The following is a 57355-nucleotide window of genomic DNA, read 5'->3' as shown; positions in this document are numbered from 1 at the left end:
GCGATCCAGCGGCGCGAGATCCGCCGGGTCCGCTCGGGCGGCCCGCCGCGCCAGTTGACGATGAGGACGAGACAGCACGCGCTGAACCCGCTGAGCAGCGCGTACACCAAAGGAGCCGAGAAGTTGGTGATGCCGGTCAGCCGGTTGACCTCGGCGATGGTGGGCGGCGCCGCGAAGAAGAAGACCAGGCCGGCCATGGCGAGCAGCGCGCACACCGCGCGCAGCAGCGGATCGCGCCAGGCCCGCACCAGGGAGGGGACCTTGAAGGCGAGCGCGGCGGCCATCGCGGCTGCCGGGATGTAGTACGAGGGGCCCTGCACGCCTCAGCCCTGCGGCCCGCGGTATCCCAGCGAGGCCTCGATGCGGCCGGCGAGCTTGTCGCGGCGCACCGGGCCGCGCATGCCCGAACCCGTCAGCCAGGGGCGGCACTTGCTGCCGAGCAGCACGCCGAAGCTTTCGGCGTCCGTCTCCTCCGCGAGATGGGAACGGGTGCGGGCGGCCACCTTGCGTACGGTGTCGCTGACGTCGGCGTCGGGGGCGAGGAGACGGGCCGCGACCGCCGCGCCGTCCACATGGTGGCTGCCGTGCCCGGCGTTCATGTGCCACAACTCGTGTCCCAGGATGACCAGTTGATGGTCGGGCGCGGTGCGTTCCTCCACGACCACCAGGTCACGGTCGGCCATGTCGAGCCACAGACCGCTGGCGGTGCCGGGCGGGAAGGCCGCCATGCGGAACTCGACGGGCCGGCCCCGGCGCCTGCTCATTCCCTCACACAGCGCGGCGTACAGAGCGGCCGGTTCCGCGGGGGCGGGGAGGGTGATCCCCGCCACCAGCTCGCCGCACAGCCGGCGCATCTCCTTCGCTATGCCCACCGTTCTCCCCGCCAGCCGTTCATGGAGCAGCACTTCGTCGAGCGGCCCGTCACTGTGCAGCCTGCCGAGCCGTAGGTCTTTGAGCCAGTCACCATTGAGCCGGAGTTCGTTGAACTTGGCATCATGCCGAGGCCGGAAATGAATGGAGGGCGACGCCCGGGCAGGCGGACGGAGGCGGCACGGTGCCGCCGAAGGGTGCCGCTCATCTCAGGACTCCGACCGCTTCACGCTCTCCAGGAGCATGTCCAGCCACTCGGTGACCTTGTCGCGGTGCTTGTCGGTGGGCAGTTGGGCGGCGCGCCAGGCGATGCCGCGCACCCCGTGGTCCTGGAGCAGCCGCTCCAGCGCGTCGCCCCCCGGCGCCCCGGCGAGCGCCACCTCCCGCTCGCGGCCCGCGAGTTGCTGGAGGAGCTCCTGCTCGGTGCGGAGCAGGGCGCCACCGAGCGCGTCGGTGTCGTCAGCGGTCAAGAACCCCGCGTGGACACCGAAGAAGCGCTGGATCGCGTCACAGTGCTCCATCGTCGGGCGGCGGTCGCCGTTGATCAGGGCGCCCGCCTGCTGGCGCGACATGCCCGCGCCGTCGGCGATCTCCTGCTGGGTGTACGGGCGCCCGTTGGGCTTGAGCCGGGTGCCGCGCAGCAGGCTGAACCGTTGGAGGAAACGGGCCTGCAAGTCGGGTTCGCCGGCCGGCCGCCCCTCGAGCAGCGCAGCCACCACGTCGCCGGGAACCCCCGATGCCTCGGAGAGCCGGTGGACGTCGAACACGTCCGCCTGGCTCATGCCGAGTTTGTCGGCGAGCTCGGCCACACGGGCGACGACGGCCGCGAGGGGGCCCGTGGCCGCCGGTCCCGGAACCAAGAAGCCGTCCGTCACCAGTAGTTCTCCTAGATCATGCGAGGTCTGTGGGCGCAACAGTGGATGCTCCGGAGATTAGCGGGTCCCGGCAACAACAACCAGAACTTGCCACAGTTGTGGCGCAATCATCGCTTCGGGGGGCCGGAATGCCACGATGCTTGACATCATTGTGGTGGCGGTATCAGGATCGCCACGCGGTGTGAAGATCGCCCTCCGAGCCCCGGGCGGGCCCGAAGGCCGGCCGCCGCACTCGCGGGCCAGCAAGAGGAGTCGCGTACTCGATGGCGGAAGAATCGGTGGCGAAGGATTCGGTGACCAAGGTTTTGGCAGTACGGGCCCTGGCGGCGGGGCGGCCCTTCGCCCTGGTCGAGGAGCGGCCCGGACAGCAGACGGCCGCGGGGGAGCGCGTCGCCGACGACACGACAACCGTCACGACACAGCCCCCCGGGCTCCCGGACGACCCCGAACTGCGGGCCTACGTCGAGGACTACTTCGCGATGACGGACGCCCTGCCCTTCCCGTCCGTGGTCCTCGATCCGGGCTGGGGCGTGGCCCACACCAACCCGGCCTACGACGCGCTCTTCGGCGGCATCGGCCCCCACCCCACGGCCATGCCCGACCACAACTTCCTGCGCTTCGTCCTGTTCCACCCGGACGCGGCCGCGGTGCTCGCCGAACACGAAACGGCCTGGTGCCTTCCCCTCCTCGCCCAGTTCGCCGCGGCCTTCGCCGACGATGAGAGCGCTCCCGGCCTGCGAGACATCCGCCGCGACATCGCGGACGACCCCATCATGGACGCCGCCTTCCGCCTCGGGCTTCCCCACTGGGTCGAGGCCGTCGGAGACGCGGCCGTCCACCACGACGGAGCCCTGCGCCACCTGCGCCACCCCGACCCCAAGCGCGGCCGCACCAGCTGCCGCCTGGTCAACGAATCCCCACGCACCCTCCGAAAGTTCGGGCTGCGCCGCCTGACCATGGTGCTCCGCGAGACCGAGCCGCCACCCGCCGCCCGAAGGGCCCGCGCCCACCTCAGCGTGGTACCGGCCCCCTAACCCCCACCCCGGCACCACACGATTTCAGCCAACCCCTGCCGAACTCGGCTTGCCGCAAAGGATGTTGCTAGCGTGGCCGCGGCAGGCGGGCGGCAGGACATCGGGGGCGGACATGCTGGATCCCACATCGACGGCAGCCGTCGGCGCCGTACTCGGCGCGATCGGTGCGGGCCTCGCCAACGAAGCGGGCAAAGCGGCCTGGGAGAGCGCCGGAGGACTGGTGCGTCGCATCGTCGGCCACGAGGTCCGCGCCCCCCGAGGCCGCGACGAACTGAACGGCATCGCCCAACAAGTCCACGACGCGGTACGCCACGACCCCGCACTCGCCCGGGCCTGGACGGCGTTCGCCCGCAGCGCCCCGCGCCCAGGCCACCCCACCCGGGTGCCCGCACTGCACGCCTCCACCCGCTTCTTCACCGACCGAGACGCCGAACGCAAGGCCCTCGGCAAAGAAGCCTTCCGCACCGCGGACGGCCGGCCCCGCATCGCCGTACTGCACGGCCCGCACGGCATCGGCACCAGCGCCCTCGCCCTCCACTGGGGCTGCACCCAAGCACGCCGCTTCCCCGACGGACAGCTCTACGCCGACCTGCGCGGCACCGGCACCGGCGCCACCCCCGGAGCCGACCCGGCGACCGTACTGCGCCTGCTACTACGGGAGTTGGGGATCGCGGCCGCCGACATCCCACCCGCCACCGAGGACCGGCAGGCACTGCTGCGCGACTGCACGGCCGACCGCAAAATGCTCATCGTCCTCGACCACGCCAGGTCCGCCGCGCAAATCCAACCCGTCCTCACCTCCGCGCCCGACGTGTTCGTCATCGTGGCCGCCCGCCACCCGCTGCCCGGCCTCGACGCGGTCGGCATCCCCGTCGGCCCCCTCGCCGACAAGGACGCGCGACGACTGCTCGCCCAAGTCGCCAAAGCCGGAAACGTGACCCTGGACCGGGCGGCCCTGCCCGCCGTGGTGGCCCGCTGCGCCGGCTCCCCCTTCGCGCTCCGCGCCACCGCGGCCCGCCTCACCGAGCAGCACTGGCGACAGGAACGACAGCCCGCCGACGACGCCGCCCGCACCGCGGTCGCCGACGGCATCCGCGCCCTGACACCCGACACCGCCCGAGCGCTGCGCCTGCTCGCCCAGCGCGACTGGCCCGCGATCCAGGCACCGCTGGCCGCCGCCATCCTCGACCTCGACGAGACCACGGCCGAACGCCTCCTGACCGAACTGGCCGCCGTCCAGCTGCTGGAGAGCGCTCCCAGCCGCGGCACGGACGGCAACGGCGGCCCCCGCACAGCAGGCGGCGCCTACCGGATCAGACCGCTGATCCGCGAGTACGCCGCCACGGAAGCACTGCGCGAAGACGGCATCGCGGCCACCCAGGACGCCGTACGACGCGCCGTGCGCTGGTGCGTCACCTTCGCGGAACCCGCGAGCCGGGCGGCCCTCAGCCACGGCTGGCGCCTGGGCGACACACAGCCGCCGGCACCCGGCGGCGTACCGTACACGAACGCCGGCGAGGCACTCGGCGCGCTGCGCGCCGAACTCGGCAACCTGCTCCAAGCCGTCGGCGCCGCCGAGGAGTTGAGCGATCCCGACGCGGTCTTCCGACTGAACCAGGCCCTGTGGCCGGTCCAACTCAAGATGGGCTGCCACGACGAACTGCTCCCCGCCCTGCGCGCGGGCGTCCGCGCCACCGAGGCCTGCGACCCCGCCTCCCGCGAGGCCGCCCGTATGCACACCCTGCTCGGCCTGAACCTCATGGAACTCGGACGGTGGCCCGAAGCCGAGAGCGCTTTCACCGCGGCCGCCCACGCCGAACGGGCCGCCGGCCACACCCGGGGCCACGCCACCGCCGTCGAGTCCCTCGGACTGCTGCGGCTGCGCGAATGGCGCTTCCAGGAGGCGTACGACTGCTTCGAGGCGGCCGACCGCATCCTGGACGACGTCACCGCCGACGGCGAGGGAAGCCGCGACCTGCCCAGGGCCCGCGCCCTGCTGCAACGCCACCGCGGCCGGGCGCTGCGCGGCCTCGGCCGGTGGGCGCAGGCCGAGACCCGGCTCGAGAGCGCTCTCGCCTTCTTCCGGGACACCCACGAGGCCTACAACACGGCCCGCACCCTCACCGACCTCGCCGAGACCTACGAGGCGAGCGGCCGGGCAACGGCCGCGCTGCCGCTGATCGACGAGGCGATCGCGTCCCTGACGAACGAACAGGCCCACCACCACCTGATCCACCTGAGAGCGCTCCGCGAGCGGTGCGCCGCGGGGGAGCGGCCCCAGAGCTGAGCCGGGCCCCTTACGAGGACGCCGGCTGCCGCAGTCCGCGCAGCAGCAGCTCGACCAGCCGGCGGGGATCGTAGCGAGGGCCGCTGTCCCGCCCGATGCACAGGTTGCCGATACCGCGCATCAACTCGTAGGCCTGCGTGCCCGGTTCGATCTCACCGGCCTCGACGGCCGCGTCCAGCAACCGGGCGCACACGGGCACCAGGCGGTCCTGGAAGTGGGCGAGCAGCGCGTCGAACCCGCTCGCGTCGGACTGCATCGCCTTGGCGAGCCCGTGCTTGGTGACGAGGAAGTCGACGAAGAGGTCGACCCACTGGCGCAGGGCGGCGAAGGGGGAGTCACCCTCGGCCAGCAGGGTCGGGCCCGCCTCGGCGCACGCCTCGACCTGATGGCGGTAGACGGCCACGACGAGATCGGCCCGGGTCGGGAAATGGCGATAGATCGTCCCCATCCCGACGCCCGCCCTGGCCGCGATCTCCCGAATCGGCGCGTCGACGCCCGAAGTGACGAACACCGCCGCCGCGGCGTCGAGCAACGTCTGCTGATTGCGCAGCGCATCGGCCCGCTTGCCTCGGGCCGCCCCGTCCCCCGTCGCACTGGTCCTGGGCACCGCGGTCTCCTTCCGATCACCGTTGACTAAACGGAACAGCGCTCCGTATATTAAACGGAACGGCGTTCCGCTTACAGCCTAGCGGAAGCGCGCCGCCCCCGGCTGCCCACCCCCATGCCCCTGCCCTACGAGGCCCACGCGAAGCCCTCGACAGGGGCAAAGGGGGCAGAAGCTAGCGAACCGACCCGAAATCCCCCCGACACACCCACTGAACACACCCGCCGAAAGGACCTCCACCCCATGTCTGCACCGACCTCGACCCACCCGGCCGACACCTTCATCTCGCCGCCCACCCCCGCACTGTCGGTCGGCCCGATCGTGCTCGCCACCCCCGACCGGGCCGTGGACCTGCATCTACGGGTCACCGCACCCCAGAGCGGCACCGACCTCCCGGTCATCCTCCTCTCCCACGGCCAGGGCCACTCGAACCACCTCTCCTCACTGAACGGCTACGCCCCCCTCGTCCACCACTGGGCGGCCCACGGATTCGTCGTGATCCAACCCACCCACCTCAGCTCACGCACCCTGACCCTCGACCCCGAAACACCCGGCGCACCCCTCTACTGGCGATCACGGGTCGAGGACATGACCCGCATCCTCGACCGACTCGACGAAATCGAAACCGCCGTCCCCCAACTCGCGGGACGACTGAACCACGACAAGATCGCCGTGGCCGGACACTCCATGGGCGGCCACACCGCGAGCCTGCTCCTCGGAGCCCGGCTCACCGACGACGGACAAGAAGTGCGACTGGCCGAACCCCGGATCAAGGCAGGCGTACTGCTCGCCTCGCCCGGCCGAGGCGGCGACGCTCTCACCGAGGAAATAGCCGCGAACTACCCCTTCTTCCTCACCACCGACTTCTCGTCCATGACCACCCCCACCCTCGTGGTCGCCGGCGACCAGGACACCTCCGCCCACATGACGGTCAACGGCCCGTCCTGGCACGCCGACCCGTACCACCTCGCACCCGGCCCCAAGAGCCTGCTCACCCTGTTCGGCGGGGAACACGGCCTGGGCGGCATCAGCGGATACGACGTCGCCGAAACCACCGACGAGAACCCCGAGCGGGTGTCCGCCGTCCAGCGCCTGACCTGGGCCTACCTCCGCTCCGAGCTCCATCCCGGGGATGCGGCCTGGCAGTTGGCGTGCGAGGAACTCGCGGCGGGGAACCCCCCTATCGGGCAGGTCGAATCCAAGCCGGCCCCGTGATCACCCTCGTCCTGCCGTGACGGACACGTGGTGCACGACGGGCCCCGCGCGAACGGTCAGCCCCTTGTCGATCGCCTGCTCCACGGTTCGGCCCGACGTCAGCCACGCGTGCAGGGCGGAGGCCGAAGCCGCCGGGTCGAGCCCCTCGAGGCCGTCCGCCTCGCTCGTCAGGCGCAGGAGTGGGCCGCCGCGCGTCCGCACCGTGCATGCGTCCGGGCCCGTGACGAAGGCGGCGAGCGAACTGTGCGGGTGGCGCGCGAGCACCTCCGACGCCCACCGGCCGGGCGAACCGAACCGGACGTCACCCGGCGCGCCCTCCCTCAACACAACGTCCGCCAGGGCGAGTTGGCCGGGATCACGGGTGTCCTCGGACACCGCCAGATGGACGTACCCCTCACCCTCGGGCTCGTAAAACGGATCCGCGTACCGCGCTATCTGGATCTCGTACGGGTCCGAGGTCACCCGGGTAAGGACACTCAACGGGGCAGTCACACAAGGGCGTTGGCGGGGAGGGAGGCGCAGGGGTTCCAGGAGCGCGGGCCACCGGGGCTCGGGAACGCCGATGAGACGGTAGAAGAGCCCTCGCAGCAAGGCCGCCGACGCGCCGGGCGCGGAGGTGGTGAGGCGGGCCGGACCCGGAAGGGGGCGATGCCGCGCCAGCAGGACGTCGAGTTGGGCGGCCAGCGGCGTGTGCGAATCCAACTGCGGCGCCCCGTCCACGAATTCGGCCACCGGCGACTGCGGGTCGAGGCCGCCGACGGGGGCCCGGCCGAGCAGGACGGGGGTGCCCAGGGCCGCCGCGTAATAGCTCACCGAACCGTGGTCGCCGATGACCGCGTCCGCCGCGAGCAACGCCTGACGCCAGTCGTGCAAGGGGTCCACGAGCGTGAGGCCGGCCCGCAGGGCCCGGTCGAGCCAGGCCCGGATCTGGCCGGGGCCGTGTCCGTGCCAGATGTTGGGGTGCAGCACGGCCGCGACCCGGTACTCATCGGCGGGCAACTCGGCGGTGAGCCGCGGAAGCAGCGAGGGGAGCACGTCGTCCCCGCCGCCGTCGCCGAACAACGACTCGGGGTTCCAGGTCGAGTTCAGCAGAACCAGACGCTGACCCCGACGCACCCCGAGCGCCTTGCGGAAGCGCTCTCGGTACGGGCGGGCCGCCAGCATGCGGTCGAAGCAGGGATCGCCCGCGAGGACGGCCGTGGGAACCGCTTCCGGGCACGCCGCACGCAGCCGGTCCAGTTGCTCGGGGTGCGAGAGCACCATGGCGTCCGCGATCGGCTCGCCCTGGTGCAGCAGCCACTCGGGGAGAGGCCGAAGACGGGGGAGGCGGTGAGAGCGCTCTCAGGCGGGGCGGAAGGGTTGCCCGAGGCCTCGGGCGAGAGGTGTCCGGTGTCCGGTGTCCGGTGTCCGGTGTCCGGTGTCCGGTGTCCGGTGTCCGGTGTGGCAAGCGTTTTATTGTAGCCGACACCGTGGGAGAGCAGGGTCAAAGGCCCACAAATACGGTGGAGTTGACCTCCCAGGCTGGCCGTGATCGCCAGGTCCACCGGCGTGGTGAGCGCCTGCTCCCAGGGGAGCACCGGCACTCCTGTCTCGGCGAGCAGGGCCTCGACGCCGCCGTCGAACGCGGACGATCCCGTATGGGTGGCCAGCAGTTGCACGCCGAGGTCGTCGTCGAACAGGGGAAGCACATCGAGCAGCCGGGTCGCCGAGGTCACGTTGTGCACCACGAACAGCACGCGCCGGCAGTTGCCACGGGTCGCCCAGCGGTGGGCGTCGAGGCCGACCGGCACCCGGATGTGCCGGCCGTCCGCCTCGGCCACCGAGTCGCTCCCCGCCCCCCGCTTCACTTCCGTGCCATCCCCTCGTTGTGGTGCGGCCACGATAACCAGCGCGGGCCCACCGCTCTCGGGCCCGCTCAAGATCCGTGCGGCCGCGCGGCCGGCCTCCGCCGCGCTGCCCGATCGCTACTGCTCCATATGGCTGCTCCTGTTTCTCCCCGGGCGCGCGCCACGCCCTGGGGCCGCAGCCCCTTCCTCGGACGCCTTCGGGGGCCCTGGCCCCCGGTGCGGGACGCCCTACGACAGTCGACGAGTGGGGCGCGAGGGGCGCGCGTGAAGCTCGGCTGTTGGCCTGCTTAAGAAATCCTCGATGGACTCCGCGGCCAGGTCTCGGCAGATTGGTGATCAGCAAGATCGGCCGGCCCTACCGGACCGGCCAGACGTTCGCAGCCGTCAGTCGCTGTCTGCCGTCTGCCGTCTGCCGTCTGATATCTGACATCTGTCAGCCGTCGACCGTCAGCTGTCAGCCGTCGACTGCCAGCTGTCACCCCGCCCCGCCCCACCGCACGCCCGGCCTCGATCCCGTCGCCGGTCCCGCCCCTCACCGTACGCCGGGAGCCCCGCCCATGAAGGCACTTGTCAAGCAGCACGCCGAACCCGGACTGTGGCTCATGGACGTACCCGAGCCGGAGACCGGGCCGGGCGATGTGCTGATCAAGGTGCTTCGTACCGGCATCTGCGGCACCGATCTGCACATCCGTTCCTGGGACGGCTGGGCGCAGGGCGCGGTCAGGACGCCGTTGATCCTGGGGCACGAGTTCGTCGGCGAGGTCGCCGCGATCGGCGCGGACGTCCAGGACATCGCGGTGGGCGACCTGGTCAGCGGTGAGGGCCACCTGGTCTGTGGAAAGTGTCGCAACTGTCTGGCCGGCCGGCGTCATCTGTGCCGGTCCACGATCGGGCTCGGGGTCGGTCGTGACGGCGCGTTCGCCGAGTACGTGGCGCTGCCCGCCTCCAATGTGTGGGTGCACCGCACCAAGGTGGACCTGGACATCGCCGCGATCTTCGACCCGTTCGGCAACGCCGTGCACACCGCGCTGTCGTTCCCGCTGGTCGGCGAGGACGTGCTGATCACCGGCGCGGGGCCGATCGGCATCATGGCCGCGGCGGTCGCCAAGCACGCCGGTGCGCGCAGCGTCGTGATCACCGATGTCAGCGAGTCCCGACTGGAGATCGCGCGCAAGGCCGGGGCGACCCTCGCGCTCAACGTCGCCGAGCACGACATCGCCCACGCCCAGCGTCAGCTCGGGCTCAAGGAGGGCTTCGACATCGGCCTGGAGATGTCGGGCCGCCCGGAAGCCATGCGCGACATGGTCGCGAACATGACGCACGGCGGCCGCATCGCGATGCTGGGCCTGCCGGCGCAGGAGTTCGCGGTGGACTGGGCGAAGATCGTCACCTCGATGATCACCATCAAGGGCATCTACGGGCGCGAGATGTTCGAGACCTGGTACGCCATGACGGTGCTGCTCGAAGGCGGTCTCGACCTCAGCCCGGTGATCACCGGCAAGTACGGCTACCAGGACTTCGACGCGGCGTTCAACGAGGCCGCCACCGCCCGCAGCGGCAAGATCATCCTCGACTGGACCGTCTGAGCACCCCCGCGGCGAGTTCCCTTCGCGGGAGCTCGCCCCGGCAGCCCCACGCCCGCTGCCCCGCCCGCAGGCCCCCAGTGGGCCCCCCGCAGGCCTTCCCCGCCGGCCGGTCCGGCCTCCCGCCCGCTTTAGGAGCACCCCGTATGTACGCGAACGTCCGCGACGAACTCCGCAAGACCCTCGACGAGATCCAGGAAGCCGGGCTCTTCAAGCCCGAGCGCGTGATCTCCACCCCGCAGAGCGCCTCCGTCACCGTGCCCTCCGGTGACGTGCTCAACTTCTGCGCCAACAACTACCTCGGCCTCGCCGACCACCCCGAGGTCGTCGCCGCCGCCAAGGACGCCCTGGACCGGTGGGGCTACGGCATGGCGTCGGTCCGCTTCATCTGCGGCACCCAGGACGTGCACAAGGAGCTGGAGGGGCGCCTGTCGGCGTTCCTCGGCCAGGAGGACACGATCCTGTACTCCTCCTGCTTCGACGCCAACGGCGGTGTCTTCGAGACGCTGCTCGACGCCGAGGACGCGGTCATCTCCGACGCCCTCAACCACGCCTCGATCATCGACGGCATCCGGCTGTCCAAGGCGGCCCGCTTCCGGTACGCCAACCGCGACATGGCCGACCTCGAGGCCAAGCTCAAGGAGGCGTCGGGCGCGCGGCGCCGGCTGATCGTCACCGACGGCGTGTTCTCCATGGACGGCTACATCGCCCCGCTGAAGGAGATCTGCGACCTCGCGGACCGTTACGACGCGATGGTGATGGTCGACGACTCGCATGCCGTCGGCTTCACCGGCCCCGGCGGCGCGGGCACCCCGGCCCTGCACGGGGTGAGCGACCGGGTCGACATCATCACCGGCACCCTGGGCAAGGCGCTCGGCGGGGCCTCGGGCGGCTATGTCGCGGCCCGCGCCGAGATCGTCGCCCTGCTGCGCCAGCGCTCCCGCCCGTACCTGTTCTCGAACTCGCTGGCCCCGGTCATCGCGGCGGCCTCGCTCAAGGTCCTCGACCTGTTGGAGTCGGCCGGTGACCTGCGCGAGAAGCTCGCCGCCAACACCAGGCTCTTCCGGACCCGGATGACCGAGGAGGGTTTCGAGATCCTGCCCGGCGAGCACCCGATCGCGCCCGTCATGATCGGTGACGCCGCAGAGGCGGCCCGGCTGGCCGAGCTGCTCCTGGAGCGCGGCGTGTATGTGATCGGCTTCTCCTACCCGGTGGTGCCGATGGGCGCGGCCCGTATCCGCGTGCAGCTGTCGGCCGCGCACTCGACCGAGGACATCGAGAAGACCGTGGCGGCGTTCGTGGATGCCCGGGCGTCGATGAAGGGCTGACACGCGCGCGACAATGGCTGAGTGATCGACCCCCGACGGCTGCGCATCCTGCGTGCCGCGGCGGACCACCGCACGGTGACCGCTGCGGCGGCAGCGCTGTATCTGACCCCGTCCGCCGTCTCCCAGCAGCTGGCCGCCTTGGAGCAGGAGACCGGGCACACCCTGCTCACCCGCAGCGGCAAGGGCGTCCGCCTCACGGCGGCGGGGGAGATCCTCCTGGAGCACGCCCACGCGGTCCTGGCCCAGCTGGAGCGGGCCGAGGCGGAGCTCGCCGCCTATGCGGGCGGCGCGGCCGGAGAGGTCACCGTGGCGGCCTTCGCGACCGGTATCGCCGAGGTGCTGGCACCCGCGATCACCCGGCTGCGCCAGACGCGCCCCGCGATCCGGGTGCGGGTGCGCGACGCGGAGGGCGACGAGGCGCTGCGGCTGGTCCTGGACGGCGAGGCCGACCTCGCGCTCGCCGTCGAGTACCGGGGCGCGCCCCGCGAGGACGACAGCAGGCTCTGGCGGGTTCCGCTGTACGCCGAGCCGTTCGACGCCGTGCTGCCCGCCTCGCATCCCCTCGCCCGGGAGCCGCAGGTGCCGCTGTCGGCGCTCGCCGACGACGACTGGATCGGGCCCTATCCGGGCAATCCCTGCCACGACGTGATGCTGCTCGCCTGTGAACTGGCGGGATTCCAGCCGGAGTTGGTGCACTCCTCGGACGACTTCCGGGCGGTGGTGGCGCTGGCGGGCGCGGGGGCGGGGGTGGCGCTCGTGCCGCGTTCGGCGCTGCGCGGGATGGAGCGTGAGGACACCGTGGTACGTCCCGTGGCGGGCCCGGCCGCTACCCGGCGGGTGTTCGCCGCGGTCCGCAGGGGCGCCGAGGGGCATCCGCTGTTCCGGCCGGTCCTGGAGGCGCTGGCGGAGGCGGCCCGGGGTCTGCCCACCGATTGACGGGGTGGTTCAGACCCAGGCCGGGGCGGTGCCGGTCAGCTGGCAGACGACCAGGTAGAGCGGGATCGGCGGGGTGTAGGGCGTCGCGCCGTCGGGGAAGTTGATCAGGCGCGGCCGGTCGGCGTCCGGGACGACCGCCCCGGGGGCGTAGCGGACCGGGCGGGGCCAGGGCAGCTCATGGTCGGAGCCGGCCGGCACGATCCACCACCACCAGTCGGTGGAGGCGAACACACAGCCGGAGCGGGGCAGCCGGGACAGCAGGCGAAAGCCGTGCGCGGCGGGCACCCCCACCGCGTCCCGGCCCAGAGCGGCGGGCCGGACCGACGGCAGCAGCAGGCCGTCGTCGGGTGGAGCGGCGGAGCCGCCGGGCCCGGGCACACCGTGCGCACCCCCACTGCGCACGGGGCCACGGGGCCCGGCGGTTCCGGACCCATCCGGTCGCGGGCCCTGTCGCCCGGACCGGGGTCCCCAAGGAAGCTTTTCCCTCAGCACGGTCGGCCCGCTTGGCCGGGCCCGCCGTGCGCGAGCTCGGCCCAGACGATCCGGCCGGGCCCGTACGGGGCGTCGTGAGAGCCCCAGGCACTGCTCACCGCGTCCACGAGCAGCAGGCCGCGCCCGCGCTCCTCCTCGTCGTCCGAGTAGCAGAGCCGGGGTCCCGCCGAGCCGCAGCCCAGGTCCCTGACCGCTATCCGCAACGCCCGGTGCAGATCGGTGAGTTCGCACAGTATGTGGTCGCCGGCGGTGTGGACGACGGCGTTGGTGACGAGCTCCGAGATCACCAGGGAGGCGGTCTCGTGCAGTTCCTCGTGGTGCCCCCAGCCCTTCAGCATGTCCCTGCTGCGTCGGCGTGCGAGGGAGACCGATTCGGTGCGGGCGGGCACGTCGAAGGCGTACCGCCGCACAGTGGTCCCCGAGCAGGCGCCTGTGAGCTGCGGGACGAGCGCGTTACCAGGAGCCACGACCGGAATCCTCACAGTGGGGAAGCGGCACCGGACACCGCCTTTTTCAAGGGCTGTGTGCCACCACCGCGTGTGAACTGGTTCACCGACCTACCTTGTACCCGCGACGGACACTTGGCAAGGGGCACTGTGAAAAATGCAGAGTGCCGTTCTCCTATCTGCACCGACATGGCACACTGCTCGCAACAGCACGTGGGGAGGTCTGTCGTGAGTGAACCCCGGTCCGCCCCGACCGTGGGCCAGGTCGTGCTGGGCAGACGACTCCAGGACCTGCGCGAGCGGGCCGGTCTCCGTCGCGAGGAGGCGGCCAAGGTGCTGCGGGTGGCCCCGGCCACCATCCGGCGCATGGAGATGGCCGAGGTCTCCCTCAAGATCCCCTATGTGGTCCTGCTGCTGCGGGCGTACGGGATCGCCGACACGGAGGCGGAAGGTTTCGTCGCCCTGGCCGAGGAGGCCAACAAGCCCGGCTGGTGGCAGCGCTTCCACGACATCCTGCCCGACTGGTTCAGCATGTACGTCAGCCTGGAGGGCGCGGCCTCGCTGATCAGGTCGTACGAGCCGCACTTCGTGCCCGGGCTGCTCCAGACCGAGGAGTATGCCCGCCAGGTGATGCGCAGCGGCGCGCTCGGCGCGACCAGCCACGCCGACATAGACCGGCACGTGGCGCTGCGCATGGAGCGCCAGTCGCTGCTGACCCGCGAGGACGCCCCGCGTCTGTGGGTCGTCATGGACGAGACGGTGCTGCGCCGCCCCGTCGGCTCGGCGCAGGTGATGCGCGACCAGATCGACCGGCTGCTGGAAGTGTCCACGCTCCCGAACGTCACCGTGCAGCTCGCCGAGTTCGCCACCGGGCACCACCCGGGGACGTACGGGCCGTTCGTCCTCTTCCGTTTCGCCGTGCCCGAACTGCCGGACATGGTCTACAGCGAGTACCTGACCGGCGCCGTCTATCTCGACGCGCGCCCCGAGGTGGCCACCCACCTGGAGGTCATGGACCGCATGGCGGCTCAGGCCGCGACTGCACAACGCACGAAGGAGATCCTCAAGGATCTCCGCAAGGAGCTGTGAATGGATCACATATACGACGGCGGGCCGGTCGGCGGGCACATCTACAACGGCATGCCCGCGGCCCTGCTCGGCGCCGAGGGTTGGCACAAGCCGTGGAGCGGCGGCAACGGGGGCAACTGCTTCGAGGCGATGAAGCTGGCCGACGGCCGGGTCGCGGTGCGCCAGTCGGCCGATCCCGAGGGTCCCGCGCTGATCTACACCCCCGGCGAGATCGCCGCCTTCATCCAGGGTGCGAAGTCCGGACAGGCCGACTTCCTGCTGATGTGACCCCCGCCGGTCCCCAGGCCGGCCGCCGCCGGCCCAGGTGCCGGCCTCTCCTCGTCGGTCCTCCCGCCGGTCTCCTCCGCCCCTCCTCGGGCCGGTCCACCCGGTGATCCGCGCCGCTGTTCCTCCACGCTGTTCCCCCTCGCCGTTCCTCAACCGCCGTGACTTCCCCACCTGTTCACTGATCTTCATCCCCCATGGAGCGCACATGACCGGGCACGACCACACCGCCGTGACGATCGACACGAGCAAGCCCCATCCGGCCCGGGTGTACGACTGGTTCCTGGGCGGCAAGGACAACTACCCGGTCGACGAGGCGCTCGCCGAGCAGTTGCTCGCGCTCGACTCGCGCGGCCGGGACATCGCACGCGTCAACCGGGCCTTCATGCACCGGGCCACGCGCTGGCTCGCCGAGCAGGGCGTACGCCAGTTCCTCGACATCGGCACCGGCATCCCCACCGAGCCCAACCTCCACCAGGTCGCCCAGCGCACCGCCCCCGACGCCCGCATCGTGTACGCGGACAACGACCCGATCGTGCTGCGGCACGCGGAGGCCCTGCTGCGCTCCACCCCCGAGGGCGTCACCGAGTACATCCAGGCCGATGTCCGCGAACCCGAGCGCATCCTCGAACTCGCCCACACCACCCTCGACTTCACGCGTCCGGTCGCGCTCTCGCTCATAGCGCTGACCCATTTCATCGGTGACGACGACGATGCCTACGGGATCGTCGACCGCCTCCTCGACGTCCTCGCCCCGGGCAGCTATCTGGTCCTTTCGCAGATCACCGGCGACTTCGACCCGGAGAGCGCCGCCCGTGCGGTGGAGCTCTACAAGAGCGGCGGCGTCACCCTGCGTCCGCGCAGCAAGGCCGAGGTCACCCGGTTCTTCCACCGCCGGGAACTCGTCGAGCCGGGTGTCGGCCCGGCCGCCGCCTGGCACCCCGAGCTCGACGAGAGCGCGGTCGAGGGCGACGCCACCCTTCCCGTGTACGCGGGCGTGGCCCGCAAGGTGTGAGCCGACGACCGGCTGCCCTCAGCCCACGTCGAAGGCGTTCGGCAGGCCGAGCCGGAGCCGCAGCCGGTCGGTGTTCTTGAGGAAGTCGAGCTCGGGGGCGCTGTAGAGCGGGGTGACCGTACAGCGGGGCGCGCTCGAACCCACCCGGTCCAGCAGGGCGTTGGCGGCGAGCCGTCCCGAGGTGTTGGCGCCCTCCATGGTGGCCAGGTCGATGGGGACGGCCACGTAGTCACCGGCGAGATAGAAGTTGGGGATCTTCGTGGCGGCCGAGGGGCGGTTGTGGAAGGTGCCCGTGGGGTGGATCAACAGCTCGTCCTCGTTGCGGGGGTCGGGTGTTCCGGTGCCGGAGACGCCCGGGTCCAGGAACCACGAGTGCAGCTTGGAGTCGCTCAGGGCCGTCTTCCCGGTGTCGTTGAGCGCGGCCTTCAGCTGCGCCCACACCTCGCGCGCGATCTCCTCGCGGGTGCACTGCTTGGCCGTCTTCCCGTACAGGATGCCGGGTTTGTCCCATTCGGAGATGTCGACCGAGAGGCAGTCCACCGCCGAACCGTCGCCGTAGTCGGTCGCGAAGGGGTGCAGCGGCCAGTGTTCGGCCTGGGCGATGGCGGTGAGCGACCACGGCGAGTCGATGCAGTCGAGGTGGCCGTGGACGAGGCCGGGCCGTTCGGTCAGATAGAACTGAATGCCCGTCATCCAGTCGGTGCGCAGCTGGTCACAGCGCGCCAACTGCGGGTCGGCGGCGCGCATCGCCGCACTCCAGGTGGCCCGCGCGTGTTCCACCGGCAGGGCCGACACATAGTGATCGGCGGTGATCGTGCGGGTGGCGCCGGTGTCGTCCTCGGCCTGAACGCCCGTCACCCGGCCGCCCGCGTACGTCACTTCGCGTACGTTCCAGCCCACCTTGAACTCGACGCCCAGGGAGCGGAGTTGAGTGACCCAGGGGTCGATCCACGCCTCGTTGGTCGGCGCGTTGAGGATCCGGTCGAGGGGGCCGTCCGCTCCTCGGCCCAGCGCGTTGAACACGAAGGCTTCGAGCAGGGTGCCGACCGTGCGGGTGCTGGCCTCCTCCGCCTTGGTCGCCACGATGTTGCGGGTCACGCCCACGGCGAGGATGCGCTGATAGTCGTAACTCATCTGCGCGGCCCGGGTGAACGTCCACCACGGGACGGACTCCCACTGGCGGTCGCGGCGCTCCTGGCAGCTGGTGAGGAACACCGCGAGGCGGTCCACGAAGTAGGCGATCTCGCGGGCGGGCAGCCGCTGGAAGGTGCCGAGCACCCCGGACAGGGCCCGGCGGATGTCGTCGAGGGTGAGCGGCTGGGGTGTGCCCGCGCCCGGCATCGGGAGCCGCAGGTCCTCCTGGCCGGTCCGCGCGAACATCATCTCCTTGGGCGCCACCAGGTTGTCCCAGACGCCGTGCGCGTTGCCGGGGAACGGGATGCGCCGCATCGTGTCCGGCAGGTTGTGGTAAATGCCGGGGATGAAGCGGAAGCCGTGCTCGGCGGGCAGTGGCTTGCGGCCGCCCTTCGCGCTGTCGGGTACGTCCATGGAGCGGGCCTTGCCGCCGAGTGCCCGGCGTTCGAAGAGCGTGACCGCGAACCCCCGCTCGGCCAGCTCGTGTGCCGCGGTGAGGCCGGCGACGCCGCCACCGAGCACGGCCACGCTCTGGCCGGCCGCCCCGGCGCGGGCCGCGGTGCCAGCCGGGGTGGGGGAGGCCGCCGCGGCGGCGGGCGCCTCCCATCCCAGGGCGGCCGCCGCGCCCGCCGCCGCCGTACTCGCGACAAAAGTCCGTCTCGTGCTGTCCGTGCGCGCCACAGTGCTCCCTATTACCGGTGGTAACGGTCACGTCCGGCGCAGGAGCATACGGTCGACCCGTCCATCCCGGAAGACGGATCCGACCTTTGACCGACGGCGATTACGAGACGAATTCCTCATCGCCGTAACGGACTTCGGCCCTGTTCCAGTCGACGCCCAGTGACTGCGTGAACTTCCGCGCCAGGGGCAGGTCCGCGAGCGGGGCGACGAGGATGAGCCGTCCATCGAGGGTGACCGAGCCGCCACCCAGCTCCTCCCGGGCCTCGGGGTCCGCGGCCAGGGCGCCTTGGAGCTTCGTCGCGGAGACTCCGGAGGCCCGGATCTCCACCGCGTCCGCCTCGTGCGAGGCGCGCGGCAGACAGCGGAAGGTCAGGACCGACTCCTGGTGGTACTGCTTGGCGACGACCGCGGCGATGTGGTGCAGCCCGTCGCGGTTGGCGTGGGAGACGTCGAACACGCGCGAGCGCTCGTACGTCGTCCGCTTCAACTCGCCCGACCAGAACACCCCGTTGAGCAATGTCGAGGCGCCGGGGCGCGCGCCGTTGGCGTGGATGATCCCGCGTACCTGGTGGTCGAAGCGCTGGAGGCGATCGTTGAGCCGCGGGTCGGTGGGCTCGGTGATGATCGCGGTGTTGTTCGTGGCGAAGAGCTCCGCGGCCGGGCAGAGGGGCGCCACGACGGCGGCCCGCGCGGTGCCCGCGCCCCCTGCGCCCAGCGTCAGAACCCCGACCGCGACCAGTACCCGCACCCTGTGCCCCATGCCTCAACTCCCTTGTCGGTGGCCCACTTGGCCGCTTCCGCGACGCCATCTCGATCACCGTAGGGGGCGTGACGCGGGGTTAACGGAGGTAACTCCACGTATGGCCGATAGTGGAGGGTGGGGTCACTGCCCGCGCCAGATGTTGTCGAAGGCCGCCTTCTCGATGGTGCGCCGCTGCCGTACGGCCACGAGTTCCGTCACCGCGTCGTCGACGGCCGTCACCACGGTCACGACGGTGTCGCCGGTGCGGCCCGCGAGGTCCTCCACCGGCTCGTCGCGCAGCCGGGCGGCGAGCGCGAGAGCGGCGAGGACGGGTTCGCCGGACGTCCAGCGTTCCACCGCCGCACGCCGGTCCGGCGAGTCGGCGACCGCGTCGCGTTCGGCACGCAGGGGGAGCCAGTGCCGGTGCTTGCGGGTCACCCCGCCGTCCGCCTCCAGGGCGGCGAGATGGGCCGCGTACAGGCCGCGGCCCCGGCGCCACAGCCAGTCCTCCACGGACTCGTACGGTTCCTGTAGTGACAGGGCCGCCGCGGCCTCGGTCAACTGCCGGTCGGCCAGGTCGAACGGGGCCGGGCCGGGGACGATGCGGTCGCCGTCCAGGGTGAGGGCGGCGGCCTCGGCGAGGTCGAGGAGCTCGGCCCCGGCCAGCGCCAGCGAGAGCTCACCCTGCCCTACGGACTGGTCTGCGGTGGTGACGTCCATGCTGACGATCAGCAGGTCTCGTGCTGTGGTCATGACGGGTTCCCTGTCGAAGGCGACGATGGGCTGGGCGGGTGGGGGGTGCGGTGCCCGGTGCGGGGCGCGCGTTGGTGGCCCGGCGCTGGGCCAGGGCGAGGGGATAGGCGCGGGGCGCACGGTGCTGCGGGCATCCTGGGGCGCACGGCATGCGGGCATCTTAGGGAGATCGCGGGGCGGGCGGCAGGGGGCGCTCCGAGCCGGGCCGGGTTCGCCCCAACCCGCTTCCGGCTGCGGACCGTGCTCGCGTCTCGCGCAGTTCCCCGCGCCCCCAAGGGGTCGGTGCTGGCCCGCACGAGCGCCCCTCAGCCCGTCCGGCGTTTGAGGACGAGCGCCGTTCAGGCGCGATACGGGGTTTGGGGCGGGGCCCCAGAGACCCCGCTTTCGGCTGCGGACCGTGGTTGCGTCTCGCGCAGTTCCCCGCGCCCCTAGCGGGTTGGTGCTGGCCCGTATGAGCGCCGTTCAGCCCGTCCGGCGTTTGAGGACGAGCGCCGTTCAGGCGCGATACGGGGTTTGGGGCGGAGCCCCAGAGACCCCGCTTTCGGCTGCGGACCGTGGTTGCGTCTCGCGCAGTTCCCCGCGCCCCTAGCGGGTTGGTGCTGGCCCGTATGAGCGCCGTTCAGCCCGTCCGGCGTTTGAGGACGAGCGCCGTTCAGGCGCGACATGGGGGTGGGGCAGAGCCCCAGGTGGCGGGGGCGTTCGGGGTGCCGCCTGTGATCAGATGGCGGCATGTCGTCCCGTCGTACCAAGCGCCCCGCACGCCCCGCAATGCCAAAGACCTGTCCCTGTGGACTGCCCGCGCCCTATGCCGAATGCTGCGGCCGCTACCACTCCGGTGCGGCCGCCGCCCCGACCGCCGAGGCGCTGATGCGTTCGCGGTTCAGTGCCTTCGCGGTGCAGGACGGGGCGTATCTGCTGCGCACCTGGCACCCGGACACCCGGCCCGCCGAGCTCGACCTCGACCCCAAGACGCGCTGGACCCGTCTGGAGATCCTGGCCACGGCCGACGGCAGCGCCTTCCACACCACCGGCACGGTCACCTTCCGCGCGCACTACACCCACGCGGGCGAGGCCGGCTCCCTGCACGAGCAGAGCCGCTTCTCTCGGGTCGAGGGTGCCTGGGTCTACCTCGACGCGGTGTTCACCGACTGACCAACCGCCGGGCCCCGGAGGGCAATCACGCGCCGGCCGCCGCCCCCACCTTCACGCGGGTCGACGGCAGCCCGTTCGCCAGGTCCTCGGCCATCAGGCGCTTGGCGATGGTGTCGGCGGCGGCGCGCAGTTCCGCGCTGCGGGGCCGGCCGCGGTCCTTCTCCAACTGCTCGTTCAGCCAGGTCGACCACGAGTGGGTGATGGCCTCGACTTCGCGCTCCCCGGCCGGAGTGTGCGAGAAGTAGCTGCCCTCGCGGCTGAGGAAGCCCTCGTCGACCATCCGCTGGAACACCGGCACCAGCACCTCCGGCGGCACCTGGCGGCGGGCTGCGATCAGGCCGAGGCTCGCGTGGCCGACCATCCGCGTGTACTGCTCGACCTGCATGACCGCCCAGGCGCCGGCCACGTCGAGCCGGCTGTCGGACGCCGCCACGATGCGCCGGGCGGTGTTCATGTCGGCGCCGCGGACGATCTTGCCGACGGCGAGTTCGAGCACCTTGGCCGAGTCGCCCGTCGTCGGCTGGGCGAAGCCCTCGCCCATGTCGGTGGAGGAGGACCGCGCCGTGTCCCGCAGCTCGACCTGTTTGAGGAAGAGCGCGACGACGAAGCCCACGGCGGCGACCGGCACCGTCCACAGGAAGACGGTGTGAAGGCTGTCGGAGTACGCCTGCACGATCGGCGCGGCCGTGGCGGGCGGCAGTTGGTGCAGCCCCGCCGGGGACTGGGCGGCCGCCGCGAGCCGCGCCGGGTCCCCGCCGCTGAGCCGCGCTGCCGCCGCCACCCCGTCCTGGAGGTTGGTCTTGAGGGTGTTGGCGTAGATGGTGCCGAAGACGGCCGTGCCGAACGAGCTGCCGAGCGTACGGAAGAAGGTGACGCCCGAGGTCGCCGTGCCCAGGTCCGCGTAGTCGACGGTGTTCTGCACGGCGATGGTGAGCACCTGCATGCACAGTCCGATGCCGAGTCCGAGCACGAACATGTAGAGCGATTCCAGCCAGGCGCCGACGTTCGGGCCCATCAGCGACAGCAGGAAGAGGCCCACCCCCATGACGAGGGCGCCGACGATGGGGAAGATCCGGTACTGGCCGGTCCTGCTCACCACGTTGCCGCTGAAGATCGACGCGATGAGCAGGCCGATCACCATCGGCAGGGTGCGCACGCCGGAGATGGTCGCCGAGTCGCCGTCGACGTACTGGAGATAGGTCGGCAGGAACGTCATCGCGCCGAGCATCGCGAAGCCCACGATGAAGCTGAGGACCGAGCACACCGTGAAGACGGGGTTGCGGAACAGCCGCATCGGCAGCATCGGTTGGACGGCTCGCGTCTCCACCCAGCAGAACAGGGCGAGCGCGATCAGTCCGCCCGCGAACAGCGCGATGATCGTCGCCGAACCCCAGGCGTATTGGTTGCCGCCCCAACTCGTGCCCAGGATCAGTGCGCTGGCCCCGACCGCGACCAGACCGATGCCGAGGTAGTCGATGACGGGTTTGGCCGTCGAGCGGACCGAGGGGATGTTCCGGGCCGCCGCGATCACCACGAGGATGGCGATGGGCACGTTCACATAGAACGCCCAGCGCCAGCTCAGATGGTCCGTGAACAGCCCGCCGAGCAGGGGCCCGATGACGGTCGAGACGCCGAACACGGCGCCGATCGCCCCTTGGTACTTGCCGCGGTCGCGCAGCGGGATCACATCGGCGATCAACGCCATGGCCGTCACCATCAGGCCGCCCGCGCCGATGCCCTGGAGGGCCCGCCAGGCGATGAGGAGCGTCATGTTCGTCGCGAGCCCGCACAGGAACGAGCCGGTGATGAACGTGACCGCGGAGACCTGGAAGACGACCTTGCGGCCGAACAGGTCGCCGAACTTGCCGACCAGCGCGGTCGCGACGGTCTCCGCGAGGAGGTAGGAGGTGACCACCCAGGACATGTGGGCGGCGCCACCGAGGTCCGCGACGATCGTGGGCAGGGCCGTGCCCACGATCGTCTGGTCGAGCGCCGCCAGCAGCATGCCGAGCATGATCGTGCCGAACACGATGTTGCGCTGCCGGACGTCGAGCACGGGCGGCGCGGACACGGGTGCTGTCTCGCTGGCGGTGGTCACACTGGCACCCTCACACCGCCCCAAGGGGCGCGCATGCCGTGTCGGCCGGGTGAGTGAGGTGTTCCGCGTCCTCAGGCGCCCAGCACCACGCCGGAGCCCACCGGCTCGGTCAGGGGCAGCACGGTCGGCGCTGCCGTGCGGTGCAGGCGCGGGAGCGCGGGCACGGACGCCACGAACACCAGGGTGGTGAGAACGAACGGCCAGGTGAAGGAGTGCCCGCCGGCCGGTGCGAACAGTGCGTCGAGCGCGGGTCCGAGCACCGTGGCCGCCGCCGCCCCGACCACCGCGAAGCCGAGGCTCCACCGGTCGGCGGCGAGCAGCACCCCGCACAGCGCCATCGCGACGAGCACGGCGTTGTAGCCCATGGTGCCGTCCACGATCCTGGCCGTCGGGGCGCCGAGCGCCCAGGCGGTGACCAGTGCGACGGCGCTGCCGACGCACGCCATCGCGCCCGCCGTGCGGCTGGCCGCGAAGATGCCGACGAGGAAGATGACGCCGACGTACCACTGGGGCATGAGGAAGATCTGCGCGATGTTGGCGAAGAACGCGCGCCCGACGTCGTCGAGCGCGAGCGCGACGGCGCCCTCGGCGGCCCGGATGGGCGCGGCCGTCGCGGGGCCGCCGTGCCACACCCGCTCGAAGCGCGGCGCGGCGATCGTCATCGCGCTCGCCGTCAGACAGAACGGCAGCGTCAGGGTGGGCAGTCCCCAGGCGTGCAGCAGCGTGGTGGCGGCGGCCGTGACGACGGTGACGACGGCGCAGCCGCCCGCCGCGAGGACCATCGTGGAGGGATGCGCGGGGCCGAGGAGGACGGCGAAGCCGACCGCGACGAGGCAGGCGTTGAACCCTTCGAGCCCGGCCGCCACCCGGCTCCGGTCCACGCCCAGCAGCTGCGCGGTACCGGTGCCGATGGCGGTGCCGACCAGCCCGTAGAGGCCGTACCGCCAGTCCGCCGTGAACAGGGCCACCGTGAAGATCAGGCCGGTCGGCGCGCTCGGCAGGAAGTGCACCTGAGCCTGGCCGCGCAGCACATGCACCGCGAACCGCCCCCCTCGTCCAGCGCGCGGTATCCGCACGTGACCCTCCCCCCAACTCCTGTGAAATCGACCGGTAACAGCCAAGCGCACAGTAAGGGGTGGCCTGGGGGACCCGGCAAGGCCCCCTCATCGGAGAAATAGGGACATAGAGGCGCATCGGGGTCCTGTGGCCGGAAAGGTTTGTATACGACGACAGGGTGCCCAGAGCGCTCCCGGACGATGGCACGAGCCCAGCCCGGAGAGCGCTCTCAGTCGGCGATGCGCGTCGGTAAGTCGGGCAGCTTCTTGTCGTAGAGCCAGGCATGGAGCAGCGGCCGCAGGCTCTCCTGCGACGTGGTCTCGGCGTGGGCGATGAAGGCGGTGGTGTCGCCGATCCGGCCGCGCCGCGCCGCGTGCCAGCCGCGCAGCACCGCGAAGAACCGCTCGTCGCCCAGGGTCAGACGCAGCGCGTGCAGGGTGCAGGCGCCCCGGGTGTAGAGCCGGTCGTCGAAGATGCGGCGCGGGCCCGGCTCGGCGAGCCGCAGGTTCTGGCCGCGCCGGGCGAGGCTCTGCCACTCACGGCGGGCGATCTCGTCGGCGCCGTCCTCGCCGATGTGTTCCGACCACAGCCACTCGGCGTATGTCGCGAAGCCCTCGTTGAGCCAGATGTGCCGCCACTCGCGGATGCCCACGCTGTTGCCGAACCACTGGTGCGCCAACTCGTGGGCCACCAGCGTCTCCCAGCCGCGCCGCCCGTCGATGTGGTTGCGGCCGAACACCGAACGCGTCTGGTTCTCGACGGGCGCCGAGAGGTCGGCGTCCACGACCACCGCTCCGTACGCCTCGAACGGGTAGGGCCCGAACAGTTCCGAGAAGTGCCGCAGCATGTCGGGCTGGCGGCCCAGGTCGTAGCGGGCCGCCTCGGCGATGCGGGAGGGGTAGGCGTTGTGCACCGGGATCGCCGCGGCACCCGGCGGTCCGGGTGCGAGCGCGCTGTCGTGCTGGAAGCGGCCGGTGTAGAGCGCGGCGAGATAGGTGGCCATGGGGCCGGGGTGGTGGTACGTCCACACATCGGTGGCGCCCTCGCTGCGGCACTCGGTGAGCGTCCCGTTCGCCAGCGCCTGCCGGTCGCGCGGCACCGTGACCCGGAAGGTGTACGCGGCCTTGTCGTCGGGCCGGTCGTTGCACGGGAACCAGGACGGCGCTCCCAGCGGCTGGGAGGCGACCAGGGTGCCGTCGTGGCTGTCGCCGGTGTGGTCCCAGCCGATGCTCCCGAACGGAGAACGGATCGGGCCGGGCCGCCCCGCGTACCGCACCTTCGCCGTGAACACCGCGCCGGGAGGCAGCACTTGACTGGGCGTCACATACAACTTGCCCTGGCGTTGGCGGATGCGGGCGGCCCTGCCGTCGACGTGCGCCGACTGGACGCTGAGCTTGGACAGGTCCAACTCGATCCGCTCCAGGGGCCGCAGGGCGACGGCCTGGATCAGCGCCGTGCCATCGAGGCGGCCACTGGCCGAGTCGTAGCTGATCCGCAGGTCGTAGGCGAGGGTGTCGTGCCCGTACGAGCCGTGCTGCGGGAAGTATCGGTCCCGGCGGGCGGCCGTCTCGTCCTGCGTCACGGAGATCGTGCCGAGCGCGGACAGGGCGGCCACCCGCACCAGCGAGCGCCGACTGCACCGGATCACGCCGCGCTCCCTTCCCGCGCCGCATCCTGATGTGCCGTCAACGTGGGTTGCTGGACCGGCTGTTGGGCGCTCGCGGGTGTGGTCTGCTCACCCGCGATGGGGTTGCCCGCCCAGCGGGTGTCCGGGGGCACGCTCTCCCCGCGCATCACGAGGGACGCGGCCCCCACCGAGGCGCGGGCGCCGACATCGGTGCCGGGCAGCGCGATGCTGTGCGGGCCCAGCGACGCGCCCTCGGCGAGCCGTACGGTGTCCAGGCGCATGATGCGGTCGTGGAAGAGATGGGTCTGCAACACACACCCGCGATTGACGCTCGCCCCGTCCCCGACGGTGACCAGATCGGTCTCGGGCAGCCAGTACGTCTCCAGCCACACCCCGCGCCCGATGCGCGCGCCCAGGCTGCGCAACCACCAGTTGAGGACCGGCGTGCCGGTGAACGAACCCGCCATCCACGGCACGGCCAGCGACTCGACGAAGGTGTCGTACAGCTCGTTGCGCCACACGAAGGACGACCACAACGGATGCTCGCCCGGCACGAAACGGCCGACCAGCACCCACTTCGCCGCGGTCGCGACCAGGCCCGCCACCGCGGCGGCCACGACGAGCAGCCCGGTGCCGGCCAGCGCCGCGAACGCGAGCCCACCCCGGTTGAGAGCGCTCTGCTCGCCGATCAGAAGGGCCTGCGCCAGCACCACCGAGCACATCAACGGCACCACCCGGCACAGCTCGACCGCGGCCCGGGCCAGCACGAGTCGGCGCGGAGGGTCGAAGGTGCGGCCGGGGTCGACGGTGGCCGCGACCCGGGGCAGCGGAAGCGCGGGGCGCCCGAGCCAGGAGCTGCCCGGCTCGCTGTGCGCGGGAGCGTCACAGAGCACGCCGATCAGGGCGCCGTCGGGCACCCGGCGGTCCGGGCCGACGATGCCGGAGTTGCCGACGAAGGCCTTGCGGCCCACGGACGCCGTCCCCAACCGCAGCCAGCCGCCCCGCACTTCGAAGGGCGCCACCAGCGTGTCGTCGGCGAGGAACGCGCCGTCCTCCACGGTCAGGAGCGAGGGCAGCGGCAGCACCGTGGAGATCTCGGCGCGCCGGCCCACCGAGGCGCCCAGCATCCGCAGCCACACCGGGGTCGCCAGGCTCGCGTACAGCGGGAAGAAGCTGCCGCGGGCGCCGCTGAGCAGCCGGGTCACCAGCCAGGCGCGCCAGGCGACGCCGCCGCACACCGGATGGAACCCGGGCACAAGGCCCCGGCCGAGGACGCGGACCAGGGCGGCGAGCGTCAGCATCGAGGTGAGCGTGGTGACCACGGTGATGGGGGGCGCCGCCAGGAACAGCCTGAGGGCGACCGCGGAGAGCGTGTCGCAGGACCGCACCAGGTAGTAGACCCCGATGAGCGCGGGCGCCGCGGCGACTAGGCTCAGCAGCGGCAGCACGGTGAGGGAGAGCGCGTACGCCGCCGCCCAGCGCTGAGAGCGCTCCCGGCGGGGTTCGGGCCAGCCCGTCCCGGCGACGCGCTCGTACGCCTCGGCCGGGCGGGCCGGTGAGCCGACCCAGCGCCGGCCCGGCGGGACCTGCCCGTCCAGGCAGGCGCCGGGCTCAAGTTCGGCGTGGGCGCCGAGGACCGCGCCGGGCATCAGGGTGCTGCGGTGGCCTACGCGGGCGCCGTCCCCGATGTGCACGGCGCCGATGTGCAGCGTCGCGCCGTCCAGCCACCACCCGCTGATGTCGGCCTCCGGTTCCACGCTCGCGCCCGGGCCGATGGTGGCGAGCCCGGTGACCGGCGGCATGGCGTGCAGGGTCACGTTCCGTGCGACCCGGCAGCCCAGGGAGAGCGCGTACAGACGAGCCCAGGGCGTGCCGAGCAGGGAGGGCACGCCGAACGCGGCGACGACGCGTTCGGCCGTCCACAGCCGCAGATGGACACGGCCGCCACGCGGGTACGCGCCCGGCGCCATACCCCACGTCAGCAGGCGGGCCGCCGCGCCGCCGATGACGAAGCGGGCCGGGGCGCTCATCAGGACGACCGTGCCGATCAGCACGAACCACCAGGACACGTGCGGCGCCCAGGCCTGCGGCGCGAGCCATCCCAGGATGTTGTCGAGCGTCGCGAGCCCGAGCAGCCCGCGCAGCCCCGAAATCCCGAACAGCACGGTGGTGACGAGGAGTTGGACCACACCCGCGGCGCGCGGCACGGGCCGCACGGTCCGCGCCTCGGTGGCGGGACCGTCGAGGGATTCGAGGTGCTGGGCCATGTCGCGCAGGACGGGTCGGCGGTAGAGGTCGGCGACGGACACCCCGGGGTAGTGCTCGCGCAGCTCCGAGGCGAGCTTGGCCGCGCTCAGGCTGGAGCCGCCGAGCGCGAAGAAGTCGCTGTCCGCTTCGGGGCGCACCCCCAGCATCCGCTCCCACGTCCCGGCCAGCCGGGCCACGGTGGAGCCGGGCCGGAGCCCGTCGCCGGCGGGGCCGCGCTGGGACGGCAGCGGCCACGGCAGGGCGTCCCGGTCGACCTTGCCCGAGGTGCGCGTGGGTAGTTCGCCCACCTCGACGAGGAGCGGTACGAGCGCTGCCGGAAGCCGCTGGGCCAAGAAGGCGCGGGCCTGGCCGGCGTGGAAGCCGCTTGCGTCGGGGACCACATAGCCGACCAGGATCTGGCCGCCCGCGGGGGTGCCGCGCACCGCGCCCGCTGCGGCGCGCACGCCTGGAAGCGCTCTCAACATGGCGTCGATCTCGCCGAGTTCGATGCGCCGACCGCCCACCTTCACCTGGTCGTCGGCGCGGCCGAGATGGACGAGGCCGGCCGCGTCGGCGCGTACCAGATCGCCGGTGCGATAGGCGCGGCGCGTCTCAAGGAGTGCCAGCGGGGCGAACCGTTCGGCGTCCTTGGCGCCGTCCAGATAACGGGCCGTGCCCACGCCGGCGATGACGAGTTCGCCCTCCGCGCCGTACGGGACGGGCCGGCCGGACGGATCGAGGACCGCCAACTCCCAGCCGGCCAGCGGGAGTCCGATGCGTACCGGCTCGCCGGGCAGCATGCGCGCGGCGGTCGCGACGACGGTCGTCTCGGTGGGGCCGTAGGTGTTCCACATCTCGCGGCCCTTGACCGCGAACCGGTCCGCGAGGGCGCCGGGGCAGGCCTCCCCGCCGACGATCAGAAGCCGCACCTCGTCGAGCGCCTCGTCCGGCCAGAGCGCCGCGAGGGTGGGGACCGTGGACACCACCGTGATGCGGCGCTCGACGAGCCAGGGGCCGAGTTCGTGCCCCGCCCGCACCAGGGAGCGCGGCGCCGGAACCAGGCAGCCACCGTGGCGCCAGGCCAGCCACATCTCCTCGCAGGAGGCGTCGAAGGCGACCGAGAGACCGGCCAGTACCCGGTCGCCCGGCCCCAACGGCCGCTCGTGCAGGAAGAGTTGGGCCTCCGCGTCGACGAAGGCGGCGGCCGAGCGGTGGGTGACCGCCACGCCCTTGGGCAGGCCCGTGGAGCCGGAGGTGAAGATGATCCAGGCGTCGTCGTCGGGCAGGGCGGGCCGCCAGCGGGCCGCGAGGGGCGCCGCGGGCCCCGGCAGTATCCGCCCGTCGGCCTCGATCACGGCGCACACCCCCGCCTCGGCGAAGACGGTCGCCGCGCGCTCCTTGGGATCGTCCGCGTCGACGGGCACATAGGCCGCGCCGCACAACAGGACCGACAGGATCGCGAGATACAGGTCGCAGGTGCCGGACGGGATCCGGACGCCGACCCGGTCGCCCGGGCCGATGCCGTGGCGGGTGAGCCGCACGGCGCGTTCGGTGATCCGGTCGCACAGCTCCTGGTAGGTGAGCCGCTCGCCGCCCGCGTCGAGTGCGGGCGCGTCCGGATGGGCGGCCGCGGTGGCGTCCAGTACGTCGAGCAGGGTGCGGGGGTGCGGGGCGGCGGAGCCCCGGAAGACAGCCGGCAGATGCGAAGACATGGGGTATGCCTCTGGCGTAGTGCGGGTGGTACGGACATCCTTCGGACATCCGCCCACTCAGACGGGCATATCCCGCGGCGGGTTCGCACCTACCGGGGTACTTGACGATATTTATCCGTTGTTTTCGAAGTGATTCGGATGATTATGGCGCCGATCGGGGCAAGTTCAGGGCTGTTCCCGGTGGCCGAGGTCCCTTGCGCGTAGCACTAGTTCGGTGGCGAACCGGTGTTCGGGATCGGTGAGGCGGTCGCCGAAGATGGACTCCAGGGTGCGCATGCGATAGCGCACCGTCTGCGGGTGCACATCGAGGAGTTGACCCATGTGGGCGGCGGTGCCCCGGGTCGCCAGCCAGGTCCGCAGGGTCTCGATCAGCCGGTCGCGGCGGCCGGGCGTGAGCGCGTCCAGCGGGGCGAGTTCGCGCCGGCCGAGGTGTTCGAGGAGAGCGGGATCGGAGCGTAACCACAGGGTGACGAGGTGGTCCTCGCAGTACAGCGTCCCCCGGTCGCTTTCGATGACGCCGGAGGCGGCGAGTTCGAGGACCTGTCGGGCCCAGCGCAGCGAATCGGACGCCCCGCCGATGGGGACCTCCAGGCCCACCGCGGCCCAGGAGCCGTGCAGGGCCGCGTCCAGCATCCGTCTTCGCACCTCGTCGACCGGGCCCGGCACCAGGAGGTGGGGAAGCGGCTCGCCCGGATCGGCCAGGACATCGTTGTCCAGAGCCGCACGCGTCAGGCCGCCACCGGATCGGAGCGCGACCAGCGTGACCCGCTCGGGCAGCGCCCAGCGGGCCCGTTCCGCCAGCTCCGCGATGGCCGCGCGCGGCACCGGGGAGCCGGCCAGGATCAGATGCAGCAGCCGGCGCCGCAGTGCGTCCGAACGCTCCCCGGAGAAGGACGTGACCTCCAGATATCCCTCCCGTGAGAGCGCTTCCAGCTCCTCGACATAGGTGAACAGCGCGTCCGCGAAGCTGAGCATCAGGGCGGGCGAGAGGTTGTAGCGCCGGCCGATCTTCTTGGCGCGCCGCAGCGCCACCCGCGCGCCGAGCCGGTAGGCGCCCTGGAGGGTCTCCAGGCTGCGGCCCTCGTACGCCTCGAACCGGCCGAAGCGCCGGCACATCTCGTCGCGCAGCGTCGACGGCGCGCTCGGGGAGGCGACCTGGTCGACGAAGACGGTGAGGTTCTGCTCCACGCCGACCCGGATCGCCTCGCCGTAGGGGCCTTCGAGCAGCCGGGCGTACTCGGGGTAGGCGCGGGTGACCTCCGCGCCGATCTCCTTGAGTAAACCCGGAAGCTCGGGGCGCATGATCGCGGCGAACTCCTGTGGGAGCGGTCCCAACGGCTCCTGGGTGTCCGGTGATTGCGCGGCTGTGGGCATCTCACTCCCCTTGCACTACGGCGCCCCGGCGGGGGGAGGGCCGATGGAGAAAGCGCTCCCACCGACCGACAGGTGCGTACCTTTCGCGGACTGCTGAACCTAGAACAACTCCCTTGCCACGGACAACACTTGGGGCGGCGTTCGATTCCAGGTGCATCGGTTGTCGGCCGATTCCGGACCGGCCCGCCGAGGGCGTGGCCGGCCCGGGCCGGGGAGCTGAGGCGACGGCTACCGCACCGCCGAGTGCCAGTACTCCGAGAGCAGTTTGCCGTTGTTCGGGACGACCGTGCCGGGGGCCCGCAGACCGGCCAGATAGGTCGAGGCGTTGTCGAGTACGACGCTGTTGTGGCCGGCCGCCGAGGGCAGGCCGGTCTTGAGGTTGACGGCCCAGTCGAGCATCCCGCCGAGCCCGCAACCGCTTGCACCGGGCACCGCGAACGTGGTGTCCGTCTGGCTCGCGTTGATCAGGCTGAGCCGGTTCATGACCCCCGCGGTGTTGGCCGTCCCGTTGCCGTCGAAGCGCTGGATGCCGAGGGTCGGCGCGGTGATGTTCTGCGGGCGCAGCACGACCGGGTGGGCCGCGGAGCCGATGTAGCAGGCGCTCCCGAGCAGCGGGTTCTGGAGGTGGATGCGGACCGGGATGGCGATGATCGGCTGCCCGGAGGTGGCGCCCGCGGTGAGGTTGAAGTCGCTGGGCGTACCGGCCGATTCGACGGTGGCGACCACCCGGTTGAGGGTGGCGTTGGTGATCCCCCGGCAGATGTCACTGATGACGGGGATGTCGCTCGGGCACATCAGGCCCAGCAGGCCGCCCGGGATGTCGGCGGAGTCCGCGATCAGCGCGCCACCGGCCGGGGCGACCAGGGTGGGCGCCCCCGTGGCGTGCTGCACCACGCCGAGCTGGAGGTCACTGGCGCCCGTGACGACCTCGGTGGTGCCGAGTTTGATGGAGCCGCTCGCCGCGTGGGAGGCGATGCACTGCACGATGTCGATGCGTCCGTCGGCGGCCAGCATCACCGGCGCGTCCACGGGGCAACGGGTGAACGGCGACCAGTCGCCGTTGAGTTGGGGGGCCGCCTGGGCGTCGGCGGAGGCCGGGCCGACGGCCGCCAAGGCGGTCAGGGCCGTGCAGGTGGCCAGCAGTCCCGCGCGCAGCCGGATGGATACGGATCTCATGGGATCGTCCCCTCTTGAACGTCTCGACGCACGACGTCCGGTACGGAAATGAGTGGATGCGGCAACGCCCTTGTGAGGTAAGGGAGTTGGCTGAATAGCGGTGCGGTGGTGCTGGTCGGCGTGGTGGCTCGTACCCCGGTGCGCACCCCGGGCGTGCTCACCGCAGGGGCGCCGGAATGGTCGTCGGCTGTTTGTCGGCGGTGCACAGCATCGCGGGGTCGTCCGGAATGCCGGACGCGCATGGCGCTCCCTGGTTCTGCTTGACCGTGTTGACGGGCCCGGACACCGACGCGGTGAACAGCGGGCTGAGGTCCTCGCCCACCCCGCAGCCGGTGAACGCGGGGATGGTCACCGAACCGTCGAGCGGTCCGCCCCGGGACAGCGAGTACCCGCGCCAGACCGTGTCCGTGCCCTTCTTTAGCACCCCGAGCATCACCATGTGGTCCTTGGTGTTCCGGGCCGGATCGGGGTCCGGGGAGTAAAGCGGCGCGCTGGTACGGCAGTTGGGGCCGACGTCCAGGGGGGTCCCGTTGACCGACACGTCGGAGATCCGCAGCACCAGCGGGATCCTGATGTACGTCTCGCCGTGCCCCGCCGTGTTGTTGAGGTCGGAGTCGATGGTCATGGGGCCGGTCTGCTCCAGGGTCATCGTGGCGGTGGTCGGCATGAACCCGAAGGTGAGGAACGTCGCCGGCCCGGGCGGGGTCTGGGCGCGGCCGCGATAGTCGAGCCGGCCCGTCGAGGACTGGAGCAGATGGAGCTCGAAGACGCCCGGCCTGACCTCGATCCGCTTGATCCGGTTGAGCCCCTGGACCACCTGGGTGCAGAAGACGGGGATCAGCGAGGCGTTGCCCATCTTGGTGACGTCGGCATACCCGGTGGCGTACGCCGAGAGCGCGAGCGGCTGGGTGGTGTCGCCGCGGCACTCCGGCGCGGCGGCGGCCCGCGCCGCACCCCGCGCCGGGGGAGCGAGGACGGTGGGAGCGCTCTCAGCCGGGCGGTGGGAGCCGTCGGCCCCGGGCCCCGTGGCCGAGGCGCCGGGGGTGGGCGCGGTCGGGGAGACCGCCGGGCCGACCGGCACGGTGGCGAGCAGGCCCTTGCCGCCCGGGGTGAGGGTGCAGGGCACCGAGAGCGTGGCCGGGGCGGTGGCGCCGCCTTCGGTGGTGACCGGATGGAAGTCGAGGGTGAGGCCCGCGGCCGTGAGGGTGAGGGCGCCGGGGCTGTTCGCGGTGACGGTGGGGACCTCGCCGGTCGCCCTGAGCACGACACCGCCCGTCGGGGTGAGCGGCACGGACGGCGCGGCGCCCTGCCACAGCGCGGTCGCGGTGGCGCCGTTCTGGGCGACCTCGGTGGTCAGCTTGGTGGTGGCGCCGGTCGTGGCGGCCCGGAGCTTGGTGAGCTCGGCGACCGCGGCGTCGGGCAGCGTCACGGAGGTCGTCACCTCGGTGGGCCGGATGGCGGCGCCGGTCGCGGTCCGGGCCGGGAACCGGGCCCCGATCCCCACCTTCACCGGGTGCGGGCCGGCCGGGAAGGCGCAGGTGTAGGTGAGTTCGGTGCTGGTGCGCTGCTCGCCGAGGGCCACGTCCGCGCCGGGCACGATCCCGGCCAGGACCACGGTGGCCACGGCGAGCGCCCCCCGCGTGCCCACGCTCCGCCACCGGCCGGCCGGTCGGGGAGTCCTTGTCACGTCGCGTTCAGCTCCACTGGCTCAGCTCCTCGAAGCGTCCGGCGCCGGGTGCGCCGCGGCTGGGGGACCGCCCGGTCTTCGGGGTGGCTGGCCGGGCGGCCCGGGGGAGTTGCGATGTGCCATGCGGTGCTACGAGCCGACGATGGTGGGGTGCGTGCTGGTGCCGCTCACCACCGCGTAGTAGTCGCCGTTGAACGACGGGTGGTCGCCCGCGGACACCACGCCCGCGCAGCCCGCCGTCGGAGCGGAGACCGTCAGTTCGGTCGGGTTGGCGGCGACCGCGAGGTCACCGGTGGAGTTGGTGTACGTACCGTGCGCGGTGCCGGTGACCGTGAACGCGCAAGTCGACACGGTGACACGGGCGTTGACGCCCGAGATGTACCCTTGCGACACCCCGGTGGCCGCGTTGTAACCGGTCACGTTCAGCGTCCAGGGGGTGTTGGCGACGGTGTCGACCGCGCCGAGGAAGCTGGTGCACGGCTCACCGGTTCTGCCGAAGTGCACCGGGTTGATGGTGCCGACCGCCGCCGGGTTGCCGGTGGCGCTGTGCAGGGAGCCACCCGCGTCGGAGTAGGTGCACGTCATGTCGATGCCGTTGATGGACAGTACGACATTGCTCGACTTGGCGGTGAAGTTCTCGGGCGAGTTGGGGCCGACGACCCAGTGGGTGGGTACCGCGGCCAGGGCGGGCGCGGTCGCCAGGGTGAACGCCGCCGTCGCGGCGCCGCATATCAGCGCCAGCTTTCCTAGGGTGCTTCGCACAGTAATTCCTCCGGTTTCACCAGCTACGGGTACGGATTCGGCCACGTACGATCCGTGACGATGCGGACGTTACTTGCGAGAAACATCGGCGCACAATCCTGCCGTTCAAGATTGTGCCGAGCCGGGTTCTTCCTTGTGCCCACGATGAGCAACCGGCCGGTTTTTCTTGTCGATCCGTGCGCAATACCGCCGGCTTCACCCGGCGCTTCGTGCCGATGTTCCCAGTTCTCTCCGCATAACCGTCCGGTCCTGCACCGGTTACCTGTGAAACCCATCAACAGGTGACAAGTTCTGTGAATGAAGCACTCCTTGGGTGACAAGTTGGCGACGGCCGGGTGCGGGCTCGCGGAAACTTCTGGAACTGGTATTGCAGAGCGAGGTTACCCGGCCGTAGCGTCCGGTGTGCGGTCGGTCCGGGCAGCTCAGGCACCATCCGGTCCGCCGATGTCCAGGCTCTCGTCCGAGCGGTCTTCGGCCGTGAGCCGCAGGGACGAAGTACCCGACCACCCCTGCCGGTCGGGCCCGGGCTCTTCCCGGGGCGGGGGCGCCGCGGTTCACCTCCCCCCGGCCGCGGCGGCCCCCGTTCTTGAGCACCACCGCCGCAATGCCGCTCGTGAGCACCACCGCCGTACTGCTCCATTGTTGCGCAGTCGTCCGCCAGGCCGACTCGGGAAATTGTCAACGAGTGACAACCGCAAGGGATTTCATCGATGGGGACGTCCGGGATCTTGTTTCGGCGTCATCAGGCACCTTACCGTGCGCCCCTCGGTGCTCTCGCGTCACTACGTATGTGCCTGCTGGAGGTGGGATGGGAATTGAAGTCGTGGTCGAAGGCCTGACCAAGTCCTTCGGCAAGCAGAACATCTGGCAGGACGTCACCCTCACCCTTCCGGCCGGTGAAGTCAGCGTCATGCTCGGCCCCTCCGGCACCGGAAAGACGGTCTTCCTCAAATCGCTCATCGGGCTGCTCAAGCCGGAACGCGGCCGGGTGCTCATCAACGGCGTCGACATGGTGAGCAGCCCCGAACGGGACATCTACGAGACCCGGAAACTCTTCGGTCTCATGTTCCAGGACGGCGCGTTGTTCGGCTCGATGTCCCTCTTCGACAACATCGCCTTCCCGCTGCGCGAGCACACCCGCAAGAAGGAGTGGGAGATCCGCCGCATCGTCATGGAACGGGTCGACATGGTCGGTCTGCTCGGCGCCGAGGAGAAGCTGCCCGGCGAGATCTCCGGAGGCATGCGCAAACGCGCCGGGCTCGCCCGCGCCCTGGTCCTGGACCCGCAGATCATCCTCTGCGACGAGCCGGACTCGGGGCTCGACCCGGTGCGCACCGCGTTCATCTCCCAGTTGCTCATCGACCTGAACGCGCAGATCGACGCGACGATGCTGATCGTCACCCACAACCTCGACATCGCGGCGACCGTCCCCGACAACATGGGCATGCTCTTTCGCCGCAACCTCGTCACCTTCGGGCCGCGTGAGGTGTTGCTGACGAGCCAGGAGCCGGTCGTCGCCCAGTTCCTGAGCGGACGCCGCGAGGGGCCGATCGGCATGTCCGAGGAGAAGGACGCCGCCACCCTCGCCAAGGAACAGCTCAACTCGCCCCAGGGGCAGGGCCTTTCACCCCGTCCTCTCGTCGCCCAGCTGGAGCCCTCGCCGGGGCTGCCCGCCCGGCGGGCGGTGCTGCGCCGCAAGCTCCGGGTGATGGGCATGCTCGACTCGCTACCCCCCGCGGCCCGCCGCGCCGTCGAGCAGGGCATGGCGCCCGCCCAGGAGGCAAGGCCATGACGGCGGAGGCCGAGAGAGCCCCCCACCCCACGCCGCCCCCACCGGTACGCGGGCCCCGAAGGCCCGTGCCCGGCCTCGGCGCGTTCCGCCAGACCGGCCGCCTCTTCTCGCTGGCCGCCGCGGTCATCCGCGCGGTCTTCCAACGGCCCTTTCAGGTACGCGAGTTCATCGAGCAGTTCTGGTTCATCGCCGGCGTCACCATCCTTCCCGCGGCCCTGGTCTCCATCCCGTTCGGCGCCGTCATCGCCCTTCAGGTCGGCTCGCTCACCCAGCAACTCGGCGCCCAGTCCTTCACCGGCGGCGCCAGCGTCCTCGCCGTCATCCAGCAGGCCAGCCCGCTGATCGTGGCCCTGCTCATCGCGGGCGCCGGCGGCTCCGCGATCTGCGCCGACCTCGGCTCCCGTACGATCCGGGAGGAGCTGGACGCCATGGAGGTCATGGGTGTCTCACCCGTCCAGCGGCTCGTCGTACCACGGGTGTTGGCGACCATGTTCGTCGCCGTCCTGCTCAACGGGATGGTCTCCGTCGTCGGCACGCTCGGCGGCTACTTCTTCAACGTCATCCTCCAGGGCGGCACACCCGGCGCCTACCTCTCCAGCTTCTCCGCCCTGGCCCAGCTCCCCGACCTGTACGTCAGCGAGATCAAGGCGCTGATCTTCGGGTTCATCGCCGGGATCGTCGCCGCCTACCGCGGACTGAACCCGCGCGGCGGCCCCAAGGGCGTCGGTGACGCGGTCAACCAGTCCGTCGTCATCACCTTCCTGCTGCTTTTCTTCGTGAACATGGTGCTCACCGGGATCTATCTCCAGATCGTCCCCCCGAAGGGCGGCTGACCGATGGCCGTCTTCAGCTTCCTCGACCGCTCCGGCGACCAACTCGCCTTTTACGCAAAGGCGTTGTTGTGGATCCCGCGCACCCTGCGGCGCTACCTCAGGGAAGTGCAACGGCTGCTTGCCGAGGTCGCCTTCGGCAGCGGCGGCCTCGGTGTCATCGGCGGCACCATCGGCGTGATGATCGCCATGACGCTGTTCACCGGGACGGTGGTCGGCCTCCAGGGGTACGCCGCCCTGAACCAGATCGGCACCGCCGCGTTCACCGGCTTCGTCTCCGCCTACTTCAACACCCGCGAGATCGCCCCGCTCGTCGCGGGGCTCGCGCTCTCCGCGACGGTCGGCGCCGGCTTCACCGCCCAGCTCGGCGCGATGCGCATCAACGAGGAGATCGACGCCCTCGAAGGCATGGGCATCCGCAGCCTCCCCTACCTCGTCACCACCCGGATCATCGCCGGCGTCGTCGCGATCATCCCGCTCTACGCGATCGGCCTGCTCAGCTCCTACTTCGCCTCCCGACTGACCACGGTCGTCTTCAAGGGCCAGTCACGCGGAACCTTCGACCACTACTTCAACCTGTTCCTCTCGCCGACCGACGTGCTGCTGTCCGTGCTCAAGGTGCTGATCTTCAGCGTGATGGTCATCCTCGCCCACTGCTACTACGGCTTCCGCGCCACGGGCGGGCCGGCCGGAGTGGGCGTCGCGGTGGGTCGCTCGGTCCGCAACGCCATCGTGGTGATCGCCGTCACCGACTTCTTCCTCTCGCTCGCCCTGTGGGGCGCCACCACCACCGTGAAGGTGGCCGGATGAACGCGCCGACCGTACGGCGACGCACCGCCGGAGTCGTCTTCCTGCTGGTCCCGGCGCTCCTCATCTGGCTCTCGATCGCCGTGTACGACAAGGACTTCACCCGCGCGGACACGGTGACCGTCCGGGCGAGCAGCGTCGGCAACGAGATGCACCCGGGCGCCGAGGTGAAGCTGCGCGGCGTCGTGGTCGGCGAGGTCCGCACCATCAGCGCCGACGGTGAGGGCGCGAGGCTCACCCTCGCCCTCCAGCCGGACAAGCGCCGCCACATCCCGTCCGACGTACGGGCCCAGATGCTGCCGACCACGCTCTTCGGCGAACGGTTCGTCGCGCTCGTACCACCGCCGAGCCCGTCGCCGAGAGCGCTCCCGGCCGATGCGACCATCCCGCAGGACCGGTCGAGCAACGCCATCGAACTGGAGCAGGTGCTCGACCATGTGCTGCCCCTGCTCACCGCGGTCAAGCCCGACAAGCTGTCGGCGACGCTCTCCGCGGTCGCCACGGCGCTGCGCGGCCGCGGATCCCGACTCGGCGACACCGTCGTCGCCTTGGACGCGCACCTGAAGAAGTTCAACCCGAACCTGCCGGCCCTCAACGCCGACCTGGTGCACCTCGTCAAGGTGTCCGAGACCTACAGCGAGGCCGCCCCGGACGTTCTGAGAGCGCTCACGGACGCCACGACCACCACCGGCACCCTGGTCGACCAGCAGACCCAACTCCTCGGCGTCTACGGCCAGACCACCAGGACCGCCCAGGACCTCACGGCCTTCTTCCAGCAGAACAAGGACAACATCATCCGGCTCGGCGCGGTGAGCCGCCCCACCCTGGAGCTCCTCGCGCGGTACTCCGCGTCCTTCCCGTGCACCCTGCGCACCCTGGCCGGGTTCGTTCCCGCGATGGACAAGGCGCTCGGCAAAGGCACGGACAAGCCCGGACTCCACGTCACCGTGAAGGTCGTGCCCTCGCTCGGCACGTACGTCCCCGGAAAGGACACCCCCGCATACGGCGGCGGCGACGGCCCGCACTGCTACCCGGTGCCCTACCTCGGAGCCCCGCTCCCCGCAGAGAGCGCTCCCACCGGCACCGCGGCGGCCTCCGGCGCCGGGCTCGGGCTGCCGAACTCGCCGCAGGAGAACCACCTCGTGAACGAACTGCTCGCGCCCGCTCTCCGGCAGGCCCCGCAGTCCCTGCCCGACTGGAGCAGTCTGCTGCTCGGCCCGGCCCTGCGAGGGGCGGAGGTGAGCATCAAGTGAAGCGCCGCAGCATCGCGGGCCCGCTCGTGAAGTCGCTGGTCTTCGTCCTGGTGACGGTGGTCGCGACCACGGTGCTCGCGCTGTCCATCGCCAACACCGGCGTGGGCGACACCACCTCCTACCGGGCCCGGTTCACCGACACCACCGGCCTCGTCGAGGGCGACAGCGTCCGCATCGCGGGTGTGAAGGTGGGCCAGGTCGACCGGGTGGAGGTGGTGGACCGCAGGCTCGCGCAGGTCACGTTCTCCGTGGAGCGCGGTCGCGCCCTGCCCGCCGCGGCGACCGCCTCGATCAAGTACCTCAACATGGTCGGCCAGCGCTACGTCGAACTGGGCCGGGGCGCCGGCGCGGTCGGCGCCACGCTCCCACCGGGCGCGACCATCCCGCTCCAGCGCACCACGCCGGCCCTCGACCTCACCCAGCTCTTCAACGGCTTCCAGCCCCTGTTCGAAGGGCTCTCACCCAAGGACGTCAACGACCTGGCGGGCTCCATCGTGCAGGTACTCCAGGGCGAGGGCGGCACGGTGGACAGCCTGCTGAAGCACATCGGCTCGCTGACCACGACCGTCGCCGCCAAGGACAAGGTGATCGGCGAGGTCGTCACCAATCTGAACACCGTCCTGACCACAGTGAACGACCGCGAAGCGGGCTTCAACGACCTGGTGGTCACGCTCCAGCGCCTGGTCTCCGGGTTCGCCGGGGACCGCAAGCCGCTCGGCGAGGCGATCGCCGCGATGGGGGATCTCACCACCGTCACCGCCGGACTGTTCCAGGACGGCAGGGCGCCGCTCAAGGAGGACATCCACCAGCTCGGCCGGCTCTCCTCGAACCTCGCTGAGAGCGCTCCCCAGATCGAGGACTTCCTGCGCAAGACCCCGGACAAGATGCGGGCGGTCACCCGGATCGCGTCGTACGGGTCCTGGCTCAACCTCTACCTCTGCGAGGCGAAGGTGTCCGGTGTGAAGACCGAGGACGGCAGCCCGCCGCCCACCGGAATCCCGGTCAGCCAATCGAGGTGCCAGGGATGAGACGCGCCCGCCTCAAGCCCATGAAGGAACGCAACCCCGTCGCGGTCAGCCTGGTGGGCCCGCTGATCCTGGCCCTGATCGGCGTCGCCGCCTACCACGCCGACTCCCTGCCGTTCATCGGCGGCGGCACCACCTACAGCGCCGACTTCTCGGAGTCCGCCGGGCTGCGCGACGGCGACGAGGTACGGATCGCCGGGGTCAAGGTCGGCGAGGTCAGCGCCGTCTCTCTGGACGGCGCCAAGGTGAAGGTCGCCTTCAAGGTGAAGGACGCCTGGATCGGCGACGCCTCGACCGCGGCCATCGCCATCAAGACCCTGCTCGGCGAGAAGTACCTGGCGATCGACCCGCTCGGCAGCGCCCGCCAGAACCCGGACAGCCGCATCCCGCTGGCCCGCACCACCTCCCCGTACGACGTCACCCAGGCCTTCGAAGGGCTCAGCAACACGATCGGTGACATCGACACCGCCCAGCTCGCCAAGAGCTTCGAGACGATCTCCGACACCTTCAAGAACTCGCCGCCCGATGTCCGCACCGCGGTGTCCGGGCTCTCCGCCCTGTCCAGGACCGTCTCCCAGCGCGACGCGCAACTCGCCCAACTCCTCAAAGGCAGCGAGCAGTTGACGAAAACGCTCGCGCACAGGAAAAGCAGCTTCGAGACCCTCATCGACGACGGCGGACTCCTCCTCGGCGAACTCAAGCAGCGCCGCGACGCCATCCAGGCGCTCCTCACCGGAACCCGCGGCCTGGGCACCCAGCTCACCGGCCTCGTCAAGGACAACACGGCCCAACTGAAGCCCACCCTGGCCGCGTTGGGGCGCGTCACGGACGTACTCGTCAAGAACCAGCAGGGCCTTGAGCGCACCCTCGCCCTCGCCGGGCCCTACTACCGGCTCGTCGGCAACACCATCGGCAACGGCCGCTGGTTCGACACCTACATCTGCGGTCTCGTCCCCAGGAACTACCTCCCGGCGAAGTCGCTCCCCGGCACCGGCTGCATGCCGCCGAAGAACGGAGGCTATCCATGAGCCGGCGACGCGCTCTGACCATCGCGCTGGCGCTCGCGGTGATCGCCGTCACCGTGATCGGCGGCCTGCGGGTGTTCGCCGCCCCCGCGGGCAAGCGGATCACCGCCTACTTCGACCGCGCCATCGGGATCTACCCCGGCTCGGACCTGCGGATCCTCGGGGTCAAGGTCGGCGAGGTCGACTCGGTGACGCCGCGGTGGCAGCGGGTCGAGGTGGTGGTCACACTCGATCCGGGCGTACGGGTGCCCAAGGACGCGCGGGCCGCCATCGTCTCGCCCAGCGTCGTGGCCGACCGGTACGTCCAGCTCGCCCCCGCCTACACCGGGGGCCCCGAGATCGCCGACCGGGCGGAGCTGCCCGCCGACCGCAACGCCACCCCCGTCGAGGTCGACCAGCTGTACGCCTCCCTCACCGACCTCAGCACGGCGCTCGGCCCCGGTGGGGCGAACTCCAAGGGAGCGCTCTCCGGGCTGCTCGACACCGGGGCCAAGAACCTCGACGGCAACGGCGCCGCGATCGGCGATTCCGTCGAGCAGTTCGGCAAGGCCGCCAAGACGCTGGACGGCAGCAGCGAGCACCTCTTCGCGACGCTCTCCTACCTCCAGACGTTCACCACCATGCTGAAGAACAAGGACGGCGCGGTGCGGGACGCGCAGAACCAACTCGCCGACGTGACCACGTTCTTCGCGGACAACAAGGACAACCTGGCGGGCGCCCTGAAGGAGCTCGGCACCGCGCTCGGCACCGTCAAGACGTTCATCCGGGACAATCGCGGCGCCCTCAAGGCCGAGGTCGACAAGCTCGGCCCCCTCACCCAGCTCCTCGTCGACCAGCGGGCCTCGCTCGCCGAAGCCCTGGACACCGCGCCGCTGGCCGCCGGAAACGCTCTCAACGCCTATGACCCGGTCCACCGCACCCTCGACGGCCGGGGCAACATCAACGAGATCAGCATGGGTGGTGACATCGTGTTCCCGCCCAACCCGTCGGTGGCGGGCGGCGCCGGCCTCGTACCGGTACCGGGGACCCGTCTGAGAGCGCTCCCGGCGCTGCCGCTGCCCCCGGTCGGCACCGTGTACGGGAGCGCCGCCGACCCGGCGAAGGGCTCCGCGGGCGGCTCGGCCTCCGGTGGAGCGACCCCGGACGGCGCGGCCCCGGACGGCGCGACCCCGGACGGCGCGACCCCGGACGGCGCGACCCCGGGCGGCGCGGCCACGAAGGGAAGCCGATGACGAGGGCGCGTTCGACCCGGCGGGCGGGGGCCGCGTTGGGGGCGGGGGTCGCGGTCGTCGTGGCCCTGGCGCTGACCCTCGGCAGTTGCTCGATGCCCTCGTTCTCCGGGATCGATCAGCTTCCGCTGCCCGGCGGCGCCGACCTCGGCAGCCACCCGTACGACATCACCGCCGACTTCGCGGACGTGCTGAGTCTGGTCCCGCAGGCCGCGGTGAAGGTCAACGACGTCGCCGTGGGCCGGGTCACCCGGGTGTCCCTCGCCTCCGACGGCTGGTCCGCGAAGGTCTCCATGCGGATCAGGGGAGACGTGAAGCTGCCCGCCAACTCCTATGCCCGGCTGGAGCAGTCCAGTCTGCTCGGCGAGAAGTTCGTCCAGCTCTCCGCGCCGGCGAAGGAGACCAAGGAGAGCGCCGGGGGCAGCCTCGGTCCCGGCGCCGCGATCCCGATCTCGCGGACCAACCGCAACCCGGAGGTCGAAGAGGTTCTGGGAGCGCTCTCGATGCTGCTCAACGGAGGCGGCGTCAACCAGCTCAAGACCATCACCACCGAGCTCAACAAGGCGATCAAGGGACGCGAGCCCGAGGTCCGCTCCATGCTCCAGCGGGTCAACACCCTGGTCACCGATTTGGACGGGCACCGCGGCGACATCACCGCGGCGCTCGACGGCGTCAACCGGCTCTCCGCCACCCTCGCCACCCGCAAGGAGCAGGTCGCCACCGTGCTCACCGGCCTGGCCCCGGGCCTCAAAGTCCTGGAGGACCAGCGGGGTTCACTCCTGACGATGCTCACGTCGCTCGACACCCTCTCCACGGTCGCCGTCTCGACGATCAACAAGAGCAAGGACGACATGGTGGCCGATCTCAAGGCGATCGCACCGATCCTCACGACCCTCGCGGACTCCGGCAAGGACCTGCCGGACTCGCTCCAGGTGCTCCTCACCTATCCGTTCACCGACGAGGTGCTGCGTGGGGTCAAGGGGGACTACCTCAACGTGTACCTCACGGTGACCGCCGCGCCGGGCACCACCCTCATCCCGCCGCTCGCCACACCGCCGCCATCCAGGACGCCGGGCGCGTCGAAGGCTCCGGGCGCGGCGAAGGGGCCGGGCGCGTCGAAGGTGCCGCTGGGGCTGCCGTCCGTCGCCGGCTCCGGAGGGGCGAGCTGATGCTGACCCTCGCGACCAGACTCAAGAACCTCGCGTTCCTCGTCATCGGAGTGCTCGTGCTCGGTTACACCGGCTTCCGGTACGCCGACGTCGGCCACTACATCGGCATCCGCGACTACTACACGGTGCAGGTCCATCTCGCCCAGACGGGCGGCCTGTTCACGCACTCCAATGTCACCTACCGGGGTGTCTCGGTGGGCCGGGTCGGCCCCATCGAGCTCACCGACGAGGGCGTCGTCGCCGAACTGCGCATCGACAACTCGGCCCCGCCCATCCCGACCGCCCTCAAGGCCGTGGTGGCCAACCTGTCGGCCGTCGGCGAGCAGTACATCGATCTGCGGCCCACCTCCACGGGGGCTCCCTATCTGGGCGACGGCAGCGAGATCGATCAGTACGACACGAGCACTCCCGCCCCCGTCACCACCGTGCTCACCAGTGTCAACAACCTTGCCGAGTCCGTGCCGTTGGAGTCCTTGCGGACGGTCGTCGACGAGTTCGGGAAGGCCTTCGAAGGGCGTGGCGACGACCTTCAGGTGCTCCTCGACAACGGCGACGACTTCGTGAAGGCCGCCGACAAGGCGCTGCCGAGCACGGTCACGCTCCTCAACGACGGTCAGACCGTCCTGAGCACCCAGGCCGAGGAGAGCGAGGCCATCAAGAGCTTCGCCTCGGGCGCGCAGCGCCTCACCGCCACCCTGAAGGGCTCCGACACCGACCTGCGCCGGCTGATCGCCGCGGCGCCCGACGCGGCCGGCCAGATCAGCGGGCTGCTCAGGGACCTCAACCCGGAACTCAGCGTGGTCCTCGCGAACCTCCTCACCACGGCGGACGTGGCCGTGACGCGACAGCGCGGAATCGAGGAACTCCTGGTGAAAATACCGCCGTTGACCGCCGCGGGCGCCACGGCCATCGACAGCAAGGGGGCCAACCTGGGCATGGCGGTCACCTTCTTCGCCCCGCTGCCCTGCACCGACGGATATGGCGGCACCGTCTACCGCAACGGCCTCGAAACCCTCGACACGCCGAAGCTCAACACCAAGGCGCGCTGTGCCGCGCCCGCGGGCAGCGGCATCGACGTCCGCGGCTCGGCGCACGCACCGAGTGGCGGACCGCTGCGCCCGCCGGCCCAGCCGGGCGCGCTGCCCCCCGCCCCTGCCGGGGCGCCTCCCGCCCCGACCGAGGCGCCCGCCGTCCGGACCGCGGCTCTGCCCGGCGCCCTGGCCCTGCCCGCGCTGCCCGGCGGCGGCCCCTCGGACCTGGCCGGGCTGCTCGGCCTCACCCCCGCCGCCGGTGGAAAGGACGTACGCCCGTGATCACGCTCTCCCGCCCGCGCGGAACGGGCCGCACCCTGGTGGTGGCCGCGCTCACGGTCTCGGCCCTCTTCGCCGCGTTCGGTGGATGGAGGTACCTCCAGGCGCGGGACGACTCCTCGGTCGCGTACGCCACCTCCCGCGATGCCGCCCTGGCGGCGGGCCGCACACGGATCGCCGCGCTCTCCACCCTGGACGCGGCCCACCCCGACGCGACCCTGCGCGGCTGGCTCGACGCCTCGACGGGCCCCCTCCGCGACGAGCTCCGCCGCGCGGGCGCGGGAAAGCCCACCACGTCGGCCCGGGGCGAGGTCACCGACGCGGCCGTCACCCAACTCGACGACCGCTCCGGTACGGCGAAGCTCATCGCGACGGTGCGGGTTCGCCTGACCCCGGCGGGGGGTGCCGCCACCGATGACCGCAAGCGTTTGGAGGCGGCCCTCGAACGCACCGAAGCCGGCTGGAAGGTGAAGGCACTCAGCGCGGTCCCGGTCGCCACGCCCTGACGACGGACCGATAGGGAGAGAACGCGTGAGCACAGCAGAGACGAAGCCGGCCACCGGGCCCGAGCCGGAGTCCTGGCCGGAGCGCGAGCCGGGGCCCAAGCTCGATCCCGAGCCGGGGCCGGAGGCGGAACCCAAGCCCGAACCCGAGCACGCCGAAGAGTCCGCCCCCGCCGAAGAGTCCGCCCCCGCCGGGAAATCCGCCTCCGCCGAGCAACCGGAAGCGGACCGGGAAGCCGGGGCAGAAGTCCGGGGCGGGAGGGTTGCCCCGTTGCGGGGTGGACGGTTGTGGCGTCTCCTCGCTCTCGGCGGTGTCCTCGTGCTTCTTCTGGCGGGGGCCGGACTGCTGTTCCGAGCACGGCAGTTGACCTCCGCGCCCGCCCTGAGCAACCACGCGCTCACGGACGCCTCCGCCACCACCCGCGTCATCGGCGACGTCAGCAACACCCTCGGCAAGGTCTTCTCGTACGCCTCCCAGGACACCTCCGCCACCGAGGACGCGGCCAAGGAACTGCTGGGCGGCCGAGCGGCCGGACAGTACAGCGCCCTGTTCGGCGAGTTGAGGCAGCGGGCCGTGGACCAGAAGCTCAGTCTGACCACCCATGTCGTCCGGGCCGGAGTCATCCGGCTCACCCGCGACCGGGCGGAGCTGCTCGTCTTCCTCGACCAGCGGTCCCAGCGGGACACCAAGCCCGCGACCACCGCCGCCGCCCAGCTGTCCGTCACCGCCGAACTCAGCGCTGGGCACTGGCAGATCACTGACATCCGAGCCCGCTAGGACGAGCCCGCCGCCGGGCCCCGCGAGAGGAAGCACGAACCACATGGCACGCATGACGATCCAGCCCCTGCTCATCGCCGCGATGGTGCTCACGCTGCTCGCGGGCGGGTTCGCCGGGTGGGCGGGCTGGTCCTGGTACGGCGCCGCGCACGACGATGCCGCCGCCTACGCCGCCTCCCGCGACGAGGTCCTCGCGGCCGGCGAGCAGGCCGTGCAGAACCTTTCCACGCTCGACCACAAGGACCTGGCCCACGGCCTGGACATGTGGCAGGACTCCACCACCGGCGATCTGCGCCGCCAACTCACCGATGGACGCGGCGAGTTCGAGAAGCAGGTCCAACAGGCGCAGACGGTCACCACGGCCAAGGTGCTGGACGGCGCGGTCACCGAGCTGGACGACCGGGCGGGCCGGGCCCGGGTGATGGTGGCGCTGCGCATCACCGTGCAGGCGCCGAAGGAGAAGCCCGCCGCCAAGGACAGCAGGATGCTCGGCGAACTCACCCGTACCCCCGCCGGCTGGAAGCTCAGCGCCCTCGGCCAGGCGCCGGTCGGCAACAGCGCGGCCAACTGACCCCCTTCTCGCATCCGGACAGGAGCCGCACATGTCGACAACCCGTCATCTGGTCAACCGTCAGCGCCGACTGGCCCAGGCCGAGGCCGCCGCCCGAACTATCACCGAAGCTCCATCACGGAGCGGCGTGACGATCAGCAAGTCCCCTTCTGTCAACGGTAGTTCGGAGGGCGAGGCGGGCTCTGCGCGCGATGCGGCACGTGTGCCCCGCGGACGGCTATCCCCCCGCTCCCGGCCGTCCCGAGCACGGTCCACGGAGACGGCGGCGCCGCGCCCGACGCGCTCCGCGGGAGCCCTGCGCCGCCTGCTCCGCGTGCGGGCCCCCGTCGCCCTGTGCGTCCTGGTCGTGCTGCTCGGCGCCTTCGGCGCCCTCGCCCTGGTCCGGGCCGGCTCCCTGCGCTCCGATCCGGCCGCCCGCAATGTCGCCCTGACCGATCCCGCCCGTACCAGCGAGGTCAAGGGGCAGACCGAGAAGGCCGTGGCCGCGCTGTTCTCGTACAGCTACGCGGACGCCGCCGCCGCCGATAAAGCGGCCTCAACGTGGCTCACCGGCAAGGCCGTTCAGCAGCACCACGACATGCTGACCGCCGTGCGGGCCCAGGCCAAGGAGCAGAAGCTGGTGCTGACCACCACCGCGACCGAGAGCGGCGTGGAGATGATCGACGGCTCCCGCGCCCGGGTGCTCGTCTACGCCGATCAGAGCAGCACGCGTACCGCGGGCAAGAAGCCCGAAACGACGTACGCCGCCGCCATGTTCGCCGTCGACGTGGTGCGCCGGGACGGCGGGGCCTGGCAGATCTCCGGGATCGACACCTTCGGGCAGGGATCGTGAAGGCCCGCGACCGGCTCCTGGACCCGCGTCGGCTTTCGCTGCGGGGGCACCGGCGGTTACGGCGCGGGCTCACCGGTAGTGCCGTCGCGGCCGTCGCGATGGCCGCCCTCACCGGCTCGCAGGCACCGGGACTCCTGCGTCCCACGCCGTCGGCCCCGAGCGAGCCCGTCGCGGGACCCGCCGGCGCCGTACGTACGGAACAGCCGTCCGACGGCGCGTACCACACCGAGCTTCCGCCGCTGGTCTCGCCGAAACCGACGCCGATGCCGCCGGGCACCCCGCCGACGGTGGGCGTCGTCGACCCGGTGTGGACGCAGGAAGGCATTGCGGCCACCGTTCTCGCCGCGTACCAGCGGGCGGCGCAGCGGCTGGCGGGGAGCGCGCCGCACTGTCATCTGCCGTGGCAACTCCTGGCGGCGCTTGGCAAGGTGGAGTCGGGCCACGCGGGCGGCGGGCGGGTCGACGCGCACGGCACGACCCTCACACCGATCCTGGGGCCGGTGCTCAACGGGGCCGGCTTCGCGGACATCGCCGACACCGACCACGGAACCCTGGACGGGGACGCCCGTCACGACCGCGCGGTCGGGCCGATGCAGTTCATCCCCTCCACCTGGGCCACCTGGGGACGGGACGGCAACGACGACGGCCGCAAGGATCCCGACAACGTCTTCGACGCGTCGCTCGCCGCCGGGTCCTATCTGTGTGCGGACGGGCGTGACCTGGCGGTCCCGGCGGATCTGAACCGTGCGGTGCTCGCCTACAACCACTCGGCCGACTATCTGCGGACGGTCCTGGCGTGGCTGGAGTTCTACCGTCGGGGCGCCCATGGCGTGCCGGACGGCACGGGGGTGCTGCCGAGCACGCCCGGCGCGGGCAGCGCCGGCCAACTCGACGCCGACCGGGGGCGCAAACAGGGCGGCGGCATCGTGATCGGGCCCCAGCCGAGCGGCAAGCCCTCCGCCCCGGCCCCCGCGCATCCCGGCGGCAGCCCGTCGGCCTCGCGCCCGCCGCAGTCGCCACCGCCCTCGGCCACGCCTTCACCTTCGTCTTCCTCGTCCTCGCCGACTTCGAGCCCGTCTCCCTCGCCGTCGTCGAGCACGAGCCCCAGCACGAGCCCGAGTCCCTCACCGTCCGGCGGCCCCGGTGTGCCGGAGTGTCCGACGCCGTCGTCCTCGGCATCGCCCACGCCGGGCCCGTCCGGCACGCCGTCCGCGCCGGGGTGCCCCTCACCCGCCCCCTGACGACAGGACCTGCGCGAGGTCGTAGCGGACCGGCTCCTCCAACTGTGCGTAGGTGCAGCTTTCGGGAATGCGGTCCGGGCGCCAGCGGCGGAACTGCGCGGTGTGCCGGAACCGGTCGCCCTCCATGTGGTCGTACGCCACCTCCACCACCCGCTCGGGGCGGACCGCCACCCACGACAGGTCCTTCTTGCCGGTCCAGCGGCTGGGGGCGCCCGGCAGGCGGGCGCTCTCGTGCGCGGCCTCCTGCGCCCACGCGGCCCAGGGGTGGCCCTCGGTGACCGGGTCGGCCATGAGCAGCGGCGCGAGCTCGTCGATCAGTTCCGCCCGGCGCTTCATCGGGAAGGCGGCGCACACCCCGACGTGCTGGAGCGCGCCCGCCGGGTCGTACAGGCCGAGCAGGAGCGAGCCGACGACCGGGCCGCTCTTGTGGTGGCGGTATCCGGCGATCACCACGTCCGCCGTCCGCTCGTGCTTGATCTTGTACATGAGGCGGGCGTCCGGCCGGTAGGGAAGGTCGAGGGGCTTGGCGACGACCCCGTCGAGCCCGGCGCCCTCGTACTCCTCGAACCATCGGCGGGCCACCTCGATGTCGGTGGTGGCCGGTGCGAGGTGCACCGGTGGTGATACGCCGTCGAGGGCCGTGGCGAGCAGCGCGCGCCGTTCGGCGAGCGGGGTGTCGAGGAGCGGGACGTCGTCGAGGGCGAGCAGGTCGAAGGTGATGAAACTCGCCGGGGTCTGCTCGGCGAGCAGCTTCACCCGGGACGCGGCGGGGTGGATGCGCTCGCTGAGCCGGTCGAAGTCGAGGCGGCCGTCGTAAGCGATGACGATCTCGCCGTCCACCACGCACCGCGCGGGAAGGCGCTCCGCGAGGGCGGCCGCCAGCTCGGGGAAGTAGCGGGTCAGGGGTTTGCCGTTGCGGCTGCCGATGACGATCTCGGCGCCGTCGCGGTGCACGATGGCCCGGAACCCGTCCCACTTGGCCTCGTACTGCATCCCGGGCGGGATCTTCGCCACGGACTTGGCGAGCATCGGCTTCACAGGAGGCATCACCGGGAGATCCATACAACCGATTCTCACCGATATGCGGCATTGTCGCCCTCCGCCTACCGTGGCCTGCATGGGCAAGGGCGAAGCGATCGAGCTGGAGGTCGGCGGGCGCACCGTCCGCCTCTCCAACCCGGACAAGGTCTACTTTCCGGAGCGCGGCTACACCAAGCTGGACGTGGCGCGGTACTACCTGGCCGTCGCGGACGGCATCACGCGCGCCCTGCGCGACCGCCCCACCACCCTGGAGCGCTACCCCGACGGCGTGGACGGCGAGTCCTTCTTCCAGAAGCGGGCCCCCAAGAACGTGCCCGACTGGATCCCCACCGCGCGCATCGCCTTCCCCAGCGGCCGGCACGCCGACGAGATGTGCCCCACCGAGCCCGCCGCCGTCCTGTGGGCCGCGCAGCTGGGCACCTTGACCTTCCACCCCTGGCCGGTACGGCGCGAGGCGACCGACCACCCCGACGAACTCCGCATCGACCTCGACCCCCAGCCCGGCACCGACTTCGACGACGCCGTCCCCGTAGCCCATGAACTGCGCGCCCTGTTGGGCGAGTTGGGCATCACGGGCTGGCCCAAGACGTCCGGCGGCCGGGGCATCCACGTCTTCGTGCCGATCGAGCCGCGCTGGACCTTCACCGAGGTGCGCCGCTGCGCCATCGCCCTCGGCCGCGAGCTGGAGCGCCGCATGGCGGGGAAGGTCACCACCGCCTGGTGGAAGGAGGAGCGCGGCGAGCGGATCTTCGTGGACTACAACCAGACCGCCCGCGACCGCACCATCGCCTCGGCCTATTCGGTACGCCCCAAGCCGCACGCCCCCGTCTCGGCGCCGCTGCGCTGGGACGAACTCGACGACGTCCACCCCGAGGACTTCGACCTGCGGACCATGCCCGCGCGCTACGCCGAACTCGGCGATCTGCACGCGGACATGGACGACCACGCCTTCGGTCTGGAGCCGCTCCTCGAACTCGCCGAACGCGACGAGCGCGACCACGAACTCGGCGACATGCCGTACCCGCCGGACTATCCCAAGATGCCGGGGGAGCCCAAGCGGGTACAGCCGAGCCGTGCCGCCAAGGAGAAATAGCGCGCTCAGGCGGCCGCGACGGGCGAGGCCAGCTCGAAGTCGGCGGCGTCGACGCCGCCCTCCTTGGTGTCGTCGTTGGCGAACACGAACGACTCGATGGGCACGTCGCGTTCCTCGCTGAGCGCGGCCACGAGCTCCTGCACCACCACCGTCTCCAGGACGACCCGGACGCTGGGGGCCGTCCTCGGCAGACATATGACACCGAGGTTCTCGGCCACCTCGACGTCCTGAGTGGTGATCAGCAGGGTGAGGTGGCCGGCCGAGGAGAGCGAGCGGGCCAGTTCGACCTCGCGGCCGTCGCCGAAGACGAGGTGCAGGGTGTTGCCCGCCGACTCCATCTCGCCGTGCAAATAGTTGCGGGTGACCGAGGCCGCCGCCGGCATCCGGGGCACCTCGCGCAGCAGCAGGGCCGCCTCCTCGGCGCTGACCCGGGAGGCGCCGGAGGCCACGCAGTCGGCCGCCACACAGCGGGCCGCGCGGGCGCGGAGCGCGCCGACCACCTCGGTGGCGCGGGCGCGGACGGCCGCCACCCGGGAGGCGATGCCGTCCCAGGGATCGTCCACGCGTCCGGCGACGGCCCCGGCGATCAGATCGAGCGCCACGACCGTGGCGGTGAAGCCGACGGTCGAGGCGTACGAGTCGGGCTCATTGCCCAAGTCGACGGTCAGATCGGCGAGTTCACCCAGCGGCGAGGGCGTGACGTTGAGGACGGCGAGCGTCGGCACGTCGCTCGCGGCCCTGAACGCGGCGATCGTCTCCGAGCTGCGGCCACCCTGCGACACCCCGATCAGGAGATCGGTGTCGAAGCCGCGCAGCCCGTCCTCGATCTCGCTGGAGAGCACCCGCTGGGCCGGTACGCCGTGGCCGCGGAGCACTTCGACCGGGACGGCGAGCGCCGCGTAGGAGGCGCCGATCCCGGCGAGCAGTGGTCGCCGCTTGGTGCCGAGCCGGCTCAGGGCCGCCTCGTCGAGCTGCCGCCGCACATGGGCGATCACGCGTTCCAGCGCCTGCGGCTGGCCGCTCTGGCCGTCGAGGAAGGTGATACGCGATCCGGACATGAAGGAGTCCTTTCGTAGGCCCCGCCGGATGCGGACGGCGGGAGAGCGCGACAGGGGTGGCGGGTGGAGCGTCAGGCATTGGACGCCGGATCGTCCCTTAGGGCGGCGCCCGGGGGAACGGCGTCGGGGGAGCGCACGGGAGTGCCGGACGGTGTGTCGGCGGACGCGGCGGCGGGTTCACCCGCGCGGGCCCCGCCTTCGGCGGGCTCGCCCGACGGAAGGCCGCCTTCGGCCGGATCGGCGGCCGCGCCTTCGCCTTCGGCGGGTTCGCGTCCCGGCGTCGGCAGGTCGAACCGAAGAATCGCGAACCGGAAGATGACGTAGTAGAGCGCGGCGAACGCCAGGCCGATGGGGATCAGGAGCCAGGGCTTGGTGGCGATGCCGTAGTTGACGACGTAGTCGATCGCGCCGGAGGAGAAGCCGAACCCGTCGCGGATGCCCAGCGCGTAGCAGACCGCCATGGAGACGCCGAACAGCACCGCGTGGACGGCGTACAGGAGCGGGGCGACGAACATGAAACTGAACTCGATGGGCTCGGTGACACCCGTGACGAACGAGGTGAGCGCGACCGAGATCATCATGCCCTTGACCATGGTGCGGTTCTCGGGCCGCGCGGTGTGCGCGATCGCGAGGGCGGCGGCGGGCAGCGCGAACATGTAGATCGGGAAGCCGCCGGTCATGAACTGGCCGGCGCTCGGGTCGCCCGCCAGGAAGCGCGCGATGTCGCCGTGGACCTCGGCGCCGGTGGAGGGGTTGACGAACGTTCCGGCGTCGAACCACGGGAAGAACGTGAAGAAGTGGTGCATCCCGATCGGGATCAGCGCGCGGACCACCAGGCCGAAGAGGCCCGCGCCCCAGGCGCCGGTGCCCACCAGCCACTCGCCGAAGTGGTAGAACCAGCCCCCCACCATCGGCCAGACCACGCCGAACACCACGCCCATGCCGACGCCCGCGAAGGCGCTGAGGATCGGGACCAGCCTGCGGCCGCCGAAGAAGCCCAGCCAGTCGGGGAGTTTGGTGCGGCTGAAGCGCTGGTAGAGCAGCGCCGCGACCAGGCCCATGACGATGCCGCCGAGCACCTTGGCGTCCAGCGGCTTGCCGTCGACGCCCTTCGGGAAGGCGTCGCTGGCGAGCACCGCCTTGAAGACGAGGTAGCCGACGGCGGCGGCGAGCGCGGTGGAGCCGTCCGCCTTCTTGGCGAAGCCGATGGCCACGCCGATGGCGAACAGGAGCGGCAGGTTGTCGAAGACGGTCTGACCGCCGGCGGCCAGGACCATGCCGAACTTGCGGATCAGCTCGGGGAGCTCCTCCCGGCCGAGCAGGTCCTTGGCGCCTAGTCGCAGCAGGAGCGCGGCCGCCGGAAGTGTCGCCACCGGGAGCATCAGGCTGCGCCCGATGCGCTGCATGACCGCCATGACACCGCTGCCGCGCCGCTTGTCGGCGGCCTTGGCTCGACCCGTACTCATCCGTCTTCCTCCATCGCGCAAGCGGTCCCGCTGCCCTCCACGGGCGTGGTCACCGAACCGGCCGGCCGCCGGTTCCACCGGGTGCCGCGACCCAAAGGTATGCAGTGGTATTTGAGTGGTCAATAGTGGTCTGCTCCCTTTCTCGAAAGGTGACCAAAGGCCCGGAGCTCGGCGCCGGTGGAGTGGGCCGGATCCAGTGGTATGCGGTGGTATGCTCCGGGGATCCCGCTGGAGGTTCCGATGAGCGCCGACGCCACCCCTGACCGCCCCGTCCGCTTCCCCGAGCGAGGCAGCGGGCCGTCCCCGCTGTGGGCCCAGACCGCCGAACTCATCCAGGACGAGATCCAGCGCCGCGGGCTGACCGCCGGCGCCCGGCTGCCCCCCGAGCGCGAACTCGGCGAGCGGCTCGACATCTCCCGGGTCACCCTGCGCAAGGCCCTCGCCCATCTCGTCGACCAGGGTCTGGTGACCGCCTCGCACGGCCGGGGCTGGTTCGTGGCGGCCCCCGTGGCGCCGCGCGAGTGGCCCAACGACCTGGAGTCGTTCACGGCGACCGCCCGCCGCAAGCACATGACGCCGAGCTCCCTCGTGCTGCACCAGGATCTGCGCCCCGCGACCCTGGACGACGCCGACCGACTGGACGTGCCGGCCGGCGCCCCCCTGCTGCGCCTGGAGCGCGTCCGACTCCTCGACGACGTACGTATCGCCGTCGACCGCACCCTGCTGGTGGCCACGCTCGCGCCCGGCCTCGACGCGGTGGACTTCGCGAAAGCCTCGCTCTTCGAGGAACTGCACGCGCGGGGCGTCGAGTTGGACCGCTCCGAGACCACCATCGAGGCGCGCGGCGCAGACCGTACGCTGGCGGACCACCTCGCGATCGAGCCCGGCTCGCCCGTGCTCGCCCTGGACCAGACGATCTACGCGCGCGACCAGCGTCCGGTGCTCCTGTCGACTGTCGAGTACAGCGGGGACCGCTACCGGCTGCGCACCACACTCCAACCACGCTGACAGGCGCACGCGGCCCGGGAGCCCGCCGTTGGGCGCGATGCGGGGGGGCCGATGGTCCCGAAAGGACGCGCCGGGCGAGGTCTCGTCCGCGTACGACCGCGCGGACCCGAGGTCCCGGACGTCCTGCCCGCCCCCCGGGGCCCCGCGTGCCGGGCCCCCGGGCGGCCGCGCCCCGCTCCGTCCCGAATTGTCAGTGCCTGCTGCACGACTCAAGATGGCAGGAGAACGGGACTCCCAAGGAGCTCACATGCTCACCACCCAGTACGTCACGGGCTCGCCCAGCTGGTTCGACCTCGCCACCCCGGATCTTGACGCCGCGGTCGCCTTCTACACCGGTGTCTTCGGCTGGACCTACACCCCGGGCGGTCCCGAGGTCGGCGGATACGGCACGTTCCAGTCCGCTGGCAGGACCGTCGCCGGCGCGATGACCGTCCCGGCCGAGCAGGGCGCCCCCGGGTGGAACGTGTACTTCCAGACGACGGACGTCGAGGCCACGGCCCGGGCCGTCGAGCAGGACGGCGGCAGCGTCACCCTCCAGCCCGTGGACGTCATGGAGCTCGGCCGCAGCGCCTGCTTCAAGGACCCGGCGGGCGTCGGCTTCTCGGCCTGGCAGCCGAAGGCGATGAGCGGGATGGAGGCGGCCGGCGAGCCCGGCACGCTCGCCTGGGTCGAGCTGAGCACGCCCGACGTCGCGGCGGCCCTCGGCTTCTACCACGCGGTCTTCGGCTGGGAGACCACCGAGGTGAGCTTCCCGGGCGGCACCTATACGACCGTCAACCCCGCGGCCGCGGGGCCCGACGCGATGTTCGGCGGCGTCGTTCCGCTCGACAGCGACCCGCTGGAGGCCGAGGCGGGCGCCTACTGGATGCCGTACATCGAAGTGGCCGACGCCGATACGAGCGCCGCCAAGGCGCGAGAGCTGGGCGGCACCGTCAGGATGGCTCCGATGGACGTCGAGGGCGTGGGCCGGCTCGGCAAGATCGCCGACCCGTTCGGCGGCCGCATCGCCCTCATCACGAGCGCCTCCGGGGCGTCCTAGCGGGCCACTGGAAGCGTCGGAGGCGGCCGGTGAGCAGGGGGTCGACGGGCGCGTTCACCATTCGTTGACCGGACGTTGATCAGCGCCCGGCAGCGTGTGCCGCATGCTGAACGACACCATGACCGCCGGCCAGGAACTCGCTTGGCAGGAGACCGCGTTGTGCCGCCAGGCGGGCCCCGAGTTCTTCTTCCCCGCCCCGGGCAGCTCGACGCGTGAGGCCAAGCAGCTCTGCGGAGCCTGCGAACAACGCACGGCATGTCTTGAGTACGCGCTGGCCCACGACGAGCGATTCGGCGTGTGGGGCGGCCTCTCCGAGAAGGAACGGTTCGCGCTGCAACGCACGCGCCAGGGCTGAAGAACGGCGCCCCGCCCGAGCCGGGCGGGGCACGGGGCCCGAGCCGGGCGGGGCGCGGGGCCCGAGCCGGGCCGGGCGCCGGGCACCCCGGATCGTCCGGCGTGCCCGGACGCGCCGCCGACGCCGGAGCGTCAGCGGCGAGCGGCCATCCGGGCCTTGCGCGCGGCGAGCTTCTCGTCGAACTTGGACGCCTCGGCGTCGAGCCCGCCCATGTACAGGCCGAGCTCCTCCTGGGCCTTGAGACCCTCGGGGCCGAGCCCGTCGATCTCCAGGACCCTGAGGTTGCGCAGCACCGGCTGGAGCACGTCGTCGTGGTGGATGCGCATGTTGTAGATCTCGCCGATCGCCATCTGCGCGGCCGCCCGCTCGAAGCCCGGCATGCCGTGACCGGGCATCCGGAAGTTCACGACGACATCGCGCACCGACTGCATCGTCAGGTCCGGGGCGAGCTCGAAGGCCGCGCCCAGGAGGTTGCGGTAGAAGACCATGTGTAGGTTCTCGTCGGTCGCGATCCGCGCCAGCATCCGGTCGCACACCGGGTCGCCCGACTGGTGGCCGGTGTTGCGGTGCGAAACCCGGGTGGCGAGCTCCTGGAAGGCCACATAGGCCACCGAGTGCAGCATCGAGTGCCGGTTGTCCGACTCGAAGCCCTCGCTCATGTGCGCCATGCGGAACTGCTCCAGCTTGTCCGGGTCCACGGCCCGCGAGGCGAGCAGATAGTCCCGCATCACGATGCCGTGGCGGCCCTCCTCGGCGGTCCAGCGGTGCACCCAGGTGCCCCAGGCGCCGTCGCGCCCGAACAGCGAGGCGATCTCGTGGTGGTAGCTCGGCAGGTTGTCCTCGGTGAGCAGATTGACCACCAGGGCGATCTTGCCGATGTCGGTCACCTTGGACTGCTGGGGCTCCCAGGCCTCGCCGTCCTCGAAGAGACCGGGGAAGTTGCGGGCGTCCGACCACGGCACGTAGTCGTGCGGCATCCAGTCCTTGGCGACCTTGAGGTGCCGGTTGAGCTCCTTTTCGACTACCTCTTCCAGCGCGAACAGCAGCCGGGCGTCGGTCCACGCGTCCGAACTGCCGAGGTGGGGAGAAGTGATCGTCACGGGTGTGCTCCAGGGGGACGGGAAAGGGGGGACGTCAAACGTACCTACGCATACGTAGGTTACGAGACCGTAGGTTAAGGCGGCCGTAAGCCCCAGGCCAAGCCCTCCTTCCCCTTCGTCCGGTTACGTTCTGCTATATGTGCAGGTCGTTGCGGTCGAAGGAGAGGCAAGTCACCTCCCGAACCGGGCCGAGCAAGCGGGCGGGGCCGGCCGAATCCGACCGGCCCCGCCCCCTGTGCAGCGCTCTCAGCGGGCCCCGAGCCCGCCGGTGACCTCCTCGGCCGTGGTGTCGGCGAGTGCGCCGTCGAGCAGCAGCCAGCGGGTGACGCCGATCGACTCCAGGAACGGCACGTCATGGCTCGCCACGATCAGCGCGCCCTCATAGGCGTCGAGCGCGGCTTGCAGAGCGCGCACGCTGGCCATGTCCAGATTGTTGGTGGGCTCGTCCAGCATCAGCAGTTGGGGCGCGGGCTCCGCGAGCAGCAGCGCGGCGAGCGCGGCACGAAAACGCTCCCCGCCCGAGAGGGTCCCGGCCGGCTGGGCGGCCCTGGCCCCCTTGAACAGGAAGCGCGCAAGCCGCGCCCTGATCGCGTTGTCCGTCGCCCCCGGTGCGTAGCGGGCCACGTTCTCCACCACGCTCAGCGTGTCGTCGAGCACGTCGAGGCGCTGGGGCAGAAACCGCAGCGGCACATGGGTCACCGCCTCGCCCGCCACCGGTTGCAACTGCCCCGCGAGCGTGCGCAG

At 71.5% G+C, this 57355-nt stretch carries 51 protein-coding genes (2 of these 51 only partly in view); 28 read left to right on the top strand and 23 right to left on the bottom strand.

Features of this window, described 5'->3' with window-relative positions; genetic code table 11:
• The 3 genes from DWB77_RS07440 to DWB77_RS07430 form a co-directional block, all read right to left on the bottom strand.
• A protein-coding gene (locus tag DWB77_RS07440) for an MAB_1171c family putative transporter (protein ID WP_120720496.1) crosses the window boundary here: on the bottom strand, window positions 1-320 show its 5' end (the start). 868 nt of this gene lie to the left of the window's left edge; only the first 320 of its 1188 coding nucleotides appear in the window; the start codon lies at window positions 318-320; its stop codon lies off the left edge, out of view.
• A 3-nt stretch (window positions 321-323) separates the two neighbouring features.
• Window positions 324-854, bottom strand: coding sequence for a toxin-antitoxin system, toxin component (locus DWB77_RS07435; RefSeq protein ID WP_120720495.1), 531 nt, complete (start codon window positions 852-854; stop codon window positions 324-326).
• A gap of 225 nt (window positions 855-1079) precedes the next feature.
• A complete protein-coding gene (locus tag DWB77_RS07430) occupies window positions 1080-1745 on the bottom strand; it encodes a helix-turn-helix domain-containing protein (RefSeq protein ID WP_120720494.1) in 666 nt (221 codons plus the stop codon).
• Between the two features lie 263 nt (window positions 1746-2008).
• Between DWB77_RS07430 and DWB77_RS07425 the strand changes: the two genes are divergently transcribed.
• Together DWB77_RS07425 and DWB77_RS07420 are read left to right on the top strand one after the other, a co-directional pair.
• Window positions 2009-2779, top strand: a complete 771-nt coding sequence (locus DWB77_RS07425; protein ID WP_162952465.1) for a hypothetical protein — start codon at window positions 2009-2011, stop codon at window positions 2777-2779.
• Between the two features lie 112 nt (window positions 2780-2891).
• A complete protein-coding gene (locus tag DWB77_RS07420; RefSeq protein WP_120720493.1) occupies window positions 2892-5066 on the top strand; it encodes a tetratricopeptide repeat protein in 2175 nt (724 codons plus the stop codon).
• A gap of 10 nt (window positions 5067-5076) precedes the next feature.
• Here DWB77_RS07420 and DWB77_RS07415 read toward each other — a convergent pair whose 3' ends face one another.
• Window positions 5077-5673 carry a TetR/AcrR family transcriptional regulator gene (locus DWB77_RS07415; protein WP_120720492.1) on the bottom strand — a complete coding sequence of 199 codons (597 nt, stop codon included), beginning with the start codon at window positions 5671-5673 and terminating at the stop codon, window positions 5077-5079.
• 240 nt (window positions 5674-5913) lie between these two features.
• Between DWB77_RS07415 and DWB77_RS07410 the strand changes: the two genes are divergently transcribed.
• A complete protein-coding gene (locus DWB77_RS07410) occupies window positions 5914-6885 on the top strand; it encodes an alpha/beta hydrolase family protein (RefSeq protein ID WP_120720491.1) in 972 nt (323 codons plus the stop codon).
• Here DWB77_RS07410 and DWB77_RS07405 read toward each other — a convergent pair whose 3' ends face one another.
• On the bottom strand, window positions 6886-8148 hold the full coding sequence (locus tag DWB77_RS07405; RefSeq protein WP_246033447.1) for a hypothetical protein: 1263 nt from the start codon (window positions 8146-8148) through the stop codon (window positions 6886-6888).
• A 1141-nt stretch (window positions 8149-9289) separates the two neighbouring features.
• Here DWB77_RS07405 and tdh point away from each other — a divergent pair.
• The 3 genes from tdh to DWB77_RS07390 all read left to right on the top strand — a co-directional run bounded on the left by tdh (window position 9290) and on the right by DWB77_RS07390 (window position 12579).
• Window positions 9290-10318 carry an L-threonine 3-dehydrogenase gene (gene tdh, locus DWB77_RS07400; protein ID WP_120720490.1) on the top strand — a complete coding sequence of 343 codons (1029 nt, stop codon included), beginning with the start codon at window positions 9290-9292 and terminating at the stop codon, window positions 10316-10318.
• A gap of 143 nt (window positions 10319-10461) precedes the next feature.
• Window positions 10462-11643 (top strand): glycine C-acetyltransferase, encoded by a 1182-nt coding sequence (locus DWB77_RS07395; protein ID WP_120720489.1) that lies wholly within the window; start codon window positions 10462-10464, stop codon window positions 11641-11643.
• Window positions 11644-11664: 21 nt separating this feature from the next.
• Window positions 11665-12579: a LysR family transcriptional regulator gene (locus DWB77_RS07390; protein ID WP_120720488.1), complete on the top strand. Its 915-nt coding sequence runs from the start codon at window positions 11665-11667 to the stop codon at window positions 12577-12579.
• Between the two features lie 9 nt (window positions 12580-12588).
• Here the strand turns inward: DWB77_RS07390 and DWB77_RS07385 are convergent, their stop codons facing one another.
• Together DWB77_RS07385 and DWB77_RS07380 are read right to left on the bottom strand one after the other, a co-directional pair.
• Window positions 12589-12915, bottom strand: coding sequence for a hypothetical protein (locus tag DWB77_RS07385; protein WP_246033822.1), 327 nt, complete (start codon window positions 12913-12915; stop codon window positions 12589-12591).
• 149 nt (window positions 12916-13064) lie between these two features.
• Window positions 13065-13538, bottom strand: coding sequence for an ATP-binding protein (locus DWB77_RS07380; protein ID WP_120720487.1), 474 nt, complete (start codon window positions 13536-13538; stop codon window positions 13065-13067).
• A gap of 207 nt (window positions 13539-13745) precedes the next feature.
• On the opposite strand from DWB77_RS07380, the gene DWB77_RS07375 reads away from it, so the two are divergent.
• The 3 genes from DWB77_RS07375 to DWB77_RS07365 all read left to right on the top strand — a co-directional run bounded on the left by DWB77_RS07375 (window position 13746) and on the right by DWB77_RS07365 (window position 15885).
• Window positions 13746-14606 carry a helix-turn-helix domain-containing protein gene (locus DWB77_RS07375; protein WP_120720486.1) on the top strand — a complete coding sequence of 287 codons (861 nt, stop codon included), beginning with the start codon at window positions 13746-13748 and terminating at the stop codon, window positions 14604-14606.
• Window positions 14607-14873 carry a DUF397 domain-containing protein gene (locus tag DWB77_RS07370; RefSeq protein ID WP_120720485.1) on the top strand — a complete coding sequence of 89 codons (267 nt, stop codon included), beginning with the start codon at window positions 14607-14609 and terminating at the stop codon, window positions 14871-14873.
• A 205-nt stretch (window positions 14874-15078) separates the two neighbouring features.
• Window positions 15079-15885 carry an SAM-dependent methyltransferase gene (locus DWB77_RS07365; RefSeq protein WP_120720484.1) on the top strand — a complete coding sequence of 269 codons (807 nt, stop codon included), beginning with the start codon at window positions 15079-15081 and terminating at the stop codon, window positions 15883-15885.
• 18 nt (window positions 15886-15903) lie between these two features.
• Here the strand turns inward: DWB77_RS07365 and DWB77_RS07360 are convergent, their stop codons facing one another.
• The 3 genes from DWB77_RS07360 to DWB77_RS07350 form a co-directional block, all read right to left on the bottom strand.
• Window positions 15904-17700, bottom strand: a complete 1797-nt coding sequence (locus DWB77_RS07360) for a hydroxysqualene dehydroxylase (RefSeq protein WP_120720483.1) — start codon at window positions 17698-17700, stop codon at window positions 15904-15906.
• A 100-nt stretch (window positions 17701-17800) separates the two neighbouring features.
• A complete protein-coding gene (locus DWB77_RS07355) occupies window positions 17801-18460 on the bottom strand; it encodes a hypothetical protein (protein ID WP_120720482.1) in 660 nt (219 codons plus the stop codon).
• Window positions 18461-18583: 123 nt separating this feature from the next.
• Window positions 18584-19195: a GPP34 family phosphoprotein gene (locus tag DWB77_RS07350; protein ID WP_120720481.1), complete on the bottom strand. Its 612-nt coding sequence runs from the start codon at window positions 19193-19195 to the stop codon at window positions 18584-18586.
• 768 nt (window positions 19196-19963) lie between these two features.
• Between DWB77_RS07350 and DWB77_RS07345 the strand changes: the two genes are divergently transcribed.
• A complete protein-coding gene (locus DWB77_RS07345) occupies window positions 19964-20347 on the top strand; it encodes a YchJ family protein (protein WP_246033446.1) in 384 nt (127 codons plus the stop codon).
• 25 nt (window positions 20348-20372) lie between these two features.
• Here DWB77_RS07345 and DWB77_RS07340 read toward each other — a convergent pair whose 3' ends face one another.
• The 8 genes from DWB77_RS07340 to DWB77_RS07305 form a co-directional block, all read right to left on the bottom strand.
• Window positions 20373-22445, bottom strand: a complete 2073-nt coding sequence (locus tag DWB77_RS07340) for an MDR family MFS transporter (RefSeq protein WP_174248516.1) — start codon at window positions 22443-22445, stop codon at window positions 20373-20375.
• Between the two features lie 71 nt (window positions 22446-22516).
• Window positions 22517-23521 carry an urea transporter gene (locus DWB77_RS07335; protein ID WP_120720478.1) on the bottom strand — a complete coding sequence of 335 codons (1005 nt, stop codon included), beginning with the start codon at window positions 23519-23521 and terminating at the stop codon, window positions 22517-22519.
• Window positions 23522-23730: 209 nt separating this feature from the next.
• On the bottom strand, window positions 23731-25149 hold the full coding sequence (locus tag DWB77_RS07330) for a M1 family metallopeptidase (RefSeq protein ID WP_120720477.1): 1419 nt from the start codon (window positions 25147-25149) through the stop codon (window positions 23731-23733).
• Entirely contained in the window at window positions 25146-29087 is a 3942-nt protein-coding gene (locus tag DWB77_RS07325; RefSeq protein ID WP_120720476.1) for a Pls/PosA family non-ribosomal peptide synthetase, read from the bottom strand. The genes DWB77_RS07330 and DWB77_RS07325 overlap by 4 nt, the downstream gene beginning before the upstream one ends.
• A gap of 165 nt (window positions 29088-29252) precedes the next feature.
• The gene (locus DWB77_RS07320) at window positions 29253-30461 is read right to left on the bottom strand and encodes a helix-turn-helix domain-containing protein (RefSeq protein ID WP_120720475.1); all 1209 of its coding nucleotides are present in this window, start codon (window positions 30459-30461) and stop codon (window positions 29253-29255) included.
• Between the two features lie 228 nt (window positions 30462-30689).
• Complete coding sequence (locus DWB77_RS07315) at window positions 30690-31637, bottom strand: hypothetical protein (protein ID WP_120720474.1); 948 nt, start codon at window positions 31635-31637, stop codon at window positions 30690-30692.
• A 157-nt stretch (window positions 31638-31794) separates the two neighbouring features.
• Window positions 31795-33285 carry a DUF6801 domain-containing protein gene (locus DWB77_RS07310; RefSeq protein WP_120720473.1) on the bottom strand — a complete coding sequence of 497 codons (1491 nt, stop codon included), beginning with the start codon at window positions 33283-33285 and terminating at the stop codon, window positions 31795-31797.
• 168 nt (window positions 33286-33453) lie between these two features.
• Entirely contained in the window at window positions 33454-34086 is a 633-nt protein-coding gene (locus tag DWB77_RS07305; protein WP_120720472.1) for a hypothetical protein, read from the bottom strand.
• Between the two features lie 808 nt (window positions 34087-34894).
• Between DWB77_RS07305 and DWB77_RS07300 the strand changes: the two genes are divergently transcribed.
• From DWB77_RS07300 to DWB77_RS07235, 14 genes are read left to right on the top strand one after another with little or no spacing between them, the layout of a single operon-like run.
• Window positions 34895-35878, top strand: a complete 984-nt coding sequence (locus DWB77_RS07300; RefSeq protein ID WP_120720471.1) for an ABC transporter ATP-binding protein — start codon at window positions 34895-34897, stop codon at window positions 35876-35878.
• Window positions 35875-36711 carry an MlaE family ABC transporter permease gene (locus DWB77_RS07295; protein ID WP_246033445.1) on the top strand — a complete coding sequence of 279 codons (837 nt, stop codon included), beginning with the start codon at window positions 35875-35877 and terminating at the stop codon, window positions 36709-36711. The genes DWB77_RS07300 and DWB77_RS07295 overlap by 4 nt, the downstream gene beginning before the upstream one ends.
• A gap of 3 nt (window positions 36712-36714) precedes the next feature.
• Window positions 36715-37518: an MlaE family ABC transporter permease gene (locus DWB77_RS07290; RefSeq protein WP_120720469.1), complete on the top strand. Its 804-nt coding sequence runs from the start codon at window positions 36715-36717 to the stop codon at window positions 37516-37518.
• Window positions 37515-38768 carry an MCE family protein gene (locus DWB77_RS07285; RefSeq protein WP_120720468.1) on the top strand — a complete coding sequence of 418 codons (1254 nt, stop codon included), beginning with the start codon at window positions 37515-37517 and terminating at the stop codon, window positions 38766-38768. Before DWB77_RS07290 ends, DWB77_RS07285 begins: the two co-directional genes overlap by 4 nt.
• Window positions 38765-39796, top strand: a complete 1032-nt coding sequence (locus tag DWB77_RS07280; protein ID WP_120720467.1) for an MCE family protein — start codon at window positions 38765-38767, stop codon at window positions 39794-39796. Before DWB77_RS07285 ends, DWB77_RS07280 begins: the two co-directional genes overlap by 4 nt.
• Window positions 39793-40821, top strand: a complete 1029-nt coding sequence (locus tag DWB77_RS07275; protein WP_120720466.1) for an MCE family protein — start codon at window positions 39793-39795, stop codon at window positions 40819-40821. The genes DWB77_RS07280 and DWB77_RS07275 overlap by 4 nt, the downstream gene beginning before the upstream one ends.
• The gene (locus DWB77_RS07270) at window positions 40818-42050 is read left to right on the top strand and encodes an MCE family protein (protein ID WP_120720465.1); all 1233 of its coding nucleotides are present in this window, start codon (window positions 40818-40820) and stop codon (window positions 42048-42050) included. The genes DWB77_RS07275 and DWB77_RS07270 overlap by 4 nt, the downstream gene beginning before the upstream one ends.
• Complete coding sequence (locus tag DWB77_RS07265) at window positions 42047-43216, top strand: MCE family protein (protein WP_120720464.1); 1170 nt, start codon at window positions 42047-42049, stop codon at window positions 43214-43216. The genes DWB77_RS07270 and DWB77_RS07265 overlap by 4 nt, the downstream gene beginning before the upstream one ends.
• Window positions 43216-44529: an MCE family protein gene (locus DWB77_RS07260; protein ID WP_120720463.1), complete on the top strand. Its 1314-nt coding sequence runs from the start codon at window positions 43216-43218 to the stop codon at window positions 44527-44529. Before DWB77_RS07265 ends, DWB77_RS07260 begins: the two co-directional genes overlap by 1 nt.
• Window positions 44526-45032 (top strand): hypothetical protein, encoded by a 507-nt coding sequence (locus DWB77_RS07255; RefSeq protein ID WP_428985108.1) that lies wholly within the window; start codon window positions 44526-44528, stop codon window positions 45030-45032. The genes DWB77_RS07260 and DWB77_RS07255 overlap by 4 nt, the downstream gene beginning before the upstream one ends.
• Before the next feature lie 25 nt (window positions 45033-45057).
• The gene (locus tag DWB77_RS07250; protein WP_120720462.1) at window positions 45058-45807 is read left to right on the top strand and encodes a hypothetical protein; all 750 of its coding nucleotides are present in this window, start codon (window positions 45058-45060) and stop codon (window positions 45805-45807) included.
• Window positions 45808-45850: 43 nt separating this feature from the next.
• Complete coding sequence (locus DWB77_RS07245) at window positions 45851-46378, top strand: nuclear transport factor 2 family protein (RefSeq protein WP_120720461.1); 528 nt, start codon at window positions 45851-45853, stop codon at window positions 46376-46378.
• Window positions 46379-46409: 31 nt separating this feature from the next.
• Window positions 46410-47210 carry a hypothetical protein gene (locus tag DWB77_RS07240; RefSeq protein WP_120720460.1) on the top strand — a complete coding sequence of 267 codons (801 nt, stop codon included), beginning with the start codon at window positions 46410-46412 and terminating at the stop codon, window positions 47208-47210.
• A 38-nt stretch (window positions 47211-47248) separates the two neighbouring features.
• A complete protein-coding gene (locus DWB77_RS07235) occupies window positions 47249-48451 on the top strand; it encodes a lytic transglycosylase domain-containing protein (protein ID WP_120727474.1) in 1203 nt (400 codons plus the stop codon).
• On the opposite strand, the gene DWB77_RS07230 is transcribed toward DWB77_RS07235, so the two are convergent.
• Window positions 48437-49513 carry an ATP-dependent DNA ligase gene (locus tag DWB77_RS07230; RefSeq protein WP_120720459.1) on the bottom strand — a complete coding sequence of 359 codons (1077 nt, stop codon included), beginning with the start codon at window positions 49511-49513 and terminating at the stop codon, window positions 48437-48439. The two genes, DWB77_RS07235 and DWB77_RS07230, sit on opposite strands and share 15 nt — an antisense overlap.
• 55 nt (window positions 49514-49568) lie before the next feature.
• On the opposite strand from DWB77_RS07230, the gene ligD reads away from it, so the two are divergent.
• The gene (ligD, locus tag DWB77_RS07225) at window positions 49569-50585 is read left to right on the top strand and encodes a non-homologous end-joining DNA ligase (protein ID WP_120720458.1); all 1017 of its coding nucleotides are present in this window, start codon (window positions 49569-49571) and stop codon (window positions 50583-50585) included.
• Between the two features lie 5 nt (window positions 50586-50590).
• Here ligD and DWB77_RS07220 read toward each other — a convergent pair whose 3' ends face one another.
• Together DWB77_RS07220 and DWB77_RS07215 are read right to left on the bottom strand one after the other, a co-directional pair.
• Window positions 50591-51643: an SIS domain-containing protein gene (locus DWB77_RS07220; protein ID WP_120720457.1), complete on the bottom strand. Its 1053-nt coding sequence runs from the start codon at window positions 51641-51643 to the stop codon at window positions 50591-50593.
• A gap of 71 nt (window positions 51644-51714) precedes the next feature.
• Window positions 51715-53109 carry a PTS transporter subunit EIIC gene (locus DWB77_RS07215; RefSeq protein WP_120720456.1) on the bottom strand — a complete coding sequence of 465 codons (1395 nt, stop codon included), beginning with the start codon at window positions 53107-53109 and terminating at the stop codon, window positions 51715-51717.
• A gap of 240 nt (window positions 53110-53349) precedes the next feature.
• On the opposite strand from DWB77_RS07215, the gene DWB77_RS07210 reads away from it, so the two are divergent.
• The 3 genes from DWB77_RS07210 (at window position 53350) to DWB77_RS07200 (ending at window position 55511) form a co-directional block, all read left to right on the top strand.
• The gene (locus tag DWB77_RS07210; protein ID WP_120720455.1) at window positions 53350-54117 is read left to right on the top strand and encodes a GntR family transcriptional regulator; all 768 of its coding nucleotides are present in this window, start codon (window positions 53350-53352) and stop codon (window positions 54115-54117) included.
• A gap of 247 nt (window positions 54118-54364) precedes the next feature.
• Window positions 54365-55156 carry a VOC family protein gene (locus DWB77_RS07205; RefSeq protein ID WP_120720454.1) on the top strand — a complete coding sequence of 264 codons (792 nt, stop codon included), beginning with the start codon at window positions 54365-54367 and terminating at the stop codon, window positions 55154-55156.
• Window positions 55157-55259: 103 nt separating this feature from the next.
• Window positions 55260-55511, top strand: a complete 252-nt coding sequence (locus DWB77_RS07200) for a WhiB family transcriptional regulator (protein ID WP_120720453.1) — start codon at window positions 55260-55262, stop codon at window positions 55509-55511.
• Window positions 55512-55642: 131 nt separating this feature from the next.
• On the opposite strand, the gene DWB77_RS07195 is transcribed toward DWB77_RS07200, so the two are convergent.
• On the bottom strand, window positions 55643-56611 hold the full coding sequence (locus DWB77_RS07195) for an acyl-ACP desaturase (RefSeq protein ID WP_120720452.1): 969 nt from the start codon (window positions 56609-56611) through the stop codon (window positions 55643-55645).
• Between the two features lie 246 nt (window positions 56612-56857).
• Window positions 56858-57355, bottom strand: the end of a protein-coding gene (locus DWB77_RS07190; RefSeq protein ID WP_120720451.1) for an ABC-F family ATP-binding cassette domain-containing protein. 1143 nt of this gene lie beyond the right edge of the window; 498 of the gene's 1641 nt are visible here — the last part of the coding sequence; its start codon lies off the right edge, out of view — the gene reads right to left on this strand; its stop codon occupies window positions 56858-56860.

Origin of the sequence: Streptomyces hundungensis (assembly GCF_003627815.1) — a bacterium.
GTDB lineage: Bacteria > Actinomycetota > Actinomycetes > Streptomycetales > Streptomycetaceae > Streptomyces > Streptomyces hundungensis_A.
The sequence above is the reverse complement of the archived record's forward strand: the minus strand, read 5'-3'. Positions and strand labels throughout refer to the sequence as shown.

What these genes read in the sequence shown, in the direction of transcription:
- DWB77_RS07435 (WP_120720495.1), bottom strand. Translation starts at nt 854, where the DNA reads ATGCGCCGGCTGTGCGGCGAGCTGGTGGCGGGGATCACCCTCCCCGCC.
- DWB77_RS07425 (WP_162952465.1), top strand. Translation starts at nt 2,009, where the DNA reads ATGGCGGAAGAATCGGTGGCGAAGGATTCGGTGACCAAGGTTTTGGCA.
- DWB77_RS07420 (WP_120720493.1), top strand. Translation starts at nt 2,892, where the DNA reads ATGCTGGATCCCACATCGACGGCAGCCGTCGGCGCCGTACTCGGCGCG.
- DWB77_RS07410 (WP_120720491.1), top strand. Translation starts at nt 5,914, where the DNA reads ATGTCTGCACCGACCTCGACCCACCCGGCCGACACCTTCATCTCGCCG.
- DWB77_RS07405 (WP_246033447.1), bottom strand. Translation starts at nt 8,148, where the DNA reads ATGGTGCTCTCGCACCCCGAGCAACTGGACCGGCTGCGTGCGGCGTGC.
- tdh (WP_120720490.1), top strand. Translation starts at nt 9,290, where the DNA reads ATGAAGGCACTTGTCAAGCAGCACGCCGAACCCGGACTGTGGCTCATG.
- DWB77_RS07395 (WP_120720489.1), top strand. Translation starts at nt 10,462, where the DNA reads ATGTACGCGAACGTCCGCGACGAACTCCGCAAGACCCTCGACGAGATC.
- DWB77_RS07370 (WP_120720485.1), top strand. Translation starts at nt 14,607, where the DNA reads ATGGATCACATATACGACGGCGGGCCGGTCGGCGGGCACATCTACAAC.
- DWB77_RS07365 (WP_120720484.1), top strand. Translation starts at nt 15,079, where the DNA reads ATGACCGGGCACGACCACACCGCCGTGACGATCGACACGAGCAAGCCC.
- DWB77_RS07355 (WP_120720482.1), bottom strand. Translation starts at nt 18,460, where the DNA reads ATGGGGCACAGGGTGCGGGTACTGGTCGCGGTCGGGGTTCTGACGCTG.
- DWB77_RS07350 (WP_120720481.1), bottom strand. Translation starts at nt 19,195, where the DNA reads ATGACCACAGCACGAGACCTGCTGATCGTCAGCATGGACGTCACCACC.
- DWB77_RS07345 (WP_246033446.1), top strand. Translation starts at nt 19,964, where the DNA reads ATGCCAAAGACCTGTCCCTGTGGACTGCCCGCGCCCTATGCCGAATGC.
- DWB77_RS07325 (WP_120720476.1), bottom strand. Translation starts at nt 29,087, where the DNA reads ATGTCTTCGCATCTGCCGGCTGTCTTCCGGGGCTCCGCCGCCCCGCAC.
- DWB77_RS07320 (WP_120720475.1), bottom strand. Translation starts at nt 30,461, where the DNA reads ATGCCCACAGCCGCGCAATCACCGGACACCCAGGAGCCGTTGGGACCG.
- DWB77_RS07315 (WP_120720474.1), bottom strand. Translation starts at nt 31,637, where the DNA reads ATGAGATCCGTATCCATCCGGCTGCGCGCGGGACTGCTGGCCACCTGC.
- DWB77_RS07300 (WP_120720471.1), top strand. Translation starts at nt 34,895, where the DNA reads ATGGGAATTGAAGTCGTGGTCGAAGGCCTGACCAAGTCCTTCGGCAAG.
- DWB77_RS07295 (WP_246033445.1), top strand. Translation starts at nt 35,875, where the DNA reads ATGACGGCGGAGGCCGAGAGAGCCCCCCACCCCACGCCGCCCCCACCG.
- DWB77_RS07290 (WP_120720469.1), top strand. Translation starts at nt 36,715, where the DNA reads ATGGCCGTCTTCAGCTTCCTCGACCGCTCCGGCGACCAACTCGCCTTT.
- DWB77_RS07285 (WP_120720468.1), top strand. Translation starts at nt 37,515, where the DNA reads ATGAACGCGCCGACCGTACGGCGACGCACCGCCGGAGTCGTCTTCCTG.
- DWB77_RS07275 (WP_120720466.1), top strand. Translation starts at nt 39,793, where the DNA reads ATGAGACGCGCCCGCCTCAAGCCCATGAAGGAACGCAACCCCGTCGCG.
- DWB77_RS07270 (WP_120720465.1), top strand. Translation starts at nt 40,818, where the DNA reads ATGAGCCGGCGACGCGCTCTGACCATCGCGCTGGCGCTCGCGGTGATC.
- DWB77_RS07265 (WP_120720464.1), top strand. Translation starts at nt 42,047, where the DNA reads ATGACGAGGGCGCGTTCGACCCGGCGGGCGGGGGCCGCGTTGGGGGCG.
- DWB77_RS07260 (WP_120720463.1), top strand. Translation starts at nt 43,216, where the DNA reads ATGCTGACCCTCGCGACCAGACTCAAGAACCTCGCGTTCCTCGTCATC.
- DWB77_RS07245 (WP_120720461.1), top strand. Translation starts at nt 45,851, where the DNA reads ATGGCACGCATGACGATCCAGCCCCTGCTCATCGCCGCGATGGTGCTC.
- DWB77_RS07240 (WP_120720460.1), top strand. Translation starts at nt 46,410, where the DNA reads ATGTCGACAACCCGTCATCTGGTCAACCGTCAGCGCCGACTGGCCCAG.
- DWB77_RS07230 (WP_120720459.1), bottom strand. Translation starts at nt 49,513, where the DNA reads ATGGATCTCCCGGTGATGCCTCCTGTGAAGCCGATGCTCGCCAAGTCC.
- ligD (WP_120720458.1), top strand. Translation starts at nt 49,569, where the DNA reads ATGGGCAAGGGCGAAGCGATCGAGCTGGAGGTCGGCGGGCGCACCGTC.
- DWB77_RS07220 (WP_120720457.1), bottom strand. Translation starts at nt 51,643, where the DNA reads ATGTCCGGATCGCGTATCACCTTCCTCGACGGCCAGAGCGGCCAGCCG.
- DWB77_RS07215 (WP_120720456.1), bottom strand. Translation starts at nt 53,109, where the DNA reads ATGAGTACGGGTCGAGCCAAGGCCGCCGACAAGCGGCGCGGCAGCGGT.
- DWB77_RS07210 (WP_120720455.1), top strand. Translation starts at nt 53,350, where the DNA reads ATGAGCGCCGACGCCACCCCTGACCGCCCCGTCCGCTTCCCCGAGCGA.
- DWB77_RS07205 (WP_120720454.1), top strand. Translation starts at nt 54,365, where the DNA reads ATGCTCACCACCCAGTACGTCACGGGCTCGCCCAGCTGGTTCGACCTC.
- DWB77_RS07200 (WP_120720453.1), top strand. Translation starts at nt 55,260, where the DNA reads ATGCTGAACGACACCATGACCGCCGGCCAGGAACTCGCTTGGCAGGAG.